Source organism: Pseudonocardia humida, from assembly GCF_023898865.1.
GTDB lineage: Bacteria > Actinomycetota > Actinomycetes > Mycobacteriales > Pseudonocardiaceae > Pseudonocardia > Pseudonocardia humida.
In genome coordinates this window covers 1-57671 of record NZ_JAGSOV010000084.1, presented here as the reverse complement: position 1 = coordinate 57671, position 57671 = coordinate 1, and the positions used below count along the sequence as shown (strand labels likewise).

General features: G+C 72.8%; 53 protein-coding genes and 5 tRNA genes (1 of these 58 running past the window's edge). 26 read left to right on the top strand and 32 right to left on the bottom strand.

The features are described from left to right. The 9 genes from KDL28_RS36570 to KDL28_RS36530 form a co-directional block, all read right to left on the bottom strand. Positions 1-587 carry the 5' portion of a transposase family protein gene (locus KDL28_RS36570; protein ID WP_252446056.1) on the bottom strand. 208 nt of this gene lie to the left of the window's left edge, so only the first 587 of its 795 coding nucleotides appear in the window; the start codon lies at positions 585-587; the stop codon falls past the left edge of the window. Between the two features lie 149 nt (positions 588-736). Continuing rightward, the gene (locus tag KDL28_RS36565; RefSeq protein WP_252446055.1) at positions 737-1225 is read right to left on the bottom strand and encodes a hypothetical protein; all 489 of its coding nucleotides are present in this window, start codon (positions 1223-1225) and stop codon (positions 737-739) included. 100 nt (positions 1226-1325) lie between these two features. Then, positions 1326-1655, bottom strand: coding sequence for a hypothetical protein (locus KDL28_RS36560; protein ID WP_252446054.1), 330 nt, complete (start codon positions 1653-1655; stop codon positions 1326-1328). Positions 1656-1755: 100 nt separating this feature from the next. Beyond that, positions 1756-3468, bottom strand: a complete 1713-nt coding sequence (gene ctaD, locus KDL28_RS36555) for an aa3-type cytochrome oxidase subunit I (RefSeq protein ID WP_252446053.1) — start codon at positions 3466-3468, stop codon at positions 1756-1758. A 78-nt stretch (positions 3469-3546) separates the two neighbouring features. Further along, on the bottom strand, positions 3547-4140 hold the full coding sequence (locus KDL28_RS36550) for a Dps family protein (protein WP_252446052.1): 594 nt from the start codon (positions 4138-4140) through the stop codon (positions 3547-3549). 98 nt (positions 4141-4238) lie between these two features. After that, a complete protein-coding gene (gene tal / locus KDL28_RS36545; protein ID WP_252446051.1) occupies positions 4239-5360 on the bottom strand; it encodes a transaldolase in 1122 nt (373 codons plus the stop codon). A gap of 679 nt (positions 5361-6039) precedes the next feature. Further along, positions 6040-6747, bottom strand: a complete 708-nt coding sequence (locus tag KDL28_RS36540) for an IS630 family transposase (protein WP_252446050.1) — start codon at positions 6745-6747, stop codon at positions 6040-6042. 35 nt (positions 6748-6782) lie between these two features. Beyond that, a complete protein-coding gene (locus KDL28_RS36535; protein ID WP_252446048.1) occupies positions 6783-7118 on the bottom strand; it encodes a helix-turn-helix domain-containing protein in 336 nt (111 codons plus the stop codon). Positions 7119-7296: 178 nt separating this feature from the next. Further along, the gene (locus KDL28_RS36530) at positions 7297-8043 is read right to left on the bottom strand and encodes a TetR/AcrR family transcriptional regulator (RefSeq protein ID WP_252446046.1); all 747 of its coding nucleotides are present in this window, start codon (positions 8041-8043) and stop codon (positions 7297-7299) included. Between the two features lie 266 nt (positions 8044-8309). Here KDL28_RS36530 and KDL28_RS36525 point away from each other — a divergent pair, with 266 nt between their 5' ends. Next, positions 8310-8966, top strand: a complete 657-nt coding sequence (locus KDL28_RS36525; RefSeq protein ID WP_252446045.1) for a TetR/AcrR family transcriptional regulator — start codon at positions 8310-8312, stop codon at positions 8964-8966. 326 nt (positions 8967-9292) lie between these two features. On the opposite strand, the gene KDL28_RS36520 is transcribed toward KDL28_RS36525, so the two are convergent. Both KDL28_RS36520 and KDL28_RS36515 read right to left on the bottom strand, forming a co-directional pair. Continuing rightward, positions 9293-10402, bottom strand: a complete 1110-nt coding sequence (locus tag KDL28_RS36520; RefSeq protein ID WP_252446043.1) for a transposase family protein — start codon at positions 10400-10402, stop codon at positions 9293-9295. Positions 10403-10593: 191 nt separating this feature from the next. Then, complete coding sequence (locus KDL28_RS36515) at positions 10594-10827, bottom strand: hypothetical protein (RefSeq protein ID WP_252446042.1); 234 nt, start codon at positions 10825-10827, stop codon at positions 10594-10596. Positions 10828-11475: 648 nt separating this feature from the next. Here KDL28_RS36515 and KDL28_RS36510 point away from each other — a divergent pair. Next, positions 11476-12747: a hypothetical protein gene (locus KDL28_RS36510; RefSeq protein WP_252446040.1), complete on the top strand. Its 1272-nt coding sequence runs from the start codon at positions 11476-11478 to the stop codon at positions 12745-12747. A 1618-nt stretch (positions 12748-14365) separates the two neighbouring features. Here KDL28_RS36510 and KDL28_RS36505 read toward each other — a convergent pair. Continuing rightward, positions 14366-15622 (bottom strand): IS256 family transposase, encoded by a 1257-nt coding sequence (locus KDL28_RS36505; protein ID WP_252446039.1) that lies wholly within the window; start codon positions 15620-15622, stop codon positions 14366-14368. A gap of 57 nt (positions 15623-15679) precedes the next feature. Continuing rightward, positions 15680-15979, bottom strand: a complete 300-nt coding sequence (locus KDL28_RS41910; protein WP_252446038.1) for a DUF488 domain-containing protein — start codon at positions 15977-15979, stop codon at positions 15680-15682. Positions 15980-16246: 267 nt separating this feature from the next. On the opposite strand from KDL28_RS41910, the gene KDL28_RS36495 reads away from it, so the two are divergent. Both KDL28_RS36495 and KDL28_RS36490 read left to right on the top strand, forming a co-directional pair. Continuing rightward, on the top strand, positions 16247-16471 hold the full coding sequence (locus KDL28_RS36495) for a helix-turn-helix domain-containing protein (RefSeq protein ID WP_252446037.1): 225 nt from the start codon (positions 16247-16249) through the stop codon (positions 16469-16471). Beyond that, positions 16455-17666, top strand: a complete 1212-nt coding sequence (locus KDL28_RS36490; RefSeq protein WP_252446036.1) for a tyrosine-type recombinase/integrase — start codon at positions 16455-16457, stop codon at positions 17664-17666. The genes KDL28_RS36495 and KDL28_RS36490 overlap by 17 nt, the downstream gene beginning before the upstream one ends. A 45-nt stretch (positions 17667-17711) precedes the next feature. Here the strand turns inward: KDL28_RS36490 and KDL28_RS36485 are convergent, their stop codons facing one another. From KDL28_RS36485 to KDL28_RS36470, 4 genes are all read right to left on the bottom strand, one after another. Next, positions 17712-18467, bottom strand: a complete 756-nt coding sequence (locus KDL28_RS36485) for a TipAS antibiotic-recognition domain-containing protein (RefSeq protein WP_252446035.1) — start codon at positions 18465-18467, stop codon at positions 17712-17714. Positions 18468-18721: 254 nt separating this feature from the next. Beyond that, a tRNA-Val gene (locus KDL28_RS36480) sits at positions 18722-18793 on the bottom strand. Between the two features lie 56 nt (positions 18794-18849). Beyond that, entirely contained in the window at positions 18850-19794 is a 945-nt protein-coding gene (locus KDL28_RS36475; RefSeq protein WP_308216114.1) for an anti-sigma factor domain-containing protein, read from the bottom strand. Beyond that, positions 19791-20465, bottom strand: a complete 675-nt coding sequence (locus tag KDL28_RS36470) for an RNA polymerase sigma factor (RefSeq protein ID WP_252446034.1) — start codon at positions 20463-20465, stop codon at positions 19791-19793. Before KDL28_RS36470 ends, KDL28_RS36475 begins: the two co-directional genes overlap by 4 nt. 229 nt (positions 20466-20694) lie before the next feature. Here KDL28_RS36470 and KDL28_RS36465 point away from each other — a divergent pair, with 229 nt between their 5' ends. The 4 genes from KDL28_RS36465 to KDL28_RS36450 all read left to right on the top strand — a co-directional run bounded on the left by KDL28_RS36465 (position 20695) and on the right by KDL28_RS36450 (position 21529). Continuing rightward, positions 20695-21123, top strand: a complete 429-nt coding sequence (locus KDL28_RS36465; protein WP_252446033.1) for an SsgA family sporulation/cell division regulator — start codon at positions 20695-20697, stop codon at positions 21121-21123. 102 nt (positions 21124-21225) lie between these two features. Next, positions 21226-21298, top strand: a tRNA-Gly gene (locus tag KDL28_RS36460). Between the two features lie 83 nt (positions 21299-21381). Continuing rightward, positions 21382-21453, top strand: a tRNA-Cys gene (locus KDL28_RS36455). A 1-nt stretch (position 21454) separates the two neighbouring features. Further along, positions 21455-21529, top strand: a tRNA-Val gene (locus tag KDL28_RS36450). On the opposite strand, the gene KDL28_RS36445 is transcribed toward KDL28_RS36450, so the two are convergent. The 3 genes from KDL28_RS36445 to KDL28_RS36435 form a co-directional block, all read right to left on the bottom strand. Continuing rightward, on the bottom strand, positions 21508-22026 hold the full coding sequence (locus KDL28_RS36445) for a hypothetical protein (protein WP_252446032.1): 519 nt from the start codon (positions 22024-22026) through the stop codon (positions 21508-21510). The genes KDL28_RS36450 and KDL28_RS36445 overlap by 22 nt on opposite strands. 415 nt (positions 22027-22441) lie before the next feature. Further along, positions 22442-22579 (bottom strand): hypothetical protein, encoded by a 138-nt coding sequence (locus tag KDL28_RS36440; protein ID WP_252446031.1) that lies wholly within the window; start codon positions 22577-22579, stop codon positions 22442-22444. A gap of 50 nt (positions 22580-22629) precedes the next feature. Continuing rightward, positions 22630-24216: a phospholipase D family protein gene (locus tag KDL28_RS36435; protein WP_252446030.1), complete on the bottom strand. Its 1587-nt coding sequence runs from the start codon at positions 24214-24216 to the stop codon at positions 22630-22632. Between the two features lie 77 nt (positions 24217-24293). Between KDL28_RS36435 and KDL28_RS36430 the strand changes: the two genes are divergently transcribed. Beyond that, a tRNA-Sec gene (locus tag KDL28_RS36430) sits at positions 24294-24386 on the top strand. Here the strand turns inward: KDL28_RS36430 and selD are convergent. Then, complete coding sequence (gene selD / locus KDL28_RS36425; RefSeq protein WP_252446029.1) at positions 24357-25439, bottom strand: selenide, water dikinase SelD; 1083 nt, start codon at positions 25437-25439, stop codon at positions 24357-24359. The two genes, KDL28_RS36430 and selD, sit on opposite strands and share 30 nt — an antisense overlap. A 53-nt stretch (positions 25440-25492) precedes the next feature. Between selD and selA the strand changes: the two genes are divergently transcribed. The 3 genes from selA to KDL28_RS36410 all read left to right on the top strand — a co-directional run bounded on the left by selA (position 25493) and on the right by KDL28_RS36410 (position 29129). Further along, positions 25493-26815, top strand: a complete 1323-nt coding sequence (gene selA, locus KDL28_RS36420) for an L-seryl-tRNA(Sec) selenium transferase (RefSeq protein ID WP_252446028.1) — start codon at positions 25493-25495, stop codon at positions 26813-26815. Further along, positions 26816-28633 carry a selenocysteine-specific translation elongation factor gene (selB, locus tag KDL28_RS36415; RefSeq protein WP_252446027.1) on the top strand — a complete coding sequence of 606 codons (1818 nt, stop codon included), beginning with the start codon at positions 26816-26818 and terminating at the stop codon, positions 28631-28633. Between the two features lie 127 nt (positions 28634-28760). After that, complete coding sequence (locus tag KDL28_RS36410) at positions 28761-29129, top strand: ATP-binding protein (protein WP_252446026.1); 369 nt, start codon at positions 28761-28763, stop codon at positions 29127-29129. 19 nt (positions 29130-29148) lie between these two features. On the opposite strand, the gene KDL28_RS36405 is transcribed toward KDL28_RS36410, so the two are convergent. Continuing rightward, positions 29149-30954, bottom strand: a complete 1806-nt coding sequence (locus KDL28_RS36405; RefSeq protein WP_252446025.1) for a SpoIIE family protein phosphatase — start codon at positions 30952-30954, stop codon at positions 29149-29151. A gap of 206 nt (positions 30955-31160) precedes the next feature. On the opposite strand from KDL28_RS36405, the gene KDL28_RS36400 reads away from it, so the two are divergent. Further along, entirely contained in the window at positions 31161-31571 is a 411-nt protein-coding gene (locus KDL28_RS36400; RefSeq protein ID WP_252446024.1) for a PPOX class F420-dependent oxidoreductase, read from the top strand. Positions 31572-31777: 206 nt separating this feature from the next. Here the strand turns inward: KDL28_RS36400 and KDL28_RS36395 are convergent, their stop codons facing one another. After that, a complete protein-coding gene (locus KDL28_RS36395) occupies positions 31778-32347 on the bottom strand; it encodes a TetR/AcrR family transcriptional regulator (RefSeq protein WP_252446023.1) in 570 nt (189 codons plus the stop codon). A gap of 113 nt (positions 32348-32460) precedes the next feature. On the opposite strand from KDL28_RS36395, the gene KDL28_RS36390 reads away from it, so the two are divergent. Further along, a complete protein-coding gene (locus tag KDL28_RS36390; RefSeq protein WP_252446022.1) occupies positions 32461-33480 on the top strand; it encodes an aldo/keto reductase in 1020 nt (339 codons plus the stop codon). 23 nt (positions 33481-33503) lie between these two features. Then, a complete protein-coding gene (locus tag KDL28_RS36385) occupies positions 33504-34424 on the top strand; it encodes an LLM class flavin-dependent oxidoreductase (RefSeq protein ID WP_252446021.1) in 921 nt (306 codons plus the stop codon). On the opposite strand, the gene KDL28_RS36380 is transcribed toward KDL28_RS36385, so the two are convergent. Beyond that, the gene (locus KDL28_RS36380) at positions 34366-35661 is read right to left on the bottom strand and encodes a M20 family metallo-hydrolase (RefSeq protein ID WP_252446020.1); all 1296 of its coding nucleotides are present in this window, start codon (positions 35659-35661) and stop codon (positions 34366-34368) included. The genes KDL28_RS36385 and KDL28_RS36380 overlap by 59 nt on opposite strands. 160 nt (positions 35662-35821) lie before the next feature. On the opposite strand from KDL28_RS36380, the gene KDL28_RS36375 reads away from it, so the two are divergent. Together KDL28_RS36375 and KDL28_RS36370 are read left to right on the top strand one after the other, a co-directional pair. Continuing rightward, positions 35822-37045 carry a dipeptidase gene (locus KDL28_RS36375; protein WP_252446019.1) on the top strand — a complete coding sequence of 408 codons (1224 nt, stop codon included), beginning with the start codon at positions 35822-35824 and terminating at the stop codon, positions 37043-37045. Between the two features lie 26 nt (positions 37046-37071). Next, positions 37072-37740 (top strand): VOC family protein, encoded by a 669-nt coding sequence (locus KDL28_RS36370; RefSeq protein WP_252446018.1) that lies wholly within the window; start codon positions 37072-37074, stop codon positions 37738-37740. A 28-nt stretch (positions 37741-37768) separates the two neighbouring features. On the opposite strand, the gene KDL28_RS36365 is transcribed toward KDL28_RS36370, so the two are convergent. Continuing rightward, positions 37769-38605, bottom strand: a complete 837-nt coding sequence (locus KDL28_RS36365) for an aldo/keto reductase (RefSeq protein ID WP_252446017.1) — start codon at positions 38603-38605, stop codon at positions 37769-37771. A gap of 73 nt (positions 38606-38678) precedes the next feature. On the opposite strand from KDL28_RS36365, the gene KDL28_RS36360 reads away from it, so the two are divergent. After that, the gene (locus KDL28_RS36360) at positions 38679-39587 is read left to right on the top strand and encodes a LysR family transcriptional regulator (protein WP_252446016.1); all 909 of its coding nucleotides are present in this window, start codon (positions 38679-38681) and stop codon (positions 39585-39587) included. Positions 39588-39726: 139 nt separating this feature from the next. Here KDL28_RS36360 and KDL28_RS36355 read toward each other — a convergent pair whose 3' ends face one another. Next, entirely contained in the window at positions 39727-41466 is a 1740-nt protein-coding gene (locus KDL28_RS36355) for an IlvD/Edd family dehydratase (RefSeq protein WP_252446015.1), read from the bottom strand. A gap of 31 nt (positions 41467-41497) precedes the next feature. Here KDL28_RS36355 and KDL28_RS36350 point away from each other — a divergent pair, with 31 nt between their 5' ends. Together KDL28_RS36350 and KDL28_RS36345 are read left to right on the top strand one after the other, a co-directional pair. Further along, positions 41498-42511 carry a zinc-dependent alcohol dehydrogenase gene (locus KDL28_RS36350; RefSeq protein WP_252446014.1) on the top strand — a complete coding sequence of 338 codons (1014 nt, stop codon included), beginning with the start codon at positions 41498-41500 and terminating at the stop codon, positions 42509-42511. Positions 42512-42618: 107 nt separating this feature from the next. Further along, entirely contained in the window at positions 42619-43143 is a 525-nt protein-coding gene (locus KDL28_RS36345) for a pyridoxamine 5'-phosphate oxidase family protein (RefSeq protein WP_252446013.1), read from the top strand. Between the two features lie 3 nt (positions 43144-43146). Here KDL28_RS36345 and KDL28_RS36340 read toward each other — a convergent pair whose 3' ends face one another. Next, the gene (locus tag KDL28_RS36340; RefSeq protein WP_252446012.1) at positions 43147-44652 is read right to left on the bottom strand and encodes a deoxyguanosinetriphosphate triphosphohydrolase family protein; all 1506 of its coding nucleotides are present in this window, start codon (positions 44650-44652) and stop codon (positions 43147-43149) included. A gap of 132 nt (positions 44653-44784) precedes the next feature. Between KDL28_RS36340 and KDL28_RS36335 the strand changes: the two genes are divergently transcribed. From KDL28_RS36335 to araA, 4 genes are all read left to right on the top strand, one after another. Continuing rightward, entirely contained in the window at positions 44785-45867 is a 1083-nt protein-coding gene (locus KDL28_RS36335) for a LacI family DNA-binding transcriptional regulator (RefSeq protein WP_372497169.1), read from the top strand. Between the two features lie 109 nt (positions 45868-45976). Then, positions 45977-47662 (top strand): ribulokinase, encoded by a 1686-nt coding sequence (araB, locus tag KDL28_RS36330; RefSeq protein ID WP_252446010.1) that lies wholly within the window; start codon positions 45977-45979, stop codon positions 47660-47662. Beyond that, the gene (locus tag KDL28_RS36325) at positions 47659-48354 is read left to right on the top strand and encodes an L-ribulose-5-phosphate 4-epimerase (protein WP_252446009.1); all 696 of its coding nucleotides are present in this window, start codon (positions 47659-47661) and stop codon (positions 48352-48354) included. The genes araB and KDL28_RS36325 overlap by 4 nt, the downstream gene beginning before the upstream one ends. Continuing rightward, a complete protein-coding gene (araA, locus tag KDL28_RS36320) occupies positions 48351-49847 on the top strand; it encodes an L-arabinose isomerase (protein ID WP_252446008.1) in 1497 nt (498 codons plus the stop codon). The genes KDL28_RS36325 and araA overlap by 4 nt, the downstream gene beginning before the upstream one ends. A gap of 43 nt (positions 49848-49890) precedes the next feature. Here the strand turns inward: araA and KDL28_RS36315 are convergent, their stop codons facing one another. The 5 genes from KDL28_RS36315 to KDL28_RS36295 are packed head-to-tail and all read right to left on the bottom strand — an operon-like array spanning position 49891 to position 55231. Further along, positions 49891-50391, bottom strand: a complete 501-nt coding sequence (locus KDL28_RS36315) for a hypothetical protein (protein WP_252446007.1) — start codon at positions 50389-50391, stop codon at positions 49891-49893. Then, on the bottom strand, positions 50388-51314 hold the full coding sequence (locus tag KDL28_RS36310; RefSeq protein WP_252446006.1) for a carbohydrate ABC transporter permease: 927 nt from the start codon (positions 51312-51314) through the stop codon (positions 50388-50390). Before KDL28_RS36310 ends, KDL28_RS36315 begins: the two co-directional genes overlap by 4 nt. Continuing rightward, positions 51311-52660: an ABC transporter permease gene (locus KDL28_RS36305; RefSeq protein WP_252446005.1), complete on the bottom strand. Its 1350-nt coding sequence runs from the start codon at positions 52658-52660 to the stop codon at positions 51311-51313. The genes KDL28_RS36310 and KDL28_RS36305 overlap by 4 nt, the downstream gene beginning before the upstream one ends. Before the next feature lie 34 nt (positions 52661-52694). Beyond that, positions 52695-53996: an ABC transporter substrate-binding protein gene (locus KDL28_RS36300; protein WP_252446004.1), complete on the bottom strand. Its 1302-nt coding sequence runs from the start codon at positions 53994-53996 to the stop codon at positions 52695-52697. A 44-nt stretch (positions 53997-54040) separates the two neighbouring features. After that, positions 54041-55231, bottom strand: coding sequence for an ABC transporter ATP-binding protein (locus KDL28_RS36295; RefSeq protein ID WP_252446003.1), 1191 nt, complete (start codon positions 55229-55231; stop codon positions 54041-54043). A 162-nt stretch (positions 55232-55393) separates the two neighbouring features. Between KDL28_RS36295 and KDL28_RS36290 the strand changes: the two genes are divergently transcribed. Continuing rightward, entirely contained in the window at positions 55394-56098 is a 705-nt protein-coding gene (locus tag KDL28_RS36290; protein WP_252446002.1) for a response regulator transcription factor, read from the top strand. Continuing rightward, a complete protein-coding gene (locus KDL28_RS41905) occupies positions 56074-57540 on the top strand; it encodes a sensor histidine kinase (RefSeq protein ID WP_252446001.1) in 1467 nt (488 codons plus the stop codon). The genes KDL28_RS36290 and KDL28_RS41905 overlap by 25 nt, the downstream gene beginning before the upstream one ends. Positions 57541-57671: the final 131 nt, after the last annotated feature.

Here is a 57671-nt window from a genome sequence, read left to right as displayed (position 1 = left end):
CGTCGCTGCGGCAGGTCGAACCCTGGCCCGGTGCCGCGGTAGCCGTTGTCGGCGATCACCTGCACCCCGGCCGCGGCCAGGGCGTCGATGATGCCGTGCTCGCGGGCAGCGCCCATGTCGTGGCGGGCGCCGGGCAGCGCCGGTGAAGCCCAGATCAGCCGACCGGCCGGGTCGGAGATGACTTGCACGTTCACGCCGTGGCACTTGTGCTTGCCCGAATAGAAGCGTCGGTCGTGGCCCGAGGCCATCCCGACTCGGTCGATGCGCAGCAGCGTCCCGTCCAGGACGACGAACGCCTTCCGTGCGGCGATCTCGATCGCCTGCTCCAGGATGCGGGCCTGCGCGGCCAGGGCGTCGAGGGCCTCGCGGATGTAGCGGAACGCGGTCGTCGTGCCGATCCCGAACCCGACGGCCAGGTCGGTGTAGGTCTCACCCTTGCGTAGGTGCGCGATCACGAGCAGGGCCTGGCGGCCGACGGTGAGTCGTCGCCATCGGGTGCCCAACTGCTTGCGGCTGCGTCGCAGGGCGGTGGCCAGCGTGGTCAGGGCGTGGTTGGACACGGACAACCCCGCAGGGTAGGAAGGCACCGAAGCTCCTGGTAGGCCGCGAGTTGATCTAGGCAATCACTCGTCTACCAGGGGCTTCACTCATGCCCGCAGGCGCCCAGGTCATGCGCGGAGCCGCACCTAAGCAGGTTGGAAAGGGCTCGGTGGCAAGAAGCCGACGGCACCGGAACTCATTGCTGGACGCGCGCTGTGTCGCGAACCTCGTCCATGATCCGGTCGAGATCATCCCGTGTCGTCCGACCAAGCTGGTACTCGCCGAGGTTCCGCTCGGCACGCTCTACCAGTCGTCGGGTGGTGAGCTGTGCATGGCGGACGCCGTCCCGGGCATGGTCGAGCCGAAGTGCCCAGCCCTCGATCTCGAGGCGGGTTGCGTGCACGTGGAGCACGGTGTCGGCGGAGGGCGCCTCGCTCACCCGCGCGAGCTCGTAGGCGAGTGCGTCCAGCCCTCGATCGAGGCGGACCACATACTCCGTCCACGCCTTCTCATCGACTTGTTCACAGGTATCGTGCACAAGTCGCAGTCGATGCCACAGCTCGTGGAACACGTCACGCCCGCGAAAGTGGCCGGCACCGACTTTGTCCCGGACCACTGCTACAAGCTCACCGACATGCGCCAGCCGTGATGCCCGCAATCGGGGCGTCTGCTCATCCGTTACCACGAGTCGACGGTAGATCCGTCGGGTACACCGCCACTACCCGGCGAACACTAACGTTTGATGAAGAAACTCGTTCGCGGACGTCGACCGCCGTCCACTTCCTTCACCGGTATCGACCATTGAAGCTGGAGCCGCCCGCGAACTCGGTAAATCGAAGCCCAACGATTCTGCCGTCCTCGACGGTCCAGCGCAGGTCGTAGCACGCCCGATACCTCGGAGGCCAGAACGAGCAGAAGCGGCCGGCGTCGTCGAGATACCATTCGCCCTCGGTCGGACGGCCCCGCTCGACGTAGATGGTGGCGCCGGCGGGTTCGAAGATCTGGGTGGCGCCGTCGTCGTAGACGAGGCCGCTCGCGGTCAGCGCCATCGGAATGTGCTCGGTTTCCACGGCGTCGCCATCCGAGACATGGATGTCGCTCAGTGAGCCGACCATAGGGTCCTCCTCAGGATTACGTCTCAGCAACACGCCCGCCAACCGCGCGTAGCGCCCGGAACACGTGAGCCGTCTTGTCGTGGAGCTACAAACAGGGAGATCATTTAGCGTCGGTATCGGGCAGCTTTGCGTGGCCGCGACCGCCGACGTGGGCCTCCGCCCGGGACCGCTCCACCAGGTGCGGGTAGTGCAGCTCGAACGCCGGACGCTCGGACCGGATCCGGGGCAGCTCGGTGAAGTTGTGCCGCGGCGGCGGGCAGGACGTGGCCCACTCCAGGGAGTTGCCGAAGCCCCACGGGTCATCCGCGGTGACCACGCGCCCGTACCGGTAGCTGCGGAACACGTTCCACAGGAACGGCAGCGTGGACGCACCCAGCACGAACGCGCCGATCGAGGAGATCGCGTTCAGCATCGTGAACCCGTCGGTCGGCAGGTAGTCGGCGTAGCGGCGCGGCATGCCCTCGTTGCCCAGCCAGTGCTGCACCAGGAACGTCAGGTGGAACCCGACGAAGGTGAGCCAGAAGTGGACCTTGCCCCAGGTCTCGTCCAGGAAGCGGCCGGTCATCTTCGGGAACCAGAAGTAGATGCCGGCGTAGGTGGCGAACACGATCGTGCCGAACAGCACGTAGTGGAAGTGCGCCACCACGAAGTAGGTGTCCGAGACGTGGAAGTCCAACGGCGGCGACGCCAGCAGGATCCCGGTCAGGCCACCGAACAGGAACGTGGCCAGGAAGCCGACGCTGAACAGCATCGGCGTCTCGAACGTCAGCCGGCCCTTCCACATCGTGCCGATCCAGTTCACGAACTTCACGCCTGTGGGAATCGCGATCAGGAACGTGGTGAACGAGAAGAACGCCAACAGCACCGCACCGGTGGCATAGAGATGATGCGCCCACACCGCGACGGAGAGCGCTCCGATGGCGATCGTCGCGTAGACCAGGCCCTTGTAGCCGAACACCGGCTTGCGGCTGAACACCGGTAGGACCTCCGAGACGATGCCGAAGAACGGGATCGCGATGATGTAGACCTCGGGGTGGCCGAAGAACCAGAACAAGTGCTGCCACAGGATCACACCGCCGTTGGCCGGATCAAACGCATGTGCACCGAAGCGGCGGTCCGCGAGTATCCCGAACAGGCCGGCCGTGAGTACCGGGAACGCGACCAGGATCAGAATCGCCGTCACCAGGATGTTCCACGTGAAGATCGGCATCCGGAACATCGTCATGCCTGGCGCGCGCATGCAGACGATCGTGGTGATGAAGTTGACGGCGCCCAGGATCGTGCCGAGACCGGACACGATCAGACCGACGACCCACAGATCACCACCCACCCCGGGCGAATACTGCGCAGAATGAAGTGGGGCGTAGGAGAACCAACCGAATCCCGCCGGTCCTCCAGGTGTGAGGAACCCGGACAGGACGGCCAGGCTGCCGAACAGGAACAGCCAGTACGAGAGCGCATTCAGGCGCGAGAACGCGACGTCCGGAGCCCCGATCTGCAAGGGGACGATGTAGTTCGCGAACCCGAACAGAATCGGCGTCGCGTACAGCAGCAGCATGACCGTGCCGTGCATGGTGAACAGCTGGTTGTACTGCTCGGTGGACAGGAACTGCATGCCCGGCACGGCCAGCTCACCGCGGATCAGCAGCGCCATCACCCCGCCGGCGAGGAAGAAGCCGAACGACGTGACCAGGTACAGGATCGCGATGTCCTTGGGGTCGGTGGTCCGCAGCATTTTGAGGAACACCGACCCCTTCGCCGATCGGCGGCTCACGTTCGGTTGAGCCACCAGGGCCGGGGCGAGCTGGGTCATGACGCCTTCTCAGGAGATGATGTGAGTTCGAGGGACAACGGCCTCAAGCGATATCGCGGCCGTGCGGCGACTGGGCCGTCAAATGCGGACGAGAGGCGTATCGACCAGATGCTCGGCCAGGAACCAGCATTGAAGCTCCCCGGTACGGATGACCTGCGAGACGAGCAGGTCGTTGGTTCCGTCGTCGCCGAGCTCCGCGCTCTTGGCGGCCGCCTTGTGAGCGTTGATCAAGATGCGCTCGTGCGCGTCGAGCAACCGCGAGAGCATCGCCGGAACCTGCTCGACACCGTCCGGCGGTCGCGGAATGGTGCTGAGCTCAGCCGTGTGGCGCGGATCCCCCACCGCGACGGCACCCAGGCTCTGGACGCGTTCGGCGATCGCGTCGATGAGAGCGAGCTGTGCGTCAGCGTGCTTGTCGAGCAGGAGGTGGAGCTGGTAGAAGGTCGCGCCGCGGACATTCCAGTGGCTCTTCTTGTAGAGCGCGTACAGGATCTGGGTGTCCGCCAGCGTCCGGTTGAGCGTCTGACCCGCGTACATACGCGCGTCATAGGACAATCCGACGGGGAACTGCTTCACGGTCCCGAACTTCTGGATCTCCCCTCCGCCGTGCTGATGCAGCCACGGTTGGCTCGATTGCAAGACGTGATCCGTTCCGTCCTGAGTTGCGGTCATCGGTGGACCTCCTCCATATTCGTACTTCACACTTGTACTCGTCGGGACCGATCTCGCTTCGGCTTCGGACACCGACTCGTGCCCGGCCACCGCAGCTTCTACCCGGCCACGTTCATCGACCGCCTGACGGTCTCGTGCAGCTCCGCCCAGGAGCGGGCGAACCGATCAATGCCGTCACGTTCCAGGACCATGAAAACTTCTGCGAGATCGACCCCTGCGGCGACTATCGCGTCGATCGTCTCCCGATCCTCGCCGGCACGGTCGACAAAGGCGCCACTGTTGTCTGCTCTGCGCAGAGAACCGTGATCGGTGAAGGCGTCCAGCGTTGCCTCTGGCATCGTGTTCACGGTTCCGGTCACAGCGAGCTCGGTGACATATTTCGTGTCCGGGTAAGCCGGATTCTTCACACCCGTCGAGGCCCACAGCGGCCGCTGCACACGAGCACCCCTTGCCGCGAGGCGCTCCCAGCGCGTACCGGCAAACGTCTCCTGGAACGCTTGATAGGCAAGTCTCGAGTTTGCGATACCCGCCATGCCCCGCAGAGCGAGCGCTTCATCCGATCCGATCTCTTCGAGGCGCTTGTCCACCTCCGCATCGACGCGCGAGACGAAGACGCTCGCGACCGAGTGGACCTCCGACAGGAGCACGCCGACATCGAGTGCCCGCTCGAGGCCTGCAAGGTACGCCGCCATGACCTCGCGGTACCGATCCGCCGAGAAGATGAGCGTGACCTTGATGTCCACACCGAGCGCGAGGGCTTCTGTGATGGCCGGCAGGCCCGCCGCCGTCGCAGGGATCTTCACGTAGAGGTTGGGGCGGCCTACCGCTCGCATGAGACTCACGGCTTCGACGACGGTTGCTTCACAGCTGCCGGCGAGCTCGGGGTTGACCTCGAGTGACACCCGTCCGTCCACGCCGTCGGTCGCCTCCCAGACACCGCGGAACAGATCGCATGCCTCCTGAACGTGCACGACCATGAGCTTTCGAACAGCCTCTTCGACCGTCGCTCCGCGCCGCGCGAGCTCGCGGATCTGTGGCGTGTAGGCCTCGCCATGCGCGAGCGCAGCCGCGAAGGTGGTCGGATTGCTGGTGACTCCGACGACGTGCTTGTCGTCGATGAGTCGCCGTAGATCGCCGCCGACCAGGCGACCACGAGACAGGTCATCGAGCCAGATCGAGACACCCGCCGCGGTGAGTGCAGCCAGTCGGTCCTCTGCCACGTGGATTCCTCTCTCGACACGCTCCGTGACCACCTGTCCTGCGCCTCTGGGCGCGCCGAGCTCGGCCCTGCCGTTCAGCCGGGCCCGGCGCGCCCCGAGCGCACCACCCCGCGCGATCCGCCGAACGAGCCGGGCGAGATCAGGTCCGCACAGGAAGCCTGGCGTCAAAACTAGACTAGCCGTTCCAGGCTAGGGTGCCTAGCAAGCGGCGCACAGGAGGCGCACTAAGTGGCGCAGACCACGTCGATCCGCGCGTAGCTCGGCCGTCGCACGAGCCATCCCGATGATCGGCGGCAAGGCTCTACCTGCAGGAATCGATCGAGGACCTAGTGCTCCCCGCAACGACAGCGACAGGGACTCGGACGTACCGTCACGAGCCGACGATGCTGCGTTCGAACGTCTACTCCACCGTCTGCACTGCCCATCAACGCCGGAGCGCACCTGAGTTGGACCGTCTAGCACCACGGCGAGGGTGCGACATCTCGGATCGGGCGAGTTCCGGAGCCCTGGGCGTCGAATGATGGACACCGGGCAGCATGGCCGCTCGTTGAGCTGGGCGACGCGCAGCCGCAGCAGTCAGATCGCGATCCAGCTCCAACTGGCGGTGTAGCCGAAGCCGGCGCCCCCGGCCGCAGCCAGGTCGCGGAGTCGTTCGTTGCCCGTGGCGTCGAGTGGCTCGTCACGCAGCCATGACCGGGTTATCGGTCCAGGACCGGATCGGTGAGCCGACCGCGAAGTTGACCTTCGGCTCGGCGTGGGTGTTGTGCCAGCGGACGTAGCCGGCGATCGCGGCGTTCTGCTCGGCGTGGCTGCGGTGGTCGGTGCCGTTGAGGGCGAAGTAGCGCAGCGCGGCGAACTCGCTCTCGATCCAGTTCAACCACGAGCCGTAGGTCGGCAGGAACACCAACTCGACGGCGTTGGCCTCACACCAGGCGCGGACGTTGGCGTGGTGGTGCGGGGAGAAGTTGTCGCAGACCACGTAGAGCTTCTCCTCAGGCCACCGGCGGCGGAGGGTCTTGAGCAGGTCGAGGAACTCGGTCGCGCGCTTGCGTGGGCGGATCCGGTAGAACAGCCGGCCGGTGGTCAGGTCCAGCGCGGCGAGCATGTGCATGACCCCGCCGGCGCGGGTGTAGGTCGCCCGCAACCGGCGCGGGCGACGGACGAGCCGCCAGGCCTTCCCGGTGCGCGGGAGCAGGTTGAGCGGGCCGAACTCGTCGACGCAGACCACGCGGCCGTCGGTGGGTGGGTGGTCGTAGAGGTCCAGGACCCGGCGCATCTTCGGGACGAAGTCCGGGTCGGTGGAGGCCTTCCAGGTCGTGGTGGTCTGCCAGGACACACCGCCCTCGCGCAGGATCCGGCGCAGGGTCTCCCGACTGATGGCAGCCACGATGCCCTCGGTGAGGAGGTGGTCGCGGAGCTTGGTCAGCGCCAGGTGGAGAAGCCGTGCAGGCCCCAATCGGTGGGGGACGTCCGAGCGATGCGGCAGATCCAGGTGCGGACCTGCTCACCGATCTTGCGGCGGCGTCCCCCGCTCGGTTTTGGGTCCAGCGCGTCGAACCCCCGCTCGTTGAACGCGTGGATGACATCGCGCACGTAGTCCTCGCTGACCTGCAGCAACGAGGTGATGGCCCGGACCGACTGTCCCTGGCCGGACATCAACACCACGATCGCCCGGCGCAGCCGCACCGGGTTCTTCGCGGTCCGGGTGATCCGCGCGAGCTTGCGGCCTTCGTCCATCGACAACGGCCGGACGAACACGCTCGGTCTACGTGCCACCTGCACCCCCGCACTCGGCGTGTGGGAAGCCTCGCGGGCTCGCCCAGCGAGATCAATTACCTGGTGGGCTCAGCGTGTCGAGCCACGAGTCGCGTATGCCGCAAGCGCGGGTGCTCCGTTCACCTGCTCATCCGGTCGACTCCGAGGGGCGAGCAGCTCGTCATTCGGGCTTTTCCGGGCACGGGCGCGTGGGCGGTGCTGAGCCGGATTGCGGACCGGTACTCGCGTCGGTTCCAGCCTCCGGAGCTCCATGAACGCGAGCTGGGGCCGCAAGTGGTGCCGAATGGGTGGCGAGGGCGACCCTGCCGACGGCGAGGTCGAGGGCCGCCCGCAGCGGCTTCTCGCTCCGAGCGGCCTGAGCCAGGATCAACCCGCCCTGAAGGGCAGCCACGATCCCAGTGGCCAGCTCCGCGACGTCGGCCTCGGCGTTGAGCTCTCCACGATCCCGCATCCGGCCGAGTCCCGCCGCCAAGTACGACTGCCAGGTTTGGAATGCATCATCGAGCTTGGCCCGCATGGAGCCGGACTGCTCTGCCAACTGACTCACCAGGGACCCGAGCGGGCACCCACGCGCACCATTCCGCGCGCGGTTCGACTCGACCACGTCGTCCGCCCATTCTTGGAGATCGACCACAGACTTCAGGCCCCTGAGCCACGAGCACTGCCGGGCGAGCACCGCCGCGATCTGGAAGTCCACGACGGCGTCGATCAACGCTTCCTTCGTCGGGAAGTAGCGACACACCTGCGAGCGGCTGACCCCCGACGCCGCTCGGACCCGTTCGATGCTCGCCCCCGCGACGCCGAGCCGGAGGACGAGCTCGGCGGCGCTGCGCACGATCCGGTCCCGCGTCGCCGCGTCCCAACCGGTCCGCTCCGAGGCTTGCTCCGCGAGTTCCTCTGCCGACACGCGCAGATGCTAGCGAACACGGACCAGCTGGTCCATTCTGCCTGTCGTTCTGCTGGCCGATGGCGAGCGAAGGGCGGGCTCGCGCTGCCCCACCGGATGCCTTCCCCGGCACCACAGGAGCGCGCCTTCCCTGCAAGAGGGCTGTAGATCACCGCACTCCACAGCCGCATCAGGCATTGCGTCGCACACCAAACCGGCTAGACTAAGTAGTCCGCAATGTCCAGTTCAGACGTTCAGCATCACGTCCTCAGGCTAGGATCGCGCCCGTGACGAGTGCCGGAGCCGAGCCTTCCGCGCGGCGCCTGACCGCCCGCGGCGCCCTGACGCGCGACCGCATCGTCCGAGCTGCCGCTGATCTCATGCACGCCAACGGCGTCGCCGGCACGACCATGGATCAGGTGGTTGAGGCGTCCGGGACCAGCAAGTCACAGCTCTACCACTACTTCGAAGACAAGGACGCCCTGGTCACCGCGGTGATCAAAATGCAAGCCGCGCGTGTGATGGAGCGACAGGAACCGCATCTCGAGCAACTCAGCTCACTGCAGGGTCTGCGGCGTTGGCGCGATGCGATCGTTCGCTTCATCGACGAGCGCCACGCAGCACACGGCTGCGAGATCGGCTCGCTGGCCAGTGAGCTGACAGACCGGTCCGAACCGGCTCGCATTCTGATCAACGCTACGTTCCAGCATTGGGAGTCGTACCTCGCCGCGGGCATCCGCCGGATGCAGGAGCGCGGCCAAGTCGACCCGAGCACCGACCCCGCCGAACTCGCCACCGGCATCATGGCGGCCTATCAGGGCGGCTACCTTCTCTCACAGGCTGCACGAAGCGCGCAGCCGATGGCGCTGGCGCTCGACCTTGCAATCCGCAACCTGGAAGCGCTCGCGGTACAGGAGAAACGTGCACCCGAGGCGGCAAGTTGATGATCCAACTCCAGGGGCCGCTCCACCAGCCGCACATAGCGGTCCAGTGCTGCAGTGCCGTCGCGTGACCGCCGGCACGCGGGTTCGAGCACGAGAAGGACCCCTTCGGCAAGTCCCATGACACCGACCTGGTGGGACCAGCCGCGTCCCTGCGGTCACCATGAACGGCGACTCCCCAAGGAGTCGGTACCCGACCGCGCGTCGCCAGGGGGCCGGTTCCGGCGGACGTTGACACGGCGGAGCAGTGATCGGGTCTCCGACCGCCGCCCCGTACCCGGATCCCTTGAGGGGGACGGTGCCGTCGCCGTGTTCGAGGTAGCGCACGATCACGCCGTGGGCGTCGCGGTCGAACACGCCGCCGCGGACCCGGAAGGTGTGGGGGGTGGGCGTCGACGACGCCGTCGCGCAGGGTCAGCGTGGCCGGGGTGGGCTGCTTCGTGCCGATCATGGCGTAGTGCCCGGGCAGCGAGTTGTCGGCCGTGGCGGTGTGCATGTCCGCCGCCGCGGCGGCCAGGTTCCGGTCCCCCCAGCGCGGCGACATCGCTCGGGGTGAGCCGCCGCGGCTCCCCGTCGTGGCAGTCGCCGTTGCGGTGGTCGAGGTCGTCGAGGCAGCGGTAGGTCGGGAGGAGTTCGTGCAGGCCGGGCAGGGTCGCGGCGAGGTCGCGCAGGGTGGTGCGGGGCAGCGGGACCGGGGCGCCGCGCCCGCTGTTGAGGATCAACGCGGCCTTCGCCGCTCCGTCGAAGGGGGTGCCCAGGGTGATGGTGGCGCGGATGTCCAGACCGGGAGCCAGCGCGCGGATCAGCAGCCCACCCATCGAGTGCGCGATGAGCACCAGCCGGGCCGGTCGGGTATCGGGTAGGGCGCGCAGCAGGTCCTCGTAGCGGGGGTGGGTCTGCCACGCAGCGAGGTGTTCGGCGGCCGCGGTGTGCAGCAGGGCGGCGTTGTGGGTGACGGGCAGGCGCCAGTCGTAGCTGAACTCCAGCACCGCGGCCGGGTCCGCCACCACCTCGCGGACCGCGGCGACGAGACCGCCGTAGGGTTCGATGCCGCGCAGGAACGGCGCGAATGCAGGGGCCTGCAGCAGTCCCGCGGGCTGGATGCGGGTGTAGTCGCCGGCGCGTTCGGCGTCGGTGAGCGCGAGCCGGGCCAGCGACGTCGGGGTGGTCCAAGCCACCGCGAGCGCGGCGGCGACGTCGACTCGCAGGTCAGCGACCCACTCGGCGACCGCGAGGAACGATTGTGCTCCCGCTGCGACCGCGCACACCGCGGTGGCGGTCACCACGACCAGCCGGTGCACACCACGGCGCTTGCGCGGATCGGCTACCCGGGCCAGCACGGCGTGCAGGCTCGGGGCGAGCACGACCGGATCGGGTAGTTCGACCCCGTCCACCTGATCGGCGACAGCATCGATCGGCAAAGACGTGGGTGCGGGCACGGCTCTCTTCCGGTAACCAGGGCTGGCGCAAGAACCGCCGTGATCACCACCACGACTGTGCCCGCACCCCCATCTCCGGCCGCGCGTCGTCGCAGCTGCGCCCAGTCACTGCGCCTTTGCCGACCCCTGGGACGAAGGGCTCACTTGCTCCGCCTTGCCAGACAACCCGCGCCAGCCAGGTTTGACAAGGCTCAGTGATACAGCTCCGGATCTTGCTGGTTGGACTCGGCATCTGGCACACCGCGAGCGGTGCGTATCAGTTCGCTCAACCGCTGTCGGTCAGCCTGCTTCAGCGCCCATTTGGCAATGTCCTGGCGCGGAACGCCACATAGCGCGAGAACAGCCGCCATAATGAGTGTGTAAACGGGATATCCCACGGCCAGCAGGACCGGGGCGATAGGTGCGATTGTCGTCCACATCGTCATGTTCCTTGAGCCTCGATGCTCAGCAACTCAGTGTCGGACATTTCCCTTCGCGTGGGCCGCAAAACGTTGCGCCGGCGCGTTTCCGCAGTCGATGTCGGCGCAATACGCTGGCCCGCCGCACTCCCCGACTCATCGCCGAGCTCGGGAAACACCTTGACGGCCCAGCCCGGAGCGAGACCGCGCGATTGGGCGTGCTGCTCTGCGGAGGCGAGGATATAGCAATGCAAGGGAAGCAATAATCTGCATTCTGTAGGTTCATATCCTGTACCATTGCTTCTGGGCGCCCTTTCGAGCGCTCGTCGCACGTGACGCAACCAGGATGCGAGGTTGATGCGGCCATCCGAACAGGCGGCGTCTAGTCCTGGCAGAGTTGACGAGACGAAGTGAACCAGTCCGGCTGCCTGACCTGCTTCATAGTCGCTCATTCGATCTCCCGTGCTGGATATGACCCGAACTCGGACCCTCCATCGGCATCCGTGTCCCGAGCGGACGCCACCCAGGGTAGACCGATGTGAACACGCACACACCGAATTCTGTCCAATGATCCGACAGCACCTATCCGTGATGCGCCATCGTCCCGCCACCGACACATCGTTGCCGCGTCGTGTACTATCGTCGTCCGTCGTCAAGTGCGAGCGATCTCCGGAGTTGATCGAGGTGGACCGAGCATCACCGGAGCCAGCGTCCGGCAGTCCCGCGATTGAAGCCGCCCTCCGCTACCTCGGCACCCGCAAGTACGGTGAGCCGGTCCAGCTGGTCGCGCACGCCATCCGCCGACCGAACAGCGAGAGCGGACTGAACTTGCAGCCATTGACCGCTGCCACCGCCGGCGTCAGCGGATGGAGCCCGGAGGATCGCGCGCAGGCGATCTGGCGCCTCATCGTCGAGGGCATCGACGACCCGGATGTCAGCCCCACCCCACTGTCCAGGCGCAGATACGCGCTCATCGCGGCATTTCGATTGCCGGACGATGCCGTCTTTGAGCCGTGGGGGTCATCGTTGCACGAGCGGTTCAAGCAGCTCAAGGCGCTACGGGAAGTGTTCCGCGAGCCGACGTCAACGCAGCCGATGGAGATGGCTTGGAAGCGCGGCGTGCAACGCCTCGCGACATACGTCGACCAACGACTCCACGAGTTCAACGATCCATCAGACTGGGATCGGTACAGGGCGGTAGCCGACGCGCGCCTGATAACCGAACGACACCGCGAGGATGGACTCCGCACGGAAGAAGATGTCGAGGGCGAGGCGCAACGGGAGGCGGACACCTTCCGTCCACCGTCACGAGGCGCGCAGCCGCTTTTTGTGGATCTCTTCGTGACGACTGTCTTCATGCGGGGCCGGGTCGTGCACCGCCGCATCACTGAGCGACTGATCACGGCGCGAGCTAGCGGCGTCTCCCACTACATGGCCCGCGGATTCACCTTCGTCTCGACGGACAACGTGTCCTCCCGTCAGTCATACGTTCCGATCAGGGCACTGTGGGGCTGCGTGGCCGAACCGGTGCCTGCATCCCACCCTCATGAGCCACCGTCGACGCGGCTACTCTTTCCGCGACCACTGGAGTACGGCGAGCGGGCTCATTTCGCCTCGGAGGCGATCTTCGAGGACGAAGTATCCGAGGACCGGGACTGGATTAACGTTCACGTTGACCACCATGGGATTGCGCGAGGCTATTTGGCTCATCAAGGGAAACTTCCGATCAGCGGCCTGACTATCCGGATCAGATTTGATGAACACGAGCGTCCGGTGTCTGTGTGGTGGTACGCCGAACTGACCGAGCGGGAGCGGTATGAATCACCACCACCGGGAGACGAGCACTACCTAGCTCTCTCCGGCGTCGACCTGCAACACACCTTCATAGAGGGCGCCTGCCAACCCCGTGAGAGCTATGGCATCGCGTTCAGGTGGGCCGACGGGTAAAGTGGGCGGCGGCGTGTCGCAGACTAGAACTGCGGAGGCCGCGCGTCGACACCGTGATGTCGCCGTGCGGCCTCCGTCTGACTGGATCGACCTCTAGTTGCCGTCGTTCCCGCCGTGAAAGTTTCCGTCGTTTCCGGTGCGAATCATGCGAACCCCTTCCGAAGTCAATGGACTGTGGCGATTTCCCACCTGCCCGAGGCGGTATTACTCAGATCTTCCGCTGCCCGCGGAGGGCATCGTCCCGCTCCAGCTCGGCCGGGGGATGCTCGACCGAGCGAGTCGAGGTCATCGGGCGGATGGCCCAAGCTCCCCTAGTACTGCGACTGGCGTGTGGGCCAGCACCGCTGGACTGTACCCGCTAGGTGCGTGGCGATGCGCGGTGGGTTCGACAGTTCCGAACGCTGCACCGGCGTGGGCACCGGAGCCGCGATGCACAGGGCTAGCACGACCAACCGACGATGGAGCCCATCAGCGGAAGAACAGCCAGCATGCCTATGCACAACTGTCTTCTGCCTAGCGGTGCGTGCTGCTCACCTGCCAATTCACCGCATTGGGCGAACCTACCCACGCGGAACTGGTCAGGTCATGGAGATGCGGCATCCAGGGTCAGCCCTCGGCGAGGTGGACGAGGGTGTCGAAGAAGTTGCGGCCGTGTTTGGCTGCTGTGGCACCGCTGGACAGGTTGCAGCGGAGCAGCGAGGATCCGGCGCAGTTCGAATCCGTCGTCCTGTCCCTGCTGTGCCTGGGCCGCACCGATCCGACGGCTGGGCCGCGATGACGAGGGCCTCCACCGAGACGATCCACGAGACTGTCCTGCGGACACAGCAGCGACGACCCGACAACGCGGCAGGGGCCACCGCGGACCTGCTGAGCATCCCGGGCACCGCCGGTGGCAATACCGACTACGGAACCTCGTCCACATCCTCTCCCCCGATCAGATGGGCACACCGCTTGCGTTCAACCACATGCTCGACAGATAGCCCGGCACCGGCACATGAGCCCAGACGAGTACCTCATGCCCGCCGAGTTGGCCGCGCTGATGGTGCACATGTTCGATCCCGAGCCCGGATCGCGATGCACGACATATAGGTGGAGCTAGACGCCGCCCTGCCGGCGGCCCCTGGGTAGGCCTACGCCGAGGCCGAGCGGTTCGACATCGCGCTTCTCAACCCGCCGTTCGGCCAACGGAACTGGAGCCTCCCGGTCAAGCACCAGCAGCGGCCGTACGGGGAACTCGCCCCCCACAGAGCCGCTTCGCCCGGCTGCAGACCGCGGTCTCGGTGAAGGGGCTGCTGGGCGGCTCCTGCTTCCGCATCGGCGTGGAACCGACCTCTCACCGGACTACCTGACTTGCTACCTCACCCACCCCGCGGTGCAGGACTGGCTGTCCCAGCCCACCCGGCGCGGGTACTACCGACGCTCAACCGGCGCACGGTGGGCGCACTCCCGCTCGTGGTCCCACCCCCGGCCGTACAACAGAACGTTATCGACTTCGCCACGGTCACCGACGCGAAGATCCGCGCGCATCAGGATGTCGTGAACGCCACCCGGACACTGTGCGCAGGTCAAGTCCCGGGGCGTGGTGTTTCGCGGTCGCCGCGTGATCTTCTGGTTGTTGTCAGGCGCTGAGCGCCGGGATGTCGCTGGTAGGCACCTCCTCGGTGCTGTTGGTCGTGGTGTCGGGGATGGTGGTCGGGCGTGCTCGGGCGAGGACGTCGAGGCCGAGGTAGCGCCGGCCTTCGGTCCATTCGTCGTGTTGCTCGGCCAGCACCGCGCCGACCAGGCGGATCAGCGCGGTGCGGTCGGGGAAGATCCCGACCACGTCGGTGCGGCGGCGGATCTCCCGGTTCAAGCGCTCTTGGGGGTTGTTCGACCAGATCTGACGCCACACCTCGCGCGGGAACCCGGTGAACGCCAGGACGTCGGCGCGGGCCTGGTCGAGGTGCGCGGCCACTCGTGGGAGCTTGTCGGTCAGGGCGTCGAGGATCCGGTCGAACTGGGCGTGCACCGAGGCGGCGTCGGGTTGGTCGTAGACCGAGTGCAACAGGGCTCGCACCCACGGCCAGCTGGACTTCGGGGTGGCGGCCATCAGGTTCGCCGCGTAGTGGGTGCGGCAGCGCTGCCAGCCCGCGCCGGGCAGCGTCGCCCCGATGGCGTCGACCAGGCCGCGGTGAGCGTCGGAGGTGACCAGGCGGACTCCGGTTAGGCCGCGGGCGGTGAGGTCGCGGAAGAACCCGAGCCAGCCCGCACCGTCCTCGCTGCTGGTGACGTGCAGGCCGAGGATCTCGCGGTGCCCGTCGCCGTTGACGGCGGTGGCGACCAGGGCGTGAACGTTGACCACCCGCCCGCCCTCGCGGACCTTGAGCACCAGGGCGTCGGCGGCCAGGAACGTGTACGGGCCTTGGTCGAGGGGGCGGGTGCGGAACGCCTCGACGGCCTCGTCGAGTTCAGCGGCCATCACGCTGACTTGCGACTTGGACAACCGGGTGATACCCAAGGTCTCGACCAGCTTCTCCATCCGCCGGGTCGAGACCCCGAGCAGGTAGCAGGTCGCGACCACCGTGGTCAGCGCCCGCTCCGCCCGGCGACGGCGTTCGAGGAGCCAGTCGGGGAAGTAGCTGCCGGAGCGCAGCTTGGGGATCGCGACGTCCAAGGTGCCGGCGCGGGTGTCGAACTCCCGATGTCGATAGCCGTTGCGCACGTTGGTGCGCTCGGGGCTGGACTGGCCATAGGCGGCGCCGCAGACGGCGTCGGCCTCGGCGGACATCAGCGTGTTGATGAAGGTGGTCAGCAGGCTGCGCAGCAGGTCCGGTGAGGCGTTGGGCAGGTGCTCGTGCAGGAACTGGGCAGGGTCGATACTGGACGGTGCGGTCATCGCGTGGAACTCCTGAAGCACTGTGGAAGGTCTCCAGAAGATCACGCGATGGCCGCCCTACACGAGGCCCTGCCCGTCAGCGGGCTGGTCGCACACCACCTTGATGGACGCCACTGGAAGCCCGTCACGGTTGTCGACAGGGTTGCCCAACGCTCGCAGGTGCAGATACTCGATGCCGGCTGCCGCCAGGTGCTCGGTCAGGCCGCGCTTGGACAGGCCGCGCTTGCGCGACAACGGGGTCAGCCGCACATCGATCAGCAGCGACACCTCTTGAGCCACGAGTCCAGCGACGACATCGTCGACCGACCGGCCCTCGTAGCCGACGGTCAACAGTGCGGGGGAACGCTCATCAAGCACCCGGGCATCATGCCCGCCCTCCCAAGCCACGACATCTCCAACCGCCGCTGCCGTCGACCACGGTCCGACCACGGCGCCGACCACACCCGCGACAACCGGCAACCACTGATCCGTCCACCCCTCTCGCGACGCTCGGCACTCCGAGCGCTGGTGGGAGGTAGCGATGCTGCTCGATCGGACGAGGCGAGGCCGGCGACGCGGCATGCCACGGACGCCAACAGGCCCAGGCAGCCCGTCCGGCAGCCTGCAGCACACCGGGTGCCGGCGATGAGCGGGCCGCTGCCCTCGGCGACGCATGGTTGCCAGCTGTACCGCGTTCCGGAAGCGATGCAGCTGTTGTCGTTGAGCCGGACGGTGATCTACGAGCAGATCCGCTCCGGACGACTCAGGTCGGTGACGCAGGGCCGCACGCGGCTGATCCCCGCTGAGGCGATCACCGACTACGTCGCCCTGCTCGTCCGCGAGGCCACCGACGATGCCGGCACGGCGTAGCCGCGGCGACGGCGGCCTGCACTGGGACGAGAAGCGCCAACGCTGGATCGCCAGCCTCACCGTCGGCTTCCGCCCCTCCGGCAAGCGCATCGTCAAGACCACCAGTGGCCGCACCAAGACCGAAGCCCGCACGAAACTCCGCGAGCTTGTCCGCGACCACGAAGACGGCCAAGCCTCCACCGCACCCCGCAGCTACACCGTCGCCAACGCGGTGACCGACTGGCTCGACCACGGGCTGAGCGCCCGCGATCCCAGCACCGTCGCCGCCCGCCGCAGCCTGGCCAAGCACCACGTGATTCCCGCGCTCGGCGGCCGCAAGCTCCCCGAGCTCTCCGCCGAGGACGTCGACACCTGGCTCGCCGAGAAGGCCCGCAACCTGAGCACCCGGACGCTGCAGGAGATCAAGTCCATCCTGAGCCGGTCCATCACCCGAGCCCAAGCACGCGGCAAGGTCAAGCACAACGTCGTGCTGCTCTGCGAGACCCCGACCGGTCAGACGGGCCGCCCCTCCAAGGCGCTGAACCTGCAGCAGGCCCAGGCCCTGGTCGAGCACTCCAGCGGTTCGACGATGGGCGCCTACGTCCTGCTGTCCCTGCTCACCGGCGCCCGCACCGAGGAACTACGCGCCCTGACCTGGAGCCACGTCGACCTGATCGGCTCCCCGCACACCGACCCGCCGGTCCTGCCCCACATGATGGTCTGGCGCTCGGTCCGCGCCGGCGGCGACACCAAGACCCGCACCTCCCGACGCACCCTCGCCCTCCCCCGACGCTGCGTCGACGCCCTCCGGGAACACCGAGACCGCCAGGCCACGGCCCGCCAGCGAGCCGGTGAGCGCTGGGTCGACCACGACCTCGTGTTCACCACCTCGGTCGGCACCGCACTGGACTCGGCCAACGTCCGCCGCGGCTTCCGCCGCATCGCCACCGCAGCCGGGCTCACCGGCAAGGAATGGACCCCGCGGGAGCTGCGGCACAGCTTCGTCTCCCTGCTCTCCGACGAGGGCGTACCCGTCGAGCAGATCGCCCGCCTCGTCGGCCACGCTGGCGGCTCCACGGTCACCGAGACCGTCTACCGCAAGCAGCTGCGCCCGGTCATCGACGAAGGCGCCACCGTCATGGACCGCGTCTTCGGCGAACACCGCACCGCGACGCCGCGTCCCAAGCCCCTAGAACAGGGCCCACAGCTCGGCTGAGTCTGGGCTACGGCCACCCGCTACGACGTCGCGGGGGAACGGCCGTCAGGGAACGGCGGGCTCCTGCTGCGGGCCGGACGCCTGGAGTGCGGCGGCGACCCACTGCTCGTTCGCCCGGGTCTGCTCAGGGTCTGGTTGCGGCGTCCCGTCGATGGTGGCCATCAGCGAGACGTAGCGATCGAGCGGGTCGGTGAAGCCGGGGACGGCGCGCTCGGCCTCCTCGGTGGACGTGGTGGTGTGGTCGGGCGCGGCCAACGAGTTCCGCACCTCGGCGAGGTCCTGCTCGTCGACAGGCACCCCCGAGGTTCCGGCGGCCAGTCCCGCGATCGACGCCACCAGGCGTTCGGCGATCTCCCGCGCCCGTGGGCCGTCCGGGGACAGCCCGGCCTGCCGCGCCTGCGCGGCCTCCTCCTCGATCAGCCGGTGTTCCTCGAGGCGTTCGAACTGCGCCGGGGAGGTGGCCTCCACGGCCCTAGAGGAGGAGAAGGCGTGGTGGAAGAACTCCCGGACCGACCGGCGGTAGTGCTCGTCCCGCACCAGGTCGGCCAGCTCCATCCAGGCCTGGAGCTGCTCGGTGCTGGGATCCTCCGGCAGGTGGGGCCGCATCTGGTGCAGGTGCTCGACGAACGCGGGGTGGGCGGTGAGGCCGTCGGTGACCTCGTCCCAGAACCGGTCGAGCAGCCGGCTGCGGTCGTCGTCGGACATCGAGGCGAGGGTGTGCATGAGGGTCACCTGTTCGGTCGGGGTGCGCTGGTTGACGATGGTGCGCAGGACGGCCGGTCGCGTGCGCAGCTGCCGCATCTGGCGGTCGACGAGCGCGAGGTGGGGACCACATGCCGCGCTTCCACCCGGCTCCAAGACGATGCTGAGGCCCACTCGACGGCTCGAGCCGGGCAGGCCCGAAAGTCCCGAGGAGGGCGTCCGTCCAAGCACGTCCGCAGGCAACCGTCGTCGATCGCGCCCGTAGTCAAGCAGTTAGTCAAGCAGCCCGCCCGACACAGAGAAACGGCCTGGCCCGAAGCTCCTCGCGGAGCCTCTGACCAGGCCGTTCGCTGTGGGCGATACTGGGATCGAACCAGTGACCTCTTCGGTGTGAACGAAGCGCTCTCCCCCTGAGCTAATCGCCCGCTGCGAGGAGAACCTTACAACACGGCCCCGCCCGCCCCGCACCCGCTCCCCCCGGTCACGCCGTCACCTCGCCGATGGCCACGACCTTCGTGGGGGTGGCGGGGGCGGTGCGGCCGGGTTCGATGGAGACGGCGTACTGGGCGTAGGTGTCGGTGGCGGCCCCGGTGCCCACCGCGCGCAAGCCGGGGTCGGCCGGGAGGACGTCGAAGGTGCCGAGGGGTTCGGGGGTGCCGGAGGTGCCGAGGCCCCAGAGGACGTAGATGTCGCGTTCGGTGGCGTTGGCCGGCAGGGCCAGCGGGTAGACCTGGCGCTCGCCGTCGGTCACCACCACCGCGGCCACGGTGGCGCCGCCTTCCTCGGCGAGGAGGGCGTACTTCGTGCCGGGGCGGCCGAGCTGCTCGAGCAGGCCGGACAGGCTGCGCGACTGGGCGAGCTCGGCGTCGCGCTGCTCCTGCAGCTGGGCGGTGCGGACGGCGAGGCCGCCGATGGCCAGGACGCCGATCAGGGCGACCGCGGCGGCGACGAGGCGGCGACCCCGGCGGGACAGCCACGACCGCCGCGACGGCGGGCCGGACGGGCCGGGGCGGGTCGATGGGTTCTCGCGGGGGCGGCGCGGGGTCTCGGACGGACGAGTGGTGGTGTTCGGCTCGGCGTCCGGGGCAGCGGCTGGGACGTCCGGGGCGGCGTCCGGGGTCGGGTCGGCGAGGGGCTCGGACGGCGGGACCGGGGGCTGGGGCGGGCGGGGACGGCCCTGGACCTGCGGGGTCTGGGCGGCGCGGGCCATCAACGTGGCGCGCAGCGACGGAGGCGGGTCGACCTGCTCGACGGCGCCACCCATACGGGTGAACACCCCCTCGGCATCGCCCACGACGGCCCGGCACGAGGCGCACCCCGGCAGGTGCCGCAGGACCTGGATCTCCTCGGCGGGTTCGAGGGCGTGCAGCACGAAGCCGACCGCCTGCTCGTTCATGGGGCAGTCGTCGTCGGTCGGCCGGCTCACCGCGCACCTCCCGACAGGTCGGAGGAGGCGTCGCCGAACAACGGACCGAGCACGCTGCGCAACCTCTTGACGCCGGTGAACATCCGCGACTTCACGGTGCCGAGCGGCACACCGGTCAACGCGGCTACTTCTCTTTGGGTGTATCCGGCGTAGTAGGCAAGGGCTAACGCCTCCCGCTGATCTGCCGGCAGGTTGCTGAGGGCCTTGCGGACCTGGCCGGCCTCCACGGCCCCGAGGGCCGCCTGATCGGCGCCGGGACCGGAGGGCGCCGACCAGTCCTCGCCGTCGTCGAGGGCGGGCACTGTGCGCTTGCGGATCGTGCTCTCCCTGCGTACGGCGTCGACCGACTTGTGGTGCACCAGAGTCAGCAGCCACGTCCCGAACGGACCGCGGGCGGGGTCGAAGCGGCGGGGGTCGCGCCAGAAGGCCAGGAAGACCTCCTGCACGACGTCCTCGGCGATGCCCTCGTCGACGCAGATGCGGCGGGCGAGGGAATAGGCCGGACGCGAATAGCGGTCGTACAGCTCGCCGAGGGCCGTCTCGTCACCTTCCGTCACCCGCCGGACGAGACCCTCATCGATCGGGTCCGGTGCGCGGCCGGTGCGCGAACGACCGCCGGGAGCGGCCGGCGCCTGCGGCCGGCCTGGTGAACCATCGCCGACTTCGGCCACCAGCGGGATCCTCACATCTCGTCTTCGCAGCTCCGCCGCGTTCGGTTCACCCTAGCCCTGCCCGACTGCGTCCGGTCACCACCCGGGACGGAGAGCGACACGCTACCCCGAGAGAGTGACATCAAGGGGTCATCCGGGGGGTCCTTGCATCTCTACCCGTCACAAAACCACGACGCCGTCGTTTCTCTGCATGACGAACCAAGCGGGACCCCATGAAAGAGGACGTACGATGCGCGACGAGCACACAGTCATCTGCTCACCGGCGGTGTTCGAGCTGATCGCCCCCGACGCGCCTGCGGTGCCCGTCAAGGTCGACCTGACCTACAGCAGCCGCGACCCCTACGCGGTGCAGGCATCCTTCCGCACGGGCAACGGCACCGCCGTCGACTGGGTGTTCGCCCGCGATCTCCTGCACGACGGGTTGATCGCCCAGGCGGGCACCGGCGACGTCCGGGTGCAGCCGATGCCCGGCGACCCGAGCCGCGTGCAGTTGGAGCTCTCCTCGCCGTCGGGGCACGCGGTCTTCACGACCTGCGCGCAGACCCTCGGCGACTTCCTGCACCGCACCTTCGAGGCCGTGCCGCCGGACACCGAGTACTCCTGGCTCGACTTCGACCTGGCCCTGTCCGGCCTCCTCAACGACCCTGCGCGCGACTAGTCGCAGGTGGGGGGCGCGACGCGCAGGACGGGGGGGCCGGTTTGGAGGCCCCGAGCGACTGCGCTAGAGTTCTCCCATCAACGCAGCGGAGACGCTGCACACGCGGACGTAGCGCAGCTGGTAGCGCGTCACCTTGCCAAGGTGAAGGTCGCGGGTTCGAACCCCGTCGTCCGCTCGGAGAAACCTCGGGTCCCGTTCGACCTCCCGGTCACCACGGCGGAGGCTCGCGGCGCGGATGGCCGCTCCGAGGGCTTCGGTGGCGGAGTGGCCGAGTGGTTTAGGCAAGGGCCTGCAAAGCCCTGTACACGGGTTCGATTCCCGTCTCCGCCTCGGGTGATTAGCTCAGTGGGAGAGCGCTTCCTTGACACGGAAGAGGTCACTGGTTCAATCCCAGTATCGCCCACCACAGAACGGCCCGGTCACAGGCTCCCAGCGGAGCCACCGACCGGGCCGTTTCCTCGTTCCGGGCTGAGGTCGCCACACCGAGCGACTCATGAGCGACCGATAGCCATGGGCATCACCGCACAGGCGGTGGCGGGGCGGCCCCGGCGCCGACTTCGTGTCCACGGTCACCGACGCGGTGCGGCGGTGCGGCGGTGCGACGTCCTGCTCGCGCTCGTCGGGCGAGAGTGGGCCACCCTGCGGGACGGCGAGGGGCGACGACGCATCGATGGTCCCGACGACGTCGTCGCGCTGGAGATCGAGACCGCACTGCGCGACGGCGTCCACGTCGTGCCGGTCCTGGTCGACGGGGCGGCCATGCCGAGCGCGGCGGTCCTGCCGGCCCGCATCGCCGGGCTGAGCAGTCGCAACGCGCTGCGGATCGACCACGAAACCTTCACCGCCGACACCGACGCGCTCGTCGCCGCCCTGCGGCGACCCATCGGCGAGACCGACGAGCACCGGCGGCGAGAGGGCCGGAGCGCACCGCGGCGGTGGTGGACGGCGGCCGGCGCCGCCGTCGCGCTCATCGGCGCGGTCGTCCTCGTCACGATGCTGGGACTCCCCGGCGGCGCGACCGGGACGTGCACCAGCCTCGGGACGGTGGCCACCATCGGCCAGGGCAGCGGGCGACCGGACGGCGGCGCGTCCCTGGCGGCCGCCAGCTACACCGTCGACACCTCGCCCGACGTACCGCTCATCCGGACGGCGGGCCGGATCACCGGCGACACCGCCCCGGGACGCCCCTGTGGATCGTGGGTAACCCCGACCGGTGCACCCGGGACTCGATCGGGAACGCCGGATCGGGTCGCTTCTACCCGTCGGCGGAGATCGTGCCCGACGAGGGCGGCTGCCGGCAGGACACGCGGTCGATCGGCTACAGCGAGGCGATCGGGATCACGGTCACGCAGCTGGTCGTCGAGGTCGACGCGGCCGGGCACTCCGCGCTCAGCAGCGACACCCCGGAGACCGACGGCTTCGACGCCGAGGCCTTCTCCCGACTCAACCCCCGCATCCTCGCGTCCTTCCCCGTCCCCCACCGCATAGCCGTCCGGTCGGGAGCGCTCACCACCGCCGGGCCAGCCGGGCCGCCAGCGGGCGGCCGTCGGGGTCGTAGACCGTCCGGTAGAGCGGCACCGCCCAGGACCGGGTCCACCAGCCCAGCTCCTCGGGCCGGTGCGGGCGCAGCCGGCCGGGGGGCCGCGGGCCCCGCCGGTCGCCGTCGTGCCAGCGGTCGAGACCGTCGGCCGAGGCGTTGAGCGCCCGCACGACGTCGTCGGGGTCGAGCAGGTCGGCGTCGTCGCCGCCGTCGTCGGGGCGGTCGAGGTGCTCGCGGAGCAGGGTCAGCCGCAGGTCCCTGGCGAAGACCCGGGCCCGGTCGCCGAGGCCTGCGGGGTCGGTGGGCTCGCGGGTGTCGTGCTCGGCGTCGACGACCGCGCAGGACAGCTCCGAGTCGTGCGACCACGACCGCCGGTTGAGGTTGGCGCTGCCGACGCACGCCCAGACGTCGTCGATGACGGCCACCTTCGCGTGCACGTAGACCGGGGTGCCTTCGCGGTTCTCCACGTCGAACACGTGGACCCGGTCCGCGGCCGCGCGCTGGACGGTCTCGATGGCCTCCACCCGGCCGACCTCGTTGGGCGGCAGCGCCAGCCGCCCGTCGACGTCGGGATGGCGGGGCAGCACGACCACGATGTGCAGGCGCGGGTTCGCCCGGAGGGCGTCGGCCAGCAGCCGGGCGATGTGCGGCGACCACATGTACTGGTCCTCGACGTAGACCAGCCGCCGGGCGCGGCGCAGCGCCTTGGCGAAGCCCCGCGCGACCGAGCGCTCCCCCTGCGGCGCGTAGGGGGTGCGCGGCCTGATCGCCGGGTAGGTGCGCAGCACCTGGACGTGGCAGGTGCCGACCGCGGGCGGGTCGGCCGGGCGGTCGGGCAGCGGGTCGGCGCTCAGGTCGACGCGCCGCAGGCGGTCCTCCAGCCAGGACAGCGGGTTGTCGGTGTCCAGCGAGCGGGGGTCGGTCCACCGCTCGCGGAACACCAGGTCCAGCGCGCCGACCACCGGGCCGCGCAGCTCCAGCTGGACGTCGTGCCACGGCGGTGTGGAGCCGTACGCGCCGGCCAGCTGCGCGGCCTGCGGGTCGCCCGCGTGGTCGGCGTCGTCGCGCCTGCCGTGGCACAGGTCGATGCCGCCGACGAAGGCCACGTCGCGCTCGGGGTGGCCGGGGTGGCGCAGCACCGCGAGCTTCTGGTGGTGCGAGCCCGCGCGGCGCACCCGCTGGTCGAGCAGGACCTCCCCGCCCGCGTCGCGCACCAGCTCGCCGAGCCCACGGTTCGCGTTCTCGCTGTAGCCGACGTCGCTGCGGTGCGCCCGCCACATCAGGCCCTTGACCAGCACCCCGCGCCCGACGGCCGCGGCGAACGCCTCGCCGACCGTGGGCCCGTCGGGGCCGAGGCGCTCATCGGCGTCGCCGCGCCAGTCGGTGAAGAACAGGTGGTCGCCGGTCTGCAGCTCGGCGACCTCCGCGGCCAGCCTGGCGAAGTACTCGGCGCCGTGGACCAGCGGCCGCACGGAGTTGCCCTCGACCGAGGTCGGCAGGGCCGAGGCGGGGTTGCCCCGCTCATCGGCGGTGAGGAACCACTCTTCGAGCACCCCGGCACCGTAGCGGCGCGTCGGCGTGCCCGTCGGATGGCGACGCCCGGCCCCGGTTAGGCTGGCGGCGGGTGCGAGGAGGCGTCTGGGCGCCTGGTGGCCCCCGCGGTCTTCAACACCGACGTGGCCGAGCACCTCGGTCAGGCGGGTTCGATTCCCGTCCGCCTCCGCCCACCCCGCTCGACGAGCAGCCGTCCCGTCCCGGCGGCGACCTCCCCGACCACCGCGGCCGGGACGCCCTGCGCGACCAGCGCGGCCACGGCCTCCCGCGCCCGCGCCGGGTCGGCGCCGAACAGCAGCCCGCCCGAGGTCTGGGCGTCGGCCAGCAGCAGCAGGTCGACCTCCGACACGCCCGGCCCGGCGTCGACGACGTCGGCGACCCACTGCCGGTTGCGGCGGCTGCCGCCGGGCACCGTGCCGGCCTCGGCCAGGTCGCGGACCCCGTCGAGCAGGTCGACGGCGTCGACGTCGATCCGCGCGTCCACCCCGGAGGCGGCGGCCATCTTCTTGAGGTGCCCGAGCAGGCCGAACCCCGTGACGTCGGTGCAGCCGGTCGCGCCCGCGGCGACAGCGGCCGCGGAGGCCGCGGCGTTCGCCGCCGTCATCGACGCGACCGCCGCGTCGACGAGCTCCGGGGGCGCGGTGCCGAGCTTGACCGCCGTGGTGGCGACGCCGACGCCGAGCCGCTTGGTGAGCACGAGGGCATCGCCGGGGCGCAGCCCGGAGTTGGTGAGCACCCGGTCGGGGTGCACCTCGCCGACGACGGCCATGCCGTACTTGGGCTCCGGGTCGTCGATCGAGTGGCCGCCGACCACGGCGAACCCGCAGTCGCGCCCGGCGTCGGCGCCGCCGGCGAGGACCTCGGCGAGGATCTCGGCGGGCAGCGCGTCGGTCGGCCAGGCGACGAGGTTGAGCGCGAACAGCGGGCGACCGCCCATCGCGTAGACGTCGGAGGCGGCGTTGGTGGCGGCGATGCGGCCCCACAGCCGGGGGTCGTCGACCACGGGCGTGAAGAAGTCGGTGGTCGCGACGAGGGCGCGGTCGGCGTCGAGCCGCCACACGGCGGCGTCGTCGCCGGTCTCGGTGCCGACGAGCAGCGAATCCGGGCGGGGACCGGGGACCAGGTTCGCGAGCACGTCCGCGAGCGCACCGGGACCGATCTTGCAGCCGCAGCCGGCTCCGTGGCTGAACTCCGTGAGGCGGCGAGGAGGGGCGGTCGTCACGGGGGCAAGGCAACCACACGCGGGCACCCGGGCGCCGGTCGTAGAGTCCGCGGATGGCCGACGTGCTTCCCGACTCCCGCCGGAGCATCCCGCGGACCGACGCGGTGCTGGCCGAGCCGGCCGTCGCCGGTGCCGTCGAGCGCCTGGGACGAGACCTGGTCAAGGGCGTGGTCGCGGCGGCCCAGGCGGCCGCCCGGCGGGGGGAGATCGCCCCAGGGGACGTGGTGGCGGCGACCCTGCGCGGGCTGCCGCGGGCGGCGACCCGGCTGCGCCCGGTGCTCAACGCCACCGGCGTCGTCCTGCACACCAACCTCGGCCGCGCGCCGCTGTCCCCGGCGGCGCGCGCCGCGCTCGACCTCGCCGCCGGGACCTGCGACGTGGAGCTGGACCTGGGCACCGGGGGGCGCGGGCGGCGCGGCGCGGCGGCGACCGACGCGCTGCTGGGCGCCGTGCCGGGGGCCGCGGCGGGCCACGTGGTCAACAACGGCGCCGCGGCGCTGGCGCTGACCGCGGCGACCCTGGCGGCCGGGCGGGAGATCGTCGTGTCGCGGGGCGAGCTGGTCGAGATCGGCGACGGGTTCCGGATCCCGGACCTGCTCGTCGCGGCCGGGGCGCGGCTGCGCGAGGTGGGCACGACCAACCGCACGCACCTGGTCGACTACGCCGACGCCATCGGCGAGGACACCGCGTTCCTGCTCAAGGTGCACCCGTCGAACTTCGTGGTCAGCGGGTTCACCAGCGCGGTGGGGGTGGCCGAGCTGGCCGGGCTCGGCCCGCCGGTGGTGGTCGACATCGGGTCGGGCCTGCTCACCGCGCACCCGCTGCTGCCCGACGAGCCGGACGCGGCCGGCACGCTCGCGGCGGGTGCGGCCCTGGTCACGGCATCGGGCGACAAGCTGCTGGGCGGCCCGCAGGCCGGGCTGCTGCTGGGCTCGGCGGGGGCGGGCGCCGAGCTGGTGGCCCGCGTCCGCCGCCACCCGCTGGCCAGGGCGATGCGGGTGGACAAGCTGACCCTGGCCGCCCTGGAGGCGACCCTGCGCGGGCCCACTCCCCCGGTCCGCGCCGCCCTGGACGCCGATGTCGCCGTCCTGCGGCGCCGCGCAGAGCAGCTGGCCGACCGGTTGCGCGCGGACGGCGTCCCCGCGGAAGGGGTCTCGTCCGCGGCCGCGGTGGGCGGGGGCGGCGCCCCGGACGTCGTGCTCGACAGCGCCGCGGTGGCGGTGCCCGAGGCGCTGGCCGCGCCGCTTCGCACGGGTGAGCCCGCGGTGCTGGGGCGGGTCGAACGCGGCCGCTGCCTGCTGGACCTGCGCGCACTGGCCCCCGACGACGACGACGCGCTGCGCACCGCGGTGCTCGCCGCGCACCGGGGGGTCTGAGTGCGCACGCACGTGGTGGCCACCGCGGGCCACGTCGACCACGGCAAGTCGACCCTGGTCAGGGCGCTGACCGGGATGGAGCCCGACCGCTGGGCCGAGGAGCGCCGCCGCGGGATGACGCTCGATCTGGGCTTCGTCTGGACGCGGCTGCCCGGTGGCGACAGCCTGGCCTTCGTCGACGTGCCCGGCCACGAGCGGTTCGTCGCCACCATGCTGGCCGGGGTCGGCCCGGTGCCCGCGGTGGTGTTCGTGGTGGCGGCCGACGAGGGGTGGATGCCGCAGTCCGCCGAGCACCTCGACGCCCTGCAGGCGCTCGGGGTGCGGCACGGGCTGCTCGTCGTCACCCGGTCCGACCTGGCCGACCCGGCCCCGGCGCGCGCGGAGGCCGGCGAGCGGCTGGCCGCGGCGGGCCTGGGGTCGCTGCCCGCGCTGGCCGTGTCCGCGGCCACCGGCGCCGGCATGGACGAGCTGCGCGCCGCGCTGGCGCGGCTGGCGGACGGGCTGGCCGACCCCGATCCCGCCGCGCCGGTGCGGTTGTGGGTCGACCGGGCCTTCACCGTGCGCGGCGCGGGCACGATCGTCACCGGCACCCTCCCGGCCGGCACCCTGACCGGCGACGACGAGCTGGAGCTGGCCGGGCGGCGGGTGCGGGTGCGCGGGCTGGAGAGCCTCGGCGAGCCGGTGGCCCGGGTGGACGGGGTCGCGCGGGTCGCGGTGAACCTGCGCGGGGTCGGGGTGGAGTCGGTCGGCCGCGGCGACGCGCTGCTGACCCCGGGCGCCTGGCTGGCGGTGACCGAGCTCGACGGCCGCCTGCACGGCGTGCGCGACGAGCAGGCCGATGCGGCGGCGCTGCCCGCCGAGCTCACCCTGCACCTCGGCTCGGCCGCGACGACCGCCCGGGTCCGCCCGCTCGGCGACGACGTGCTGCGGCTGCGGCTCGCGCGCCCCCTCCCGATGCGCATCGGCGACCGCGCGGTGCTGCGCGACCCCGGCCGCCGGCGCGTGCTCGGCGGGTTCACGGTGCTGGACGTCCGCCCGCCCGCCCTGCGCAGGCGGGGTGCCGCCGCCCGACGGGCACGCGAGCTCGCCGGCGCGTCCGCCGTGCCGGACGCGGCCGCCGAGCTCGCCCGCCGATCCGCGGTGCGCGAGTCGGAGCTGGTGGCGATGGGCGTGCCGGCCGACGCGGTCGCCGGGGCGGACGCGGTGCGCGGCGGCGGCTGGCTGCTCGACCCGCAGCGCGCCCCCGCGCTCGTCGAGCAGCTCCGCGCGGCCGTCGCCGACCACGACGCCGCCGATCCGCTCGACCCGGGCCTGCCCGTGGAGGCCGCCCGCCGGGCGCTGGGGCTGCCGCATCCCGCGCTGGTCGAGGCCCTGCTGGCGCGGACGAGGAGCCGGCTGGTCGTCGGTGACGGCCGGGTGCGCACCGACGCCTCCCCCGACCTGCCCGGGCAGCTGCGCGCCGCGCTCGCCGCGGTGCGCGCCGACCTCGACCGCGCGCCGTTCGCCGCCCCGGACGCCGCCCGGCTCGCGGAGCTGGGGCTGGGCCCCCGCGAGCTGGCGAGCCTGGTGCGCGCCGGCGAGCTGGTCGCCGTCGCGGACGGGGTGGTGCTGGGCGCGGGCGCCGAGGACCGGGCCGTCGCGGTGCTCGCCGGCCTGGGGCCGGTGTTCACCCTCAGCGAGGCCCGCCAGGCGCTGGGCACCAGCAGGCGGGTCGCGGTGCCGCTGCTGGAGCTGCTCGCGCGCCGCGGCCGCACGGCCCGCACCGAGGACGGCCGCCACCGGCTGCGCCGACGAGCCGCCCTCGGCGGGACGCCGTGAACCGGCGCCCCGGCGGGCGTCACACCGGCGCAGGCGTGGTCGCGGCCGACTTCGGGTACACCGGTCCGGTACGCATCTGGCGAAGTGTGGTCGGGAGACCGTTCCGCCCCGACCGCGAAGGATCACGGTGACCGATCGGTCTGAGGACGCGGTGCTGGACTTGAGCATCGACGACGCCTCCTGCCTGCGCACCCTGCGCTCCTGGCTGCGCGAGCGCCTGGACGACGAGCGCCTCGTCGACGTGGAGCTGGTCTGCGTCGAGCTGGTCACCAACGCCATCGAGCACGCCAGGGCGCCGCGGGCGGTGCGCATCCGGCTGGCCCCGCGGGGGCGGGCCCGGATCGAGGTCGACGACGCCGGACCGCCCCGGGCGCTGGCCCCGCGGCTGCCGACGCTGCACGAGCTGCGCGGGCGCGGGCTGGCCCTGGTCGACGCGCTCAGCACGTGGGGAGTGCGCCTAACCCCGACCGGCAAGACCGTGTGGGCCAGCCTCTGAGCCGAGCCGCACGGGCGCGTCAGACTCCGATCGCGAGCGCGACGACGTCGTCGGAGTCGGTCGCGAGGGTCCGGACCACGACGTCCACCAGCGCGCTCGGCGCGAGCCCCCGGTTGCGGTCGAGGAGCTCCAGCAGCTCCTGCGTGCCGGCGTCGAGGTCGCGGCCGCGCCGCTCGACGAGCCCGTCGGTGTAGAGGAACAGCGTCGAACCGGGCTCGAGGTCGATGCAGTGGTCCGCGCGCGGTTGGCGGGCCAGCGCGGGGTAGCCGAACAGCATCCCGTGCTCGGGCAGCAGCCGCGTCGACCCGTCGGCGTCGAGCAGCACCGGTGGCGGGTGCCCGGCGTTGGTCCAGCTCATCGACCAGCCCCCGGCCCCGCGGCGGCGCAGCAGCGCGAGGACGGCGGTGCCCGCCGCGTCCAGGGCGACGCCCGCGTTGGCCCGCTCGAACGCCGAGAAGACGTCCGACGCGGAGCCGCCCGGGTGGTCCCAGAGCGCCTGGCGCAGCATCGACCGGGCCTGCCCCATCAGCGCGGCCGCCCGCAGGTCGTGCCCGATCACGTCGCCGACCGAGACCGCCAGCACCTCGTCCGGGCCGCCGGCCGGGCCGGGCGGACCGGCCGGGCCGAACGCGGCGTCGTACCAGTCGCCGCCGACGTCCTCGCGGGAGTCCGCCGGCACGTAGCGGGCGGCGATCACCAGTCCCGGCACGTCGGGCAGCGTGGTCAGCATCGCCCGCTGCAGGTCGTGCGCGGCCCCGGTGCGGTGCGCGAGCACCCTGGCCCGCGACACCGCCCTGGCCGCGTAGCCGGCCACGGTGCCGATCATCAGCAGGTCCGACGGCGCCAGCGCCCTGGGTCCGGCCCAGCCCAGGACCAGGGCGCCCACCACGTCCTGCGGTCCCGGCAGGGGTGCCGCGACGATCGTGCCCAGGCCCAGCTCGTCCAACAGCTCGGCGGTGGCCCGGTCGACGCCCGCGACGGCGGGGTCGGGGTCCGGGTGGACCAGCATCCGCCCGGACCGCACCGCGGCGGTGGCGACGATCGCGGCTTCCAGCTCCCGGTTGGCCCGCGCGTCGGCCGGGTCGTCGGGGTGGTCCACGGCGAGCGCGAGCCCGACGTAGGCGGGCTGCAGATCGGTGCTGACCAGCTGGTCGGCCCGCTCGCGGACGTCGTCGACGGTGGCGGTGTCGGTGAACGCCTGCGAGGCGGCCAGCAGCGTCTGGCTGCGCACGAAGGAGCGGTGCTGGGCCTGCTCCAGATCGTCGCGCAGCGAGCGCTCCAGCGCGGCGTCGTAGCGGGCCAGGCGCAGGCTCAGCTCCGTCGAGCAGGCGACGGCGAGATCGCTCAGGGTCTCCAACTCCCCCGCGCTCCATTCCCGCGGCGTGCCGTCGATCGCGCACAGCGCGCCCAGCACGTTGCCCTCGGAGTCGCGCAACGGCATCCCCGCGTACGCGACGATCCCGAGGTCGGGTACCGCCGGGTTGTCGCGCACCAGCGGGTGCACGCGGGCGTCGTCGACGACCAGCGGTCGCGCCGAGCTGACCACGTGCAGGCAGAACGCGTGCGACAGCGGCAGCGCCCGCCGCGACGCCCACGGCTCGGGCAGGCCGACCACGCCCGGGAGCACCTGCTGGTCGGACCGGACGAGCGAGACGAACGCGCCCGGCACCGCGAGCCGCTCCCGCACGCGCGCCGCGAACCCCTCCATCACGGGGTCGGGCGCGGTGCCCAGCCCGGACCGCTCCAGCGCCTGCAACCGCATCGGATCGGACAGCCCGTCGCGGTCCGACCCGCCGCCGGCCGAACCCCGATCGGCGTCGTCCATGCCTTCCCCCGCCGTGCTGCCCCGAGTCGGCCTCGAATCGGCCCCTGCATCGGCCCTCGAACCGGCAGAGCGTACGTCGCCGCGGCCACCGGCACCGCCCTGGGTCGTCGCCGGTTCCTCGGGACCGGTCGCCCCGCGAGGGCAACGGGTTGCGCCGAACGCGATCTCCGTTGCCCGGCGCCCCGCCGACCGGTAGACCCGGCGCCATGGACGTCCCCCAGCCGCTGCGCTACCTGCTCGACTCCACGGCCGTCGCATTCGTCTCGACGATCGGCCCGCGCGGCGAGCCGCAGACGACGCCCCTGTGGTTCCTGCACGCCGACGGCGCGGTGCGGATCAGCCTCGTGGAGGGCAGGCAGAAGCTGCGCAACCTGCGCCGCGACCCGCGGATCTCGCTGGTCGTCGTGGACCCGGCCCGGCCGACCCGCTACGTCGAGCTGCGAGGGCGCGTCGACGAGCTCGTCCCCGACGCCGACCGGGCGCTGGAGCGGCGCATCGCGGCCAAGTACGCGCCGGTCGCGCCGACCGGGGTCGCGGAGGAGGAGCTGGACGACGACGGCCTGACGCGCTACGCCGGCACCGTCCTCGTCGAGAAGGTCACCAGCCAGAACTGGTGAGGGCCGCTCAGATCCCGAACCGGCGGCGCAGCACGGGGATGTCGACCACCTCGAGGATGGGGTGGTCTCGCCGGCGTCGCGGCGCGCCGGCGAGCGGGCCGGTGTCTGCGCGGCGGGGGCCCCGGCCGGGTCCTGAGCGGCTCGGGCGCGCTGTTCCGCGGCACCGACCACCCGACTGTCGATATGCACGACCCCGAAGCGGTGGGTCAGTCCGCTCGACGCAGTCCCGCGATGAGGAGCCCGACGAGCCGGCGCGCGTCGTAGCCGGGATCGCTGTCGGCGCCGATGCAGAGGTTGCCGACGCCGCGCATGAGCTCGTAGGCCCGCAGGCCGGGGCGGATCTCGCCGGACGCGACCGCGGCGTCGAGCAGGGTGGTGCCCACCGGTAGGAGCCGGTCGAGGAAGTAGGCGTGCAGGGCGTCGAACTGGCCGCCGTCCGAGTGCAGCGCGGCGGCCAGCCCGTGCTTTGTCACCAGGAAGTCGACGAACAGGTCGATCCACCGGGCCAGCGCGGCGTACGGGGATGCCTCCTCGGCGAGCAGGGTCGCGCCGGCCTCGGCGCAGGCCTCGACCTGGTGGCGGTACACCGCGACGACGAGGTCGGCGCGGGTCGGGAAGTGGCGGTAGACCGTGCCCACCCCGACGCCGGCCCTGGCCGCGATGTCGCGCACCGGCGCCTCGACGCCCGCGGCGACGAAGGCCGCGGCGGCCGCGTCGAGCAGCGCCTTCTCGTTGCGCCGGGCGTCGGCCCGCCTCGGCGCGGCTTGCTCTGCCATGTCGGCCACTCTGCCCGCTCCCCTCCGTCCCGGCAGCACCGCCTTGCTAAACGGAACGCTGTTCCGTATCGTAAGCGGAACAACGTTCCATCTCATCGTAGGGGAAGTCAGCCATGCACTACCGCACTCTGGGTCGCACCGGCGTCCAGGTCAGCACCCTCGCGCTCGGCGCGATGAACTTCGGCGCGATCGGGCGCACCACCCAGGACGAGGCCACCGCGATCGTCGGCACCGCGCTCGACGCGGGGATCAACCTCATCGACACCGCCGACGCCTACAGCCTGGGCGAGTCCGAGGAGATGGTCGGGCGGGCGATCGCCGGGCGCCGCGACGACGTCGTGCTGGCGACCAAGGCCCACCTGCCCATGGGCGAGGGCCCCAACCAGCGCGGCAGCTCGCGGCGCTGGCTGGTCACCGAGCTGGAGGCCAGCCTGCGCCGGCTCGGCGTCGACCACGTGGACCTCTACCAGATCCACCGCTGGGACCCGACCACCAGCGACGAGGAGACGCTGTCGGCGCTGACCGACCTGCGGCGCGCCGGGAAGATCCGCTACTTCGGATCGTCGACCTACCCGGCCCACCGCATCGTCGAGGCCCAGTGGGCCGCCCGCGAGCACCACCTGGGCCGCTTCGCCACCGAGCAGCCGCCCTACTCGATCCTGCAGCGCGGCATCGAGGCCCACGTCCTGCCCGTCACCGAGCGCTACGGGCTCGGGGTGCTGGTCTGGAGCCCGCTGGCCTCGGGGTGGCTCTCGGGCGCGGTCCGCGCCGGCCGGGAGATCGCCACGCACCGGTCCGGGTTCATGCCCGAGCGCTTCGACCCCGCCGTCGCCGCCAACCGGGCCCGGATGGACGCCGTCGAGCAGCTGGCGAAGATCGCCGACGGGGCCGGCCTGACCCTGATCCAGCTCGCGCTCGGCTTCGCGACCGCGCACCCCGGCGTGACCAGCGCGATCATCGGCCCGCGCACCGCGGAGCACCTGACCTCGCAGCTCGCCGCCGCGGACACCGCGCTGACCGCCGACGTGCTCGACGCGATCGACGCCGTCGTCGCCCCGGGCGTCGACCTGGCCCCGCACGAGAACCACGACACCCCGCCCGCGCTGCTCGACCCGGCGCTGCGGCGACGCTGACCGGCCCCGGAAGGACCACTGCCATGACCACCGCACCCGAGCCCAGCTTCGGGATCATGACCGCCCCCATGCAGGTCGACTACCGCGACGTGCTGCGGGTCTGGCGCGAAGCCGACGCGATCCCGCAGATCGGGCACGCCTGGCTGTTCGACCACCTCATGCCGATCGGCGGCGACCCCGACGGGCCGGTCCACGAGGGCTGGACGCTGCTCTCGGCCCTGGCCGCGCAGACCCGACGGCTGCGCCTGGGCCTGCTGGTGACCAGCAACCGCTTCCGCCCGCCCGCCCTGCTCGCCAAGATCGCCACGACGGTCGACATCGTCTCCGGCGGACGGCTCGACTTCGGCATCGGCGCCGGTTCACGTCCCAGCGTGCCGATGGCCCGGCGCGAGTACGACGCGCACGGCCTGCCCTACCACGACGCCGCGCACGCCGTGGAGGCCCTCGCCGAGGCCTGCACGGTGATCCGGCGGCTGTGGACCGAGGACGCGCCGTTCGACTTCCACGGCACCCACGTCCGGCTGACCCGGGCGTTCGGCAACCCCAAGCCCGTGCAGCGCCCGCGCCCGCCGATCATGATCGGCGGGCGCGCGTCCGGGACGCTGCGCGTGGTCGCCGAGCACGCCGACCTCTGGAACATCCCCGGCGGCGGCGACATCGACGACCTCGTCGCCCGCAGCAGGCTGCTGGACCGCTTCTGCGCCGAGATCGGCCGCGACCCCGCCGAGATCACCCGCTCCATCCACCTGCCGGTGTCCTACGACGAGCCGGGGACCACCCGCGACAAGATCGCCGAGGCGGTCGGCTCCGGCTTCTCGCACGTCGTGCTGGGCCTGGCGGCGCCCTACCCCGCCGGCGTCGCCCGGTGGGTCGCCGACGAGCTCATCACCCCGTCGACGCGGGGGTCCACGGCTGCCGGTCCGGTCCCGAGCCCGGTGCCGTGACCAGCTCCCGGACGACCCCGGTGAGCACGTCCACGCCGGTCACCAGGTCGTCGGGGGCGGTGTCCTCCCGCTCGTTGTGGGAGATGCCCTCGCGGCTCGGCACGAACAGCATCGCGGTGGGCACCACCTTCGCCATGTTGGTGGAGTCGTGGCCGGCCACCGTCAGCATCCGCCGCGCGGGCACCCCCAGCTCCGCGCACACCCGCTCCGACACCGCCACGCACTCCGGGGTGTAGTCGTCGCGGTCCCAGGAGTGGGTCAGCTCCAGCTCGACCCGCAGCCCCCGCTCGGCCTCGACCCGCGCCGCGACGTCCCGCAACCGGTGCACCGCCGCGTCGAGCACGGCCGGGTCGGGGCTGCGCAGGTCGAGGTTCGCCCGCACCTCGGCAGCCACCACGACCGGTGAGTTCGGGCGCACGTCGAGCTGCGAGACCGCGGTGTGCAGCGGTGCCTCGGCGAACCGGTCGGCCAGCGACCTGGCCTCGACCACCAGCAGTGAGGCCCCGAGCAGCGCGTCGCGGCGGTCGGCCATGCGCGTGGATCCCGTGTGCGACTGCTCCCCCAGCACCCGGAACCGGAACTTGCGCGCCGCCCAGGTGCCGGTGACGACGCCGATCCGGTCGCCGGTCTCCTCCAGCTCGCGGCCCTGCTCGATGTGGATCTCCGCGTAGGAGCCGACGGGCAGCGGCACCGGCCCGCCCCGCCCGTCGATGCCGTCCAGGGCGTCGCGCACGGTCACGCCGGCCGGATCGGTGGTGCGCAGCGCCTCGTCGGCGTCCAGCCTGCCGGTGAACACCGCGCTGCCCATCATGCTCGGACCGAAGCGACTGCCCTCCTCGTTGAACCAGTTCACGACCGCGAGGTTGCGGGTCGGGCGCACGGTGCCCGCCCGGGCCCCGGCCGCGACCCGGTGCGCGGCGAACGCGGCGGCGACGACGCCGTAGGCGCCGTCGAGCCTGCCCGCCGTGGGCTGGCTGTCCAGGTGCGACCCGGCCAGCACGTACGGGGCGCCGGGCACGAGGTCGAGCAGCCCGAACTGGTTGCCGATCCCGTCCACGGCCACCGCGAAGCCCCGCGAGGCCAGCCACCCGCCCAGCCAGGCGCGGGCCATCCCGTCCCGCACGGTCGCCGCCTCGCGGTCGACCCCGCCGCGGGGCGTGGCGCCGATCGTCGACAGCTGCGCGAAGTCCCGCAGGAAGGCCGCGGCCGACCAGCCGGACCCGTCGTCGTGGCTCATGCGCCCTCCCCGTCCGTCTCTCTGCGCGTCGGGCACCATCCTGACCCACGCCCGGGCGAGCTCGCGCCACCGCTCCCGGGCCGGCGGGCGGTGACCGGGATGGTCAGCGCCACGCGCGGCGATATGCTCGGCCGGTCGCCGGTCTGGTGGGAGGGCGCGGGTGGAGCTGCCGCTGGTCGCCGACGTGCTGCGCGAGGCGCCGGTCGTCGACGGCCACAACGACCTGCCCGCCGCGCTGCGCGCCCGCTCCGGCTACGCCGTCGACGGCCTCGACGAGGGTCGCCCCGACCTGCACACCGACATCCCGCGGCTGCGCGCGGGCGGGGTCGGGGCGCAGTTCTGGTCGGTCTACGCGCCCTCGTCGCTGCCCGAGCCGGAGGCGGTGGTGGCCACGCTGGAGCAGGTCGACGCGGTGTACCGGCTCGTGGCGCGCTACCCGGACGACTTCGCCATCGCCTACACCGCCGACGACGTCGACCGGGTCGTCGCGACCGGCCGGATCGCCTCGCTGCTGGGCGTCGAGGGCGGGCACAGCCTGGCCTCGTCGCTGGGGGTGCTGCGCGCCTTCGCCCGGCTCGGCGTGCGCTACGTGACGCTCACCCACAACCACAACACGCCCTGGGCCGACTCGGCCACCGACGAGCCCGGGGTGGGCGGGCTGGACGACGTCGGCCGCCAGGTGGTGGCCGAGCTCAACCGGCTCGGCGTGCTGGTCGACCTGTCCCACGTCGCGGCCACCACCCAGCACGCCGCGCTGGCCGCGTCGACCGCGCCCGTCATCTTCAGCCACTCCAGCACCCGGGCCCTGTGCGACCACCCCCGCAACGTCGCCGACGACGTGCTCGCCCTGCTGCCCGGCAACGGAGGGGTCGTCCAGCTGACCTTCGTGCCGCCGTTCATCTCCGCCGACGTCGCCGCCTGGTACACCGCAGCCGACGCCGAACGCGCGCGGCTGGGCCTGCCGACCGGGTGGGCCTGGCCGCGGGCGCCGCGACCAGGCGAGGCCGCCGAGGCGGTCGCCGCCGAGGTGCGGGCCGCGGCGGCGACCGCGCGGGCCGAGGCGGACACCGCGATGGCGGCGTGGCTGGCCGCGAACCCCCGCCCGGAGGTCTCGCTCGGCCAGGTCGCCGACCACGTGGAGCACGCCCGCGAGGTCGCCGGCGTCGAGCACGTCGGCCTCGGCGGCGACTACGACGGCGTCGACCGCCAGCCCGCCGACCTGGCCGACGTGTCGGGCTACCCGCGGCTGCTGGGCGAGCTCGCCCGGCGCGGCTGGTCGCGCTCCGACCTGGCCGCGCTCACCGGCCGCAACGCGCTGCGGGTGCTGCGCGACGCCGAGCGGGTGGCCACCGAGCCGCTCTGGCCGACCCACCCCCTGCGCTGAGGCCGGGCGCCAGGGAGGAAGCCGTCGTGACCATCCGTCCCGGGACGCCCACCGCCCCGTTCGGCCCCGCCGACCCGCTGCTCGACCACCTCGTCTACGCCGCTCCCGATCTCGCCGCCGCGCAGGCGGCCTTCGCCGCGGCCACCGGCCTCACCCCGGCCCCCGGCGGCCGCCACCTCGGCCGGGGCACCCGCAACCTGCTGGTCGGATTGGGCCCGACCGCCTACCTGGAGATCATCGGACCGGACGACGAGCACCCCGCCGACCCGGGCGCTGCGGTGCCGTTCGGCGTCGACGCGCTCACCGCGCCCCGCCTGGTGACCTGGGCGGCGCGCCCCGACGACATCGCGGCGGCCGCCGCCGCGTCGGCCGCGGCCGGTGCCGACCTCGGCCCGGTGGCCCCGATGTCGCGCCGCACCGCCGACGGCGACCTGCTGGAGTGGCGGCTCGCCGCGCCCCACCCGCCGCCGTTCGACGGCGTCACCCCGTTCCTCATCGACTGGGGCGCGACCGCGCACCCGGCCGCATCGGGGCTGCCCGCCGCGGCGCTGCGCGGGCTGCGCGCCACCCACCCCGATCCCGAGGCCGTCGGCGCCGTGCTGGGCGCGCTCGGGCTGCGCCTCGACGTGGCCGCCGGCCCACCCGGGCTCGCCGCGCTGCTCGGCACCCCGCGCGGCCCCGTCGTCCTGGCCTGAGCCGGAACGCGGTGCACCACCCGCGTCCTCACGCCCCAGCGAGCTCGACCATCGCGCGCTCGTCGAGGGCGAGGGTGGCGGCGGCGACGTTCTGCTCCAGGTGGGCGGCCGAGGACGTGCCGGGGATCGGCAGGACCACCGGGGAGCGGTGCAGCAGCCAGGCCAGCGCCACCTGGGTGGGCGTGGCGCCGAGCCGCTCGGCCACGGCGACCGCGGGGCTGTGGCCGGCCCGGGCCAGCGGCGCCACCGGGAGCCACGGGACGAACGCGATCCCCCGGCTCGCGCAGTGCTCCAGCACGTCCTCGGAGGCGCGGTCGAGCAGGTTGTACCGGTTCTGCACGCTGGCGATCGGAGCGATCCGCTCGGCCTGCACCAGCTGCTCGACGCTCACCTCGGACAGCCCGATGTGGCGCACCTTGCCCTGCTCGCGCAGCAGAGCCAGCGCGCCGACCTGGTCGGCCAGCGGGACGGCGGGGTCGACGCGGTGCAGCTGGAGCAGGTCGATGCGCTCGACGCGCAGCCGGCGCAGGCTCAGCTCGGCCTGCTGGCGCAGGTACTCGGGGCGGCCCAGCGGGATCCACTGCCGGCCGAGGTTGACCTGCCCGCCCTTCGTCGCGACGACGACGCCGGGCGGGTAGGGGTGCAGCGCCTCGGCGAGCAGCTCCTCGTTCTGCCCGAGGTCGTAGGAGTCGGCGGTGTCGATGAAGGTGACGCCGAGCTCGACGGCGCGGCGGGCGACGGCGATCCCGGTGGCCCGGTCCGGGCCGCCGGTGAGCCGCATGGCGCCGAAGCCGATGCGGTGCACCGGGAGGTCGCCGCCGATGGTCAGGGTCAGCTCGATCGGGGAGCCGTTCGTGGTCGTCATGCGACGAGCGTGCGACCCTCGACCGTGAAGGACAAGTAAGAGGTTCTGATGCCTACCGCGTAGCATCTCTACGATGTTGAGCCTGGAGCGGCTGCGCGTGCTGCACGCGGTGACGGCCGCGGGGTCGGTCGTCGGGGCCGCCGCCGCGCTGCACGTCACGACGTCGGCGGTGTCGCAGCAGCTGGCCCGGCTGGAGCGCGAGGTCGGGCAGCGCCTGCTGGAGCGGCGGGGCCGCGGCGTGCGGCTCACCGAGGCCGGCGCGCTGCTGGCCGACCGGGCGGGCGAGCTGCTCGCCCACGTCGAGCGGGTGGAGTCCGACCTGGCCGGCCACCGCGGCACGGTCGACGGTGCGGTCGCGGTGGCCGGGTTCGCCACCGCGGTGCGCGGCCTGCTCACGGGCGCCCTGGGCGAGCTGCGCTCCCGCCACCCCGCCCTGCGGGTGTCGCTGTCCGAGCGCGAGCCGCACGAGGCGGTGCCCGCACTGCGCCGCGGGCACCTCGACCTGGTCGTCGCCCAGGACTGGCCCGACGACCCGCTCGCCGTCCCGTCCGACCTGTCGCGCCGCCACCTCCTCGACGACCCGTTCGACCTCGCGGTCTCCCCCGACCACCCCTCGGCCGGCCGCGACCGCGTCGGCGTCGACGACCTGGTCGACCTGGAGTGGATCAGCTGGAGCAGCGGGCAGATCTGCCACGACTGGCTGGTCCGCTCGCTGAGCACCGACGTGCGCGGCCCCCGCGTCGCGCACACCGCCTCCGAGCACGCCACCCAACTGGCCCTGGTCACGGCCGGCCTCGGCGCGGCGCTGATCCCCCGGCTCGGTCGCGACCCCGTCCCGGAAGGCGTCCGGTTCGTCCCGATCGACCCGGCGCCCACCCGCCGGGTCTTCGCGCTGTGGCGGACGAGCTCCGCACCGCGCCCGGCGGTGCGGGCGGTGCTCGACGCGCTCGCACCGCGGGGCGCTCCCACCGGGCACCGCTGATCGACCCCGGCCCCGGCCCGTCCGGCCTGCCGGCGTCCTCACAGGGTCCGGGTGCTCCTCGCAGCTGCTGAGGCGTCTGCGAGGAGCACCCGGACTCTGCGACGTGGACCGGCGCACCGGTCGGCGGGCCGAGCCGGGGTCAGTGCGACTCGCGGGCCACCTGGCTCCCGCTCGACCCGACCAGGAAGTCCAGGTCGGCGCCGGTGTTCGCCTGCCCGACCGTCTCGACGTAGAGCCGCTCCCACCCCCGCGACGGCGCCGCGAACCCCGCCACCGTCGCCTCCGACGGCTGGCGGGCGGCCAGTTCCTCGTCGGTCAGCTCGACGTCCAGGCGGCGCGCCTCGACGTCGAGGACGATCACGTCGCCGGTGCGGACCAGGGCGAGCGGACCGCCCGCGGCGGCCTCCGGGGCCACGTGCAGCACGACGGTGCCGTAGGCGGTGCCGCTCATCCGGCCGTCGCAGATGCGGACCATGTCGCGCACGCCCTGGGCCAGCAGCTTCTCCGGCAGCGGCAGGTTGGCGACCTCGGGCATGCCCGGGTAGCCGCGGGGGCCGCAGCCGCGCAGCACCAGCACCGTGTCGGCGTCGACGTCGAGGTCCGGGTCGTCGAGGCGGGCGTGCAGGTCCTCGACCGAGTCGAACACCAGCGCCCGGCCGCGGTGGCGCAGCAGGTGAGGCGAGGCGGCGGCGGGCTTGATGACCGCGCCGTCGGGGGCGAGGTTGCCGCGCAGGACGGCGATGCCGGCGTCGTCGAGCACGGGCGCGGCGCGGGTGCGGATCACCTCGCCGTCCCAGATGGGCACGTCGTCGATGTCCTCGCCCAGGTGGCTGACCAGCGGCTTGCCGGTGACGGTGAGCGCTTCCGGGTCGAGCAGGTCGCGCACCTGGTGCAGCACGGCGTGCAGGCCGCCCGCGCGGTGCAGGTCCTCCATCAGGAACCGGCCCGCGGGCTGCAGGTCGACCAGCAGCGGCACCCCCGAGCCGATCCGGTCGAAGTCGTCGAGGGTGAGCTCGATGCCCAGCCGCCCGGCGATGGCCAGCAGGTGCACCACGGCGTTGGTGGAGCCGCCGATCGCGGCCAGCGCGACGATCGCGTTGCGGAACGACCCCCGGCTGAACAGGGTGCTCGGGGTGCGCTGCTCGGCGACCATCTCGACGGCGAGCCTGCCGGTGGCGTGCGCGCCCTCCAGCAGCCGGCTGTCGGCGGCGGGGGTGCCGGCGATGCCGGGCAGCGACGCGCCCAGCGCCTCGGCGAGCAGGCCCATCGTCGAGGCGGTGCCCATGGTGTTGCAGTGGCCGCGGCTGCGGATCATCGACGACTCCGAGCGCAGGAAGTCGGCCTCGGACAGGGTGCCCGCGCGGACCTCCTCGCTGAGCCGCCAGACGTCGGTGCCGCAGCCCAGCGGCACGCCGCGGAAGGTCCCGTTGAGCATCGGCCCGCCCGGCACGACCACGGCGGGCAGGTCGACCGAGGCCGCGGCCATGAGCAGCGCGGGGATGGTCTTGTCGCAGCCGCCCAGCAGCACCACGCCGTCGATCGGGTTGGCCCGCAGCATCTCCTCGGTGGCCATCGCGGCCATGTTGCGCCAGAGCATCGCCGTGGGGCGGACGTTGGTCTCCCCCAGCGACACGACCGGAAGGTTCAGCGGGATGCCGCCGGCCTCGTAGACGCCCTGCTCGACGCTGCGCCCGACCTCGTTCAGGTGCGCGTTGCACGGCGTGAGGTCCGAGGCGGTGTTGGCGATCGCGATCTGGGGGCGCCCGTCGAAGGCGTGCGAGGGCACGCCCCGCCGCATCCAGGCGCGGTGGATGTAGCCGTTGCGGTCCTGGCCGCCGTACCACTGCGAACTGCGCTGTTCGGTCGGTCGCTGGGTCACTGCGATGACTCCGTCCGGTAGACCTGTGCCGGTGAGGGCACTGGTCATCATCGGTCCGGGACGCGCGGAGGTCCAGGAGGTCGAGCCGCCCCCCGCGGCGCCCGGCCAGGTGGTCGTCGACGTGGAGCGGGTCGGGCTGTGCGGCACCGACGTCGAGTTCTTCACCGGGCACATGAGCTACCTGCACTCCGGCGAGGCCGCCTACCCGATCCGGATCGGCCACGAGTGGTGCGGGACGGTCGGCGCGGTCGGCGCCGGGGTCGACGGGTCGTGGCTGGGCCGGCGGGTCACCGGCGACACCATGCTGGGCTGCCGGCGGTGCGCGCGCTGCCGCGACGGGCGCCAGCACGTCTGCGCCGACCGCTTCGAGATCGGCGTGCGCGGCGGCTTCCCCGGTGCCCTGGCCGAAAGGGTGGCCGTGCCCGCCACGGCCCTGCACGCCCTGCCCGACTCCGTCGACGACACCCTGGGCGCGCTCGTCGAGCCGGGCGGCAACGCGCTGCGCGCCGTACGGGCCGCCCAGGTGGGCGAGGGCGACCGGCTGCTCGTGCTCGGTCCGGGCACCATCGGGCTGCTGGTCGCGCTGTTCGGCCGGGCGCGCGGGGCCGAGGTGCACCTGATGGGCCGCGACGACCGCGACCTCGCGCTGGCCCGCTCCCTGGGCTTCACCTCGACCTGGACCGCCGACACCCTGCCCGACCTCCCGTTCGACGCCGTCGTCGACGCGTCGACCGCGCCGCAGCTGCCCGCGCTCGCGGCGCGCGTGGTCGAGCCGGGCAAGCGGGTCGTCTACATCGGACTCTCCAGCGCCCCGAGCACGCTCGACACCCGCGCGCTCGTGCTCAAGGACGTCACCGCGGTCGGCGTCCTCAGCGCCTCGGCCGGGCTGGCCGGCACCATCGAGGCCTACGCTGGCGGCGCCGTCGACGCGCGCCCGCTGGTGGCGGCCACGGTCGGGCTGGACGAGGCGGCCGCGGTGCTGGCCGGCGAACGCCCGCCCGGCGCCGGGCCCGGCCCGAAGGTGCACGTCGACCCGCGGCGGTGACGGTATCCCCGCGGTGACCGGGTGACTGCGCGGTGCCGTCTTCCGCCGGTCCGCGCGGCGTCGCACAGTCGGTCGACCACCAGGAGGGACCGACCAGAGGAGCACCCATGGCCCCCGTGCCGTTCGACCGGATCCGCGCGCAGTTCGAGGCCTACGTCGGCGACGTCGTCTACGCCACCATGACCACCGTCGACCGGCGGGGACGCCCCCGCGCGCGGGTGCTGATACCGGTCTGGGAGGAGGTCGAGGGCAGCCCGGTGGGCTGGCTGGCCACCTTCCCGACACCGGTCAAGGACGCCCACCTGGCCGCCAACCCGCACACCACGTTCTCCTACTGGTCGCCGCGGCAGAACCAGGTGGCGGTCGACACCGTCGCCCACTGGGTCGACGACCCGGCCACCCGCCGGCACGTCTGGGACCTCTACGCGCGCACCTCGCCGCCCGGCGCAGGCTACGACCTGGGGCGGTTCTGGAGCTCGCCCGACGACCCGCGGCTGCGGGTGCTGCGCATGCGGCCCTACCGGATCCAGGTGATCCGCGGCTCCGACCTGCGCGGCACGATCTGGACGCCCGACGCGCCCCCCGGCGCCCGGTCCGCCGCGGACGACGCCGCGGAGACCGCGGCGGGGTGAGCCTCAGAGGGCCATCGCGTCGGTCCACAGCCGGGCCGAGCGCCCGGTGAGCACGTCGAGCAGGGCCCCGGCCTGGGCGTCGGTGAGCGAGGCGACGTAGTCCACTACCGCCCGACCGCGGGCCAGCCGGTCCACCTCGGTCGCCGGGACCACACCGCGCTCGCCCAGGCCCGCGTACTCGCCGCGGGCCAGCTCGACGAGGTCGTGCAGCCGCGGTGGCAGGCCCGGCGAGTCGGCGGCCGGGCTGTCGGCGAGCCACTCCTGCAGCGCGCCGACCAGGCCGGTGACCACCGTGGCCTGCCCGCGCTGGTAGGAGGCGAGGTCGGCGCGGCGCAGCACGAAGTGCTGGTGGACGAACTTCAGCACCGACACCTCGTGCCACTGCTCGACGCCGAGCGCGACGTGCGAGGCGCGCACCGGCGGGTCGCGCAGCACGCGCACCCCGCCGACCAGCCGCGACGTCCAGCGGGCCGAGAACTCGGCGACGGCGCGCTCGGCGGCCATCGAGCCGTCGAACGGGGTGATCAGCAGGCTGTCGGCCAGCTCGGCGCGCACCCGGGCGACGGCGGCCGCGAAGGCATCGGCGTCGAAGGCCCAGCCGTCGCGCTCGGCCATCCGCCGCCGCAGCCGCTCCAGCGCGCTGCCCGGACCGCCCGACGGGCCCACGCCCTGCGCGTCGCGGTTCTCCTGCCAGCACCGCAGCTCGGTGGCCACCCCGGCCTGCTGCAGCACCCCGACCCGGTGGAAGTCCTCCAGGTCGTGGATGGCGTAGGCGACGTCGTCGGCGGTGTCCATGACCGCCGCCTCGACCGTCTGCTGCCAGGGCCCGACGGGGAACGGCGCCCGGCTCGCGGCCAGCTCGTCCAGCTCGGTCAGGTAGGCCGAGAACTTGGCCGACCCGGCCTGCTCGGCGCCCGGCGCCGGGCCGCCGCCGCGCGGGGGCAGCGCCGCGGTGCTGGGGTGCGGGTCGGGGTGGGCCAGGCGCGCCCACGGGTACTTCAGGATCGCCGCGCGGACGGCCGCGGTCAGCCCGAGCCCGGACGAGCCGGGCCCGTGCAGGTCGATGGTGGTGACGATGCGGAAGCTCTGGGCGTTGCCCTCGAACCCGTCGGCCAGCCCCAGCCGCTCGCGCGCGAGCCGGTCGAGCACCTGCTCGCCGAGGTGCCCGAACGGCGGGTGACCGAGGTCGTGCGCGAGCGCGGCGGCCTCCACGACGTCGGGGTCGCAGCCGCCCAACCGCTCCACCTCGGCGGCCGCGGCGGGGTCGGCGCCGAGGTGCTCGGCGATCGCCCTGGCCACCTGGGCCACCTGCAGCGAGTGGGTGAGCCGGTTGTGCAGCAGCAGGCCGGCCCCGTTGGGGCTGACGACCTGGGTGACGCCGGCCAGGCGGGCGAAGAACGGCGAGGCGGCGATGCGGTCGCGGTCGGCGCGGTAGGGGCTGGCGGCCAGGCCGGCGCCCTGCTCGTCGGCCCCGGGCGACCTGGCGGACCGGTCGGGGTGGGCGCTCACCGCCGCAGGCTATCCACCGGCGCGCCCGGGGCCGTTCCGACCGGTGGATCAGGGTCGTTCGAGTGCGTCGCGCCCCGCCGGCACCGTCCACTGGCGACCAGGCGTGTCTGGTGGTCCTCCGGATGGGGCAGCATGGTGCCCATGCGCTCGTCCGACCCCGCCCCGGTGATGACCGACGTCGCCCGGCTGGCCGGGGTCTCCCATCAGACCGTCTCCCGGGTGGTCAACGGCTCGCCGCACGTCAGCGAGCCGACCAGGGCCAAGGTGATGGCCGCCATGGAGCAGCTGGGCTACCGGCGCAACGGGGTGGCCAGGGCGCTGGCGATGCGCCGCTCCGGCACCCTCGGGGTGATCACGTTCGACACCGTGCGCTACGGCCCGGTCTCGACGCTCTACAGCATCGAGCAGGCCGCGGGCTCCGTCGGGCTCGGCGTCAGCATCGCGGTGGCCGAGCAGGCCACCTCCGACGAGGTCGTGCGGGCGCTGGCCCGGCTGCAGGACCAGTCCGTGGAGGGGATCGTGGCGATCGCGCCCCGGCACGACGCGGTGGAGGCGCTGAGCACCGAGCTGCGCGGGCTGCCCGCCGTCCTGGTCGGGGGCGTGCACGGCGGCGGGTCGGGCCCGATCGCCGCCGGCGACGAGCAGGCCCGCCCCGGCCAACCCGCCGTCGGCATCGACCAGCGCGGCGGGGCCGCCGCGGCCACCCGCCACCTGCTCGACCTCGGCCACCGCACCGTGCACCACCTGGCCGGGCCGCGCGGCTGGCTCGACGCGGAATGGCGCACCGAGGGGTGGCGGGCCACCCTCGAGGAGGCCGGGCGCCGAGTGCCCGAGCCGGTGGCGGGCGACTGGAGCGCCGGGTCGGGCTACGCGGCGATGCGCGAGCTGCTCGCCGTCGATCCCGACCTGAGCGCCGTCTTCGCCGCCAACGACCCGATGGCGCTGGGGGCGCTGCGCGCCCTGGACGAGGCCGGGCGCCGGGTGCCCGAGGACGTCAGCATGGTCGGGTTCGACGACGTGCCGGAGGCCGAGTTCTTCCGGCCCCCGCTGACCACGGTCCGCCAGCACTTCACCGAGGCGGGTCGGCGCGCGGTCGGGATGCTGCTGGACATGATCCGGCCCGGGGACGGGCCGGCGATCAGGCCCGGGCCGCCCGCGGTCGTGCCGACGGAGCTGGTCGTGCGACGGAGCACGGGCCCCTCGCCACACCGTTGAGTGGCCGACCCTTGACAATCTTTGTTAGCGCTCACATCGTGTGAGCGCACACAACTCGTCGAGGGGGACAACCGTGAGCAGCTCGGCACCGGCGCCAGGCCCTGTGGACGTGCAGGAGGTGGATCCGCGCGGCGCGGTGGCGGTCGGGATCGACTTCGGGACGTTGTCCGGGCGCGCGGTGGTCGTCCGGGTCGCCGACGGCGCGGAGCTCGCCTCGGCGGTGCACCCCTACCGGCACGCCGTGGTCGAGCGGCAGCTGCCCGGCGGCGGTCCCACCCTGCCCCCGGACTGGGCCCTGCAGGTGCCCGCCGACTGGGTCGAGGTGCTCACCACCGCCGTGCCCAAGGCCGTCGCCGCGGCCGGCGTCGACCCGTCCGCGGTGATCGGCGTGGCCACCGACTTCACCGCCTGCACCGTGCTGCCCACGCTGGCCGACGGCACCCCGCTCTGCGAGCTGCCCGAGCTGGCCGACCGCCCGCACGCCTACCCCAAGCTGTGGAAGCACCACTCCGCGCAGGGCCAGGCCGACCGGATCACCGCGGTCGCCGAGCAGCGCGGCGAGGCGTGGCTGGCCCGCTACGGCGGCCGGATCTCCAGCGAGTGGGAGTTCGCCAAGGCGCTGCAGCTGCTGGAGGAGGACCCCGACACCTACGCGCGCACCGAGCGCTGGGTCGAGGCCGCCGACTGGATCGTCTGGAAGCTGTGCGGCACCTACGTCCGCAACGCCTGCACCGCAGGCTACAAGGGCATCCGCCAGGACGGGCGCTACCCCGACGCCGAGTACCTGGCCGCGCTCGACCCCCGCTTCGCCGACTTCGTCACCGACAAGCTGGAGCACCCCATCGGCGAGCTGGGCGCCCGGGCCGGCGGGCTCACCGCCGAGGCCGCCGCGTGGACGGGGCTGCCCGAGGGCGTCGCCGTGGCCGTCGGCAACGTCGACGCGCACGTCACCGTCCCGGCGGCGCAGGCCGTCGAGCCGGGCCGGATGGTCGCGATCATGGGCACCTCCACCTGCCACGTCATGGTCTCCGACCAGCTCGGCGAGGTCCCCGGCATGTGCGGGGTCGTCGACGGGGGAATCCTGCCCGGGCTGTGGGGCTACGAGGCGGGCCAGAGCGGTGTCGGCGACATCTTCGGCTGGTTCGTCGACACCTCGGTGCCCCCGGAGTACCACCGCCGCGCCGAGGAGCGCGGCATCGACGTGCACGCCCTTCTCACCGAGCTGGCCGCCGAGCAGGCCGTCGGCGAGCACGGGCTGGTCGCGCTGGACTGGCACTCGGGCAACCGCTCCGTCCTGGTCGACCACGAGCTCTCCGCCGTCGTCGTCGGGCAGACCCTGGCCACCCGCCCCGAGCACACCTACCGGGCGCTGCTGGAGGCCACCGCCTTCGGCACCCGGGTGATCATCGAGTCGTTCGAGGCGGCCGGCGTGCCGGTCACCGAGCTGATCGTCGCCGGGGGGCTACTGAAGAACGCGCTGCTCATGCAGATCTACTCCGACGTCTGCAACCTGCCGCTGTCGATCATCGGATCGGAGCAGGGCCCGGCGCTCGGCTCGGCGATCCACGCCGCCGTGGCCGCGGGCGCCTACCCCGACGTCGTGGCCGCGGCCGCGGCCATGGGCTCGGTGCACCGCGCCGCCTACCGGCCCGACCCGGAACGCGCCGCCGCCTACGACGCGCTCTACGAGGAGTACCGCCGCCTGCACGACCACTTCGGCCGCGGCGAAGGACCGGGCGGCAACGACGTGCTGCACCGGTTGCGCCGGATCCGCCGCGAGGCGGTGGCCCGATGAGTGCAACGATCCCCGAGTCGGCCCGCGGTCCCATCGAGGACCTGCGCGAGCGCGTCGCCGCGCTGCACGGCGAGCTGGTCCGCTACGGCCTGGTGGTCTGGACGGCGGGCAACGTCTCGGCCCGGGTGCCCGGCCACGACCTGATGGTCATCAAGCCGAGCGGGGTGTCCTACGACGACCTGACCCCGGCGTCCATCGTCGTCTGCGACCTGCACGGCGAACTGGTCGAGGGCGAGCTCTCGCCGTCGAGCGACACCGCCGCGCACGCCTACGTCTACCGCCACCGCCCCGACGTCGGCGGGGTGGTGCACACCCACTCCACCTACGCCAGCGCGTGGGCCGCCGTCGGCGAGTCGATCCCGTGCGCGCTGACGGCGATGGCCGACGAGTTCGGCGGCGAGATCCCGCTCGGGCCGTTCGCCCGCATCGGCGACGACTCGATCGGCCGCGGCATCGTCGAGACGCTGGCCGGCCACCGGTCCACCGCGGTGATCATGAAGAACCACGGGGTGTTCACCATCGGCCGCGACGCCAAGGCCGCGGTGAAGTCCGCGGTGATGTGCGAGGACGTGGCGCGCTCCACCCACATCGCCCGCCAGCTCGGGCCGCTGGTCCCGATCGCCGAGGACGATGTGGACGCGCTGCACGACCGCTACCAGAACGTGTACGGACAGGGAGGTCAGCAGCGGTGAAGCAGATCTGGTTCCTCACCGGAAGCCAGGGGCTCTACGGGCCGGAGACGCTGGAGCAGGTCGCCGGCCAGTCCAAGGAGATCGCCACCGCGCTGGCCGACGCGCTCGGCGACGGGCTGCCGGTCGAGGTGGTCTGGCAGCCGGTGCTGACCGACGCCGATGGCATCCACCGGATGATGCTCGCCGCCAACTCCGACCCCGACTGCGTCGGCGTCACGGCCTGGATGCACACCTTCTCCCCCGCCCGGATGTGGATCCACGGGCTGGACGCGCTGCGCAAGCCGCTGCTGCACCTGCACACCCAGGCCAACCTGGAACTGCCGTGGTCCACGATCGACATGGACTTCATGAACCTGAACCAGGCCGCCCACGGCGACCGGGAGTTCGGCTACATCCAGGCCCGCATGGGCGTGGTGCGCAAGATCGTCGCCGGGCACGTCAGCGACCCGGCGGTGGCCGCGCGCACGTCGGCGTGGGTCCGCGCCGCGCTGGGCTGGTCGGAGGTGCGCTCGCTGCGGCTGGCCCGCTTCGGCGACACCATGCGCGACGTCGCGGTGACCGAGGGCGACCGCACCGAGGCGCAGTGGCGCTGGGGCGTCACGGTCAACGGCTACGCCGTCACCGACCTCGCCGACGCCGTGCACGCCGCCACCGACGCCGAGGTCGACCGGCTCGTCGTCGAGTACGACGACCGGTACGACGTGGCCCCCGAGCTGCGCAAGGGCGGCGACCGCCACGACTCGCTGCGCTACTCCGCCCGCATCGAGCTGGGCCTGCGCGCCCTGCTGGAGGCCGCCGGCGCCCGCGCGTTCACCACCAACTTCGAGGACCTCGGCGCCCTGCGCCAGCTGCCCGGGATGGCCGTGCAGCGGCTGATGGCCGAGGGCTACGGCTTCGCGGGCGAGGGCGACTGGAAGACCGCGACCCTGCTGCGCACCCTCAAGGTCGCCGGCCAGGGCCTGCCGGGCGGCACGTCGTTCATGGAGGACTACACCTACCACCTGGGCCCGGGCGCGCCGAAGGTGCTCGGCGCGCACATGCTGGAGGTCTGCCCGTCGATCGCCGCGGGCACCCCGAAGGTGGAGATCCACCCGCTGGGCATCGGCGACCGCGAGGACCCGGTCCGGATGGTCTTCGACGCCGCCACCGGCCCCGGCTTCGTCGTCGGCATGTCCGACATGGGCGACCGGTTCCGGCTGGTGCTCAACGAGATCGACGTCGTCCCCGCCGACGAGCCGCTGCCCCGCCTCCCCGTCGCCCGTGCGGTCTGGGAGCCGCGACCGAACCTCCGCACGGCGTCCGAGACGTGGATCCTGGCCGGCGGGCCGCACCACACGGTGCTGTCGACGGCGCTGGGCACCGAGGAGGTCGCCGACCTCGCCGAGCTGGCGAGCACGGAACTCCTGGTGATCGACGAGGACACCGACTCCCGCCGCTTCACCCGCGAGCTGCGCTGGAACCAGGCCTACTACCGCCTGGCGGGAGCCCTGTGAGCTGACCCCGGGTCGACCTCGCGGGGCCGGCGGGAGCCGGGGGTCAGCGGGGCTCGCCCGCCAGGGCGAGCAGGCGGCGGGCCCGCACGCGCTCGGTCGGCGCGAGCTCGCGGAAGCACTGCTCCAGCAGGCCCACGGCCAGCCGGGCGTCCCGGGACGCGCGCTCCGGCGCCTCGGCGTCCGGTTCCAGCTCGGCGAGCACCGCGTGCACCTGGGTCACCACCAGCTCCACGAACGCCCGCGCCGGGCCGACCGGTGCGCCCCGCCGGGCCAGCGCGGCGAATGCCTCGGCCAGCGCCGCCGGCACCGGGGCCAGCGGGAGGCGCCGGCGCCCGCGCCCCTCCAGCCACCGGCACAGCTCCATGAGCAGCACCGCCTCGTCCGCGGCCCGCCCGCGCCACGCCCGGTCGGCGCTCCCCCGCCCGGCACCGCCGGGCCAGGTCCGCTGCAGCACCGCGGCCGCGAGCTCGGCCGCGGACGGCACCCGGGGCCCGGTCGCCGAGCCGGTCGCGCGGGTGGCGACCCGCCGCGCCCTGGCGCTCACTTGGTCGACCCCGCGAGCACGCCCTGCACGAAGTGGCGCTGGAAGGAGAAGAACACCACCAGCGGCACGAACATCGACACGAACGCCCCGGTGGCCAGCACGTCGACGTTGGCCCCGAACTGGCGCAGCTGCCCGCGCAGCGCCACGGTGATCGGCGCCGAGCCCTCGTCCGCGAACACCAGCGCGACCAGCAGGTCGTTCCAGACCCAGAGGAACTGGAAGATCGCCAGCGAGGCGAGGGCGGGCACCGCGATCGGCAGCACCAGCCGCCAGAAGATCATCAGTTCCCGACCGCCGTCCATCCGGGCCGCCTCCAGCAGGTCGCGCGGGATCCCGACGAAGAAGTTGCGTAGCAGGAACACCGCGAAGGGCAGCCCGAAGCCCACGTGGAAGAGCACCACCCCGGCGATCGAGCCGTAGAGGCCGACGGCGCCGAGCAGGCGCGCCACCGGGATCAGGGCCACCTGCACCGGCACCACCAGCAGCGCGACCACGCCGGTCATCACCCAGTCGCGGCCGGGGAAGGAGATCCAGGCCAGCGCGTAGGCGGCCAGCGAGCCGATCACCACCACCAGCACCGTCGACGGCACCGCGATGAGCACCGTGTTCCACAGCGACCCCAGCATGGCCCGGTCGGAGAGCAGCTCGCCGTAGTTGGCCAGGGTGAGCTCCGCGGGCCTGGTGAAGACCTCGGTGAAGACCGTCCACCAGCCGCTGCCGGCGTTGGCGCTCTCCGGGCGCAGCGAGGCCACCAGCAGGCCCAGCACCGGCATCAGCCAGAACACCGCGATGACCACGAGCAGCACCCGCACCGCCGGACCGGCGAGCCGCTCGACCACCCGCGCGGCGACCGAACGCCTCGGCGGGGTGGGCGCGGGGGGCCGGGCCGCGACCGCGGGCGGGGTACCGACCACCGACGTCACGACCGCTCCGCCTTGAACCGCCGGACGTTGAACAGCATCGCCGGCCCCACCAGCAGGAACAGCAGCACTGCCAGGGCGCTGCCCAGCCCCTGGTCGCCGCCGCCGGACCCGAACGACACCTGCCACATCTGCAGCGCCAGCACGTTGGCCTCCTCCTGCGCCGACCCCGGCGCGATGACGAACACCAGGTCGAACACCTTCAGCACGTTGATCACCAGGGTCACCAGCACGACCACCAGCACCGGGGAGAGCAGCGGGACGGTCACCCGGCGGAACACCTGCCACTCGGTCGCCCCGTCGACCCGGGCGGCCTCCTGCGCGTCGCGCGGGATGGCGGCCAGCCCGGCCGCGATCAGCGTCATCGCGAACCCGGCCATGACCCACAGCCAGGCCGAGATGATCACCGGGGTGATCAGCGCCGGACCCAGCCAGGTCAGCCCCCGGAACGGCTCGGCGAAGTTCGACGCGGGCAGCCGCAGCGCGTAGGAACCCGGCGCCAGGTCGGGGGCGGTGAACCGGCCGTCGTCGCCGGTGGTCACGGTGGCCACGACCCGGTCGTCGGCCAGCACCTCCACCGCCACCCCCGGCATCCCCCGCTCCCCCGCGTCGAGCCGCCCCGGCCGGTCGTCGGCGCCGCCGACGTCCAGCCAGATCAACCCCCGCACGCCCGCGCCGGGCTCGGCCGGGACGGCCGCGGAGGTCCGCGGCGGCAGGTCGGCCGGGTCGTAGCCGGTCAGCGGCAGCGCGAGCACGGCGTCGCGACCGATCTGCGCGGTGGTCACCATCGACCCGTCGGGCGCCGCGACCAGCCCGCCGCCCTCGCGGGGACGCACCCCGGGGAACGGCGAGGCGTGGGCGAAGGAGTCGTGCACCGACACCGCGACGGCGTTGACCAGCCCGCGGTCGGGGTCCTCGTCGTAGACGAGCCGGAAGACGATCCCCGAGGCGACCAGCGAGATCGCCAGCGGCATGAACATCACCAGCCGGAACGCCGTGGCCCAGCGGACCTTCTCGATCAGCACGGCCAGCACCAGCCCGATCGAGGTGACCAGGGTCGGCGCCACGACCACCCAGATGACGTTGTTGCGCAGCGCCACGAGGGTGCGGTCGTCGCTGAACGCGGTGGCGTAGTTGCCCAGCCCGACGAACTCGTCGCCGCGGGCGTCGAACAGGCTGCGCACCAGCGAGTACGCCGTCGGGTAGACCAGGAAGACGAGCATCAGCAGCAACGCGGGGGTGAGGAACAGCAGCGCGATCCGCGGGCTCCCGCCGGCCAGCGCCCCGGTCCGGCGACCGGTCTCCAGGGCTGACGACGCCGACGGCGGCGGCGCGGGGGGTGTGGGCACGGTGTCCTCTCGTACTCGGCGGGGTGCTCGGGGGTCAGCGCCTGGCGTAGGCCGCGGTGGCCTCGGCCTCGAGGTCGCTGAGGATCTGCGGCAGGCGGGCCGGGTCGGCCAGGTAGTCCTGCATCGCCCGCCAGAACCCGTCGCCACGGGTCGCCCCGAGCGAGGTGGGCATCAGGTCGGACATGTCGAAGCGCGGGTTCTGGGCGTTCACCAGGTCCTCGGCGATCCGGCGGGTGGTCTCGTCGGGGTAGCCCTCGAGCGCGACCTCGCGGTTGGGCGAGATGAACCCTCCCCGCTCGACCCAGATCGCCGCGGCCTGCGACGAGGCCAGGAACCGCACCAGCGCGGCGGTCGCCGGACGGTCGGTCAACGCGACGACCGTGTCCCCGCCGGTGATCACCGAGGACGTGTCGCCGATGCTCGGGAACGGGAAGAACAGCGCGTCGCGCCCGACCGTCGCCGACGTGCTCTCGGCGATCACACCGGCCACGAAGTCGGCCTCGAAGACGATCTCGGCCTTCGGGTCGTCGCCGAAGACGTCGACCACGGAGTCGGCGAACTCCGTCTGCAGCGCGCTGGCCCGCCCGCCCGGCATGAACTGCGGCTGGAACGCCCGCCCGAGCGTCTCCATCGCCACCCGCACCGAGTCGTCGGTCCACGGGATCTCGTGCTCGGCGAGCTTGTCGTACATCTGGGCGCCCGCCGTCTGCAGGTAGACGTTCTCGAACCAGTCGGTGAGCGTCCAGCCGTCGGCGCCGCCGACCGAGAGGGGGGTGCCGCCGAGGTCGGAGCGGGTGCGCAGCAGGTCGACGAAGGCGTCCCAGTCGGCCGGGGGCACGAAGTCCTCCCCCAGCTGCTCGGTGTCGTACCAGACCGTCGACTTGTTGGTCGCCTTGAACACGAAGCCGTAGAGGGTGCCCTCCACGGTGCCCCACTCCTTCCAGACCGGCCCGAACTGCTCGGTGATCAGCGCGTCGGTGGCCGCGTCGAGGGGGACCAGCGCGCCGTCGGCGGCCATGGAGTGCACGAGCGCGGGCTGCGACACGATCGCCACGTCCGGCGGGGCGCCCCCGACCAGCCGCGTCGAGAGCACGGTGGGCAGCTCGTCGCCGCCGGAGACGTAGGTGACCTCGGCGCCGGTCTGCCGCTCGAACTCGTCGAGCACGCGCTCGAAGGAGGCCTGCTCGTCGTCGGCCCACACCGCCGCGACCTCGACGGTCTGCCCGGACAGGTCGACGTCGGCACCGGGCGGAGCGCTGTGCGGGGCCGTCCCGGCGGCGCAGCCGGCCAGCACCACGGCCGCCGTCGCGACCGGGACGATCCTGAACGCGCGCATCCACGCCTCCTCACCCAGGAACGGGTCGGTCGGTGCCGGATCGGTCAGTGCCAGATGGAGGTGCCGGTCTCCAGGTCGAAGAAGTGCAGGTTCTCCACGTCCACCCGGACCGTGGTCGGCTGGCCCTCGAAGATGCGGGTGCGCGGGCTGAACCGACCGACCAGCACCGTGCCCCGGCCCGGGTGCCCGACGCCCCCGGCGTCGCGCTCGAGCGACTCGATGTCCTCCGTGCGCACCGCCTCGGCGTCGATCGGGAAGTGCACCATCACGTCCGCGCCCATCGCCTCCACCAGGTCGGCGACCGAGGACAGGGTGTCGCCGCCGGGCACCACCGGCCCGGCCACCTCGGCGTCCTCCATGTCCTCCGGGCGGATGCCCACCGCCAGCCTGCGCCCGTCGTAGCCGCGCAGCGCGGGGCGCCGGTGCAGCACCGAGGCCGGCACCGCCAGCCGGTGCCCGCCGAAGGTGACGCTCGCGTCCTCGCCGTCCAGCGCCAGCTCGGCGCCGACCATGTTCATCGCCGGCGATCCGATGAACCCCGCCACCAGCATGTTCCTCGGCCGGTCGTAGAGCTCCTGCGGCGAGGCGATCTGCAGCAGGACCCCGCCGCGCATGACGGCCACCCGGTCGCCGAGGGTCATCGCCTCGGTCTGGTCGTGGGTGACGTAGACGGTGGTCACCCCCAGGTCGCGCTGGATGCGCGCGATCTGGGCGCGCATCTGCACCCGCAGCTTCGCGTCCAGGTTGGACAGCGGCTCGTCCATCAGGAACGCCCGCGGCTGGCGCACGATCGCCCGCCCCATCGCCACCCGCTGGCGCTGCCCGCCGGAGAGGTTGCGCGGCTTGCGGTGCAGGTGCTCGGTCAGCTCCAGCACCTCGGCCACCTCGGCCACGCTGCGCTGGATGGTCGCCTTCGGGACCTTGCGCAGCGACAGCCCGAACGCGATGTTGTCGAAGACCGTCAGGTGCGGGTAGAGCGCGTAGGACTGGAACACCATCGCGACGTCGCGGTCGCGGGCGGGCACCCGGTTGACGACCTCGCCGCCGATGCGCACCTCGCCCTCGCTGATCTCCTCCAGCCCGGCGACCATCCGCAGCGCTGTGGTCTTCCCGCACCCCGACGGGCCGACGAGCACGAGGAACTCCCCGTCCATGACGTCGATGGTGAGGTCGCAGACGGCCCTCGTCCCGTCGGCGTAGACCTTGCCGACCCGGTCGATCTCGATCCCAGCCACCATGCTCCCCGTCGAAGCGCTCGGGCGTGATGCGACTCACGCCCCCAGATGCAGAATGCTAAGGACAGCAATCCGAACGGCACCTTAAGGAGCTGACAGATCGCGCTGAAGGCGGGTCGGCCGGCTGTTCCTTCCCCCTGCCCCACCGTTTACGGTGCGGCTATGCCGCTGGTGTTACTGGTCGAAGACGACCACGCCGTTCGCACCGCGATGACCGGCACCCTGCGGGAGGCCGGCTACGTGGTGCAGCCGGTGGCCAGCGCCCTGGACGCGCTGCGCACGGTCACCGACGAGCACGTCGACCTGGTCGTGCTCGACCTGGGTCTGCCCGACCTCGACGGCTTCGAGGCGCTGCGGCTGCTCCGCGGCGTCAGCGACGCGCCCGTGATCATCGCCACCGCCCGCAACGACGAGGCGTCGATCGTGCGGCTGCTCAACGCCGGCGCCGACGACTACCTGACCAAGCCGTTCTCCAGCGAGCACCTCACCGCCCGGGTCGGCGCCGTGCTGCGGCGCACGAAACCGCAGGAGAAGCCGACCGACGGCCCGATCACCGTCGGCGAGCTGATGGTCGACGTGTCCCGCCGGGAGGCCAGCCTGGCCGGCGCCGCGCTCACCCTGACCCGCCGCGAGTTCGACCTGCTCAGCTACCTCGCCGCGCGCAACGGCCGGGTCATCTCCAAGGCCGAGCTGTGCCGCGAGGTGTGGCGCCAGCCGCACCTGCACCTCGACCAGACCATCGACGTGCACCTGTCGTGGCTGCGCCGCAAGCTCGGCGAGACCGCGTCCGCCCCGCGCTTCCTGCACACCGTGCGCGGGGTGGGGGTCAAGCTGGTGGACCCGTGCGACAGCTCGTCACCCGCCTGACCCTGACCGCGGCGGTCGTCGCGGTCGCCGCCGTCGTGGCCGCCGCGCTGGTCGTGCACCTGCTGCAGGACCGCGCGCAGGAGCGCGGCCGCGCCGAGGCCGACCTGTCCGCGCTGACCAGCCTGGCCGAGGCCACCGCCGACGAGGAGTCGCTGCTGCGCGGGATCGCGCGCACCCCGGCCGGGCGCGAGGGCCGGCTGGCGGTGCACCTGGGCGGGGCCACGATCGGGAGCTCGCGGCTGAGCGCCTCGGCGCGCGAGGTCCCGGAGCGCGCCCCGCGGACGGCGGAGGTCGGCGTCGACGGCGGCACGGTGCTGGTGCGCCGGGCCGACGGCGTGGCCGGGCCCGTGGTCGTCGAGGTGTTCCTGCCGGCCGCCGCCCCCGCCGCGGACGGCTGGCTGTGGGCGGTGCCGCTGGTCGGCGCGGGCGCGCTCGGCACCGGGGTCGGGGTGCTGCTGGCGCGGCGCCGGGTCCGGCCGGTCACCGCCGACCTCGTCGCGCTGGCCGACGCCGCGCGCGGCGTCGGCGGCGACCGGCGCCCGCTGCGCGGCCGCACCATGCACACCCCGCAGACCCTGGACGCGGCCGCGGCGATCGACGGGCTCGCCGACCGGTTCGCCGACGCCCACGCCGGTGAGCGGCGCCTGGCCGCCGACCTCTCGCACCGGCTGCGCACCCCCCTGACCGCGCTGCGCCTGGACGTCTCGGCCATCGGCGACAGCCCCGCCGCAGACCGGATCCGGGCCTCGCTCGACGCGCTCAACGCGGCCGTCGACTCGCTGATCCGGGCGCCCGAGCAGGCGCGGACGCAGCAGCCCGGTCCCGCCCGCTGCGACGTGGTGGCCGTCGTGCGCAAGCGGATGGCCTTCTGGCAGCCGCTGGCCCAGCACACCGGCCGCGACTGCGAGGTCCGCACCGTCGACCAGCCCGCGGTGACCGCGCTGACCGAGGACGACCTGGGCGCGGTGGTCGACGCCCTGATGAGCAACGTCTTCCGCTACACGCCGGGGGGCACCGCAGTGGCCGTGTCGGTGGTGCGGCACGCCGGCTGGGTCACCCTCGTCGTCGACGACGCCGGCTCCGGCGTCGCCGACCCCGCCTCGGCGCTGGGGCGCGGCGTCAGCGGCTCCGGCTCCACCGGCCTGGGCCTGGACATCGCCCGCGACGCCGTCGAGGCCACCGGCGGCACCATCCACGTCGAGCGGGCCGCCCTCGGCGGGGCCCGCGTCCGGCTGCGGTTCGGCGAGGTCGGCGCCGAGCACGCCGACCCCGACGAACCCCGCGCCTGGCGGCTGTGGGGAGCGGCCGGGCGCCCCGAGCGCGCCGGCGCGGGCCCCGCGGACCACGCGTCGCCCACGCACGTCTCGTGGCCGCACCGGGTGCGACGCGCGATGCGGGCGACGACCCGCTGGTTGCGGCCGTTCGCCCGGGGCGACGCGTAGCGGGCTCAGAAGTCCATGCCGCCCATGCCGCCGGTCGGGTCGCCGGCCGGAGCGGCGTTCTTCTCCGGCTTGTCGGCGATGACCGCCTCGGTGGTCAGGAACAGCGCGGCGATCGACGCGGCGTTCTGCAG

Coding starts and splice junctions, on each gene's coding strand:
- KDL28_RS36560 (WP_252446054.1), bottom strand. CDS start 1,655: ATGGTCGGCTCACTGAGCGACATCCATGTCTCGGATGGCGACGCCGTG.
- ctaD (WP_252446053.1), bottom strand. CDS start 3,468: ATGACCCAGCTCGCCCCGGCCCTGGTGGCTCAACCGAACGTGAGCCGC.
- KDL28_RS36550 (WP_252446052.1), bottom strand. CDS start 4,140: ATGACCGCAACTCAGGACGGAACGGATCACGTCTTGCAATCGAGCCAA.
- KDL28_RS36515 (WP_252446042.1), bottom strand. CDS start 10,827: ATGACGATGTGGACGACAATCGCACCTATCGCCCCGGTCCTGCTGGCC.
- KDL28_RS36505 (WP_252446039.1), bottom strand. CDS start 15,622: ATGACCGCACCGTCCAGTATCGACCCTGCCCAGTTCCTGCACGAGCAC.
- KDL28_RS36495 (WP_252446037.1), top strand. CDS start 16,247: ATGAGCGGGCCGCTGCCCTCGGCGACGCATGGTTGCCAGCTGTACCGC.
- KDL28_RS36490 (WP_252446036.1), top strand. CDS start 16,455: ATGCCGGCACGGCGTAGCCGCGGCGACGGCGGCCTGCACTGGGACGAG.
- KDL28_RS36485 (WP_252446035.1), bottom strand. CDS start 18,467: ATGCGGCAGCTGCGCACGCGACCGGCCGTCCTGCGCACCATCGTCAAC.
- KDL28_RS36465 (WP_252446033.1), top strand. CDS start 20,695: ATGCGCGACGAGCACACAGTCATCTGCTCACCGGCGGTGTTCGAGCTG.
- KDL28_RS36440 (WP_252446031.1), bottom strand. CDS start 22,579: ATGCGGGGGTTGAGTCGGGAGAAGGCCTCGGCGTCGAAGCCGTCGGTC.
- selA (WP_252446028.1), top strand. CDS start 25,493: ATGGCCGACGTGCTTCCCGACTCCCGCCGGAGCATCCCGCGGACCGAC.
- KDL28_RS36405 (WP_252446025.1), bottom strand. CDS start 30,954: ATGGACGACGCCGATCGGGGTTCGGCCGGCGGCGGGTCGGACCGCGAC.
- KDL28_RS36400 (WP_252446024.1), top strand. CDS start 31,161: ATGGACGTCCCCCAGCCGCTGCGCTACCTGCTCGACTCCACGGCCGTC.
- KDL28_RS36395 (WP_252446023.1), bottom strand. CDS start 32,347: ATGGCAGAGCAAGCCGCGCCGAGGCGGGCCGACGCCCGGCGCAACGAG.
- KDL28_RS36390 (WP_252446022.1), top strand. CDS start 32,461: ATGCACTACCGCACTCTGGGTCGCACCGGCGTCCAGGTCAGCACCCTC.
- KDL28_RS36385 (WP_252446021.1), top strand. CDS start 33,504: ATGACCACCGCACCCGAGCCCAGCTTCGGGATCATGACCGCCCCCATG.
- KDL28_RS36380 (WP_252446020.1), bottom strand. CDS start 35,661: ATGAGCCACGACGACGGGTCCGGCTGGTCGGCCGCGGCCTTCCTGCGG.
- KDL28_RS36365 (WP_252446017.1), bottom strand. CDS start 38,605: ATGACGACCACGAACGGCTCCCCGATCGAGCTGACCCTGACCATCGGC.
- KDL28_RS36360 (WP_252446016.1), top strand. CDS start 38,679: ATGTTGAGCCTGGAGCGGCTGCGCGTGCTGCACGCGGTGACGGCCGCG.
- KDL28_RS36345 (WP_252446013.1), top strand. CDS start 42,619: ATGGCCCCCGTGCCGTTCGACCGGATCCGCGCGCAGTTCGAGGCCTAC.
- KDL28_RS36335 (WP_372497169.1), top strand. CDS start 44,785: ATGGTGCCCATGCGCTCGTCCGACCCCGCCCCGGTGATGACCGACGTC.
- KDL28_RS36325 (WP_252446009.1), top strand. CDS start 47,659: ATGAGTGCAACGATCCCCGAGTCGGCCCGCGGTCCCATCGAGGACCTG.
- KDL28_RS36300 (WP_252446004.1), bottom strand. CDS start 53,996: ATGCGCGCGTTCAGGATCGTCCCGGTCGCGACGGCGGCCGTGGTGCTG.
- KDL28_RS36290 (WP_252446002.1), top strand. CDS start 55,394: ATGCCGCTGGTGTTACTGGTCGAAGACGACCACGCCGTTCGCACCGCG.